Source organism: Bacillus sp. BC05(2025), assembly GCF_056725905.1.
In genome coordinates, this window is sequence record NZ_JBWYRA010000003.1 from 173,015 (window position 1) to 227,398 (window position 54,384).

The 54,384-nt window shown below is 35.9% G+C and carries 73 protein-coding genes and 2 pseudogenes (2 of these 75 only partly in view); 58 read left to right on the plus strand and 17 right to left on the minus strand.

From position 1 onward, the window contains the following. The 9 genes from comGB to ACZ76X_RS11575 all read left to right on the plus strand — a co-directional run. A protein-coding gene (gene comGB, locus ACZ76X_RS11535; RefSeq protein WP_479850522.1) for a competence type IV pilus assembly protein ComGB crosses the window boundary here: on the plus strand, positions 1-287 show its end. 745 nt of this gene lie to the left of the window's left edge; 287 of the gene's 1,032 nt are visible here — the last part of the coding sequence; the start codon falls outside the window, past its left edge; it ends in the stop codon at positions 285-287. 11 nt (positions 288-298) lie between these two features. Next, a complete protein-coding gene (gene comGC, locus ACZ76X_RS11540) occupies positions 299-598 on the plus strand; it encodes a competence type IV pilus major pilin ComGC (RefSeq protein ID WP_342715734.1) in 300 nt (99 codons plus the stop codon). Beyond that, entirely contained in the window at positions 595-1,050 is a 456-nt protein-coding gene (gene comGD / locus ACZ76X_RS11545; protein ID WP_342715733.1) for a comG operon protein ComGD, read from the plus strand. The genes comGC and comGD overlap by 4 nt, the downstream gene beginning before the upstream one ends. Further along, positions 1,043-1,345: a competence type IV pilus minor pilin ComGE gene (gene comGE, locus ACZ76X_RS11550; RefSeq protein ID WP_479850523.1), complete on the plus strand. Its 303-nt coding sequence runs from the start codon at positions 1,043-1,045 to the stop codon at positions 1,343-1,345. Before comGD ends, comGE begins: the two co-directional genes overlap by 8 nt. Then, entirely contained in the window at positions 1,315-1,785 is a 471-nt protein-coding gene (gene comGF / locus ACZ76X_RS11555; protein ID WP_479850524.1) for a competence type IV pilus minor pilin ComGF, read from the plus strand. The genes comGE and comGF overlap by 31 nt, the downstream gene beginning before the upstream one ends. Continuing rightward, positions 1,782-2,153 carry a competence type IV pilus minor pilin ComGG gene (gene comGG / locus ACZ76X_RS11560; protein ID WP_479850525.1) on the plus strand — a complete coding sequence of 124 codons (372 nt, stop codon included), beginning with the start codon at positions 1,782-1,784 and terminating at the stop codon, positions 2,151-2,153. Before comGF ends, comGG begins: the two co-directional genes overlap by 4 nt. A 175-nt stretch (positions 2,154-2,328) precedes the next feature. Continuing rightward, positions 2,329-2,979 carry a 2OG-Fe(II) oxygenase gene (locus ACZ76X_RS11565; RefSeq protein WP_479850526.1) on the plus strand — a complete coding sequence of 217 codons (651 nt, stop codon included), beginning with the start codon at positions 2,329-2,331 and terminating at the stop codon, positions 2,977-2,979. A gap of 118 nt (positions 2,980-3,097) precedes the next feature. Next, complete coding sequence (locus ACZ76X_RS11570; RefSeq protein WP_479850527.1) at positions 3,098-3,595, plus strand: shikimate kinase; 498 nt, start codon at positions 3,098-3,100, stop codon at positions 3,593-3,595. Positions 3,596-3,633: 38 nt separating this feature from the next. Next, positions 3,634-3,834 (plus strand): YqzE family protein, encoded by a 201-nt coding sequence (locus tag ACZ76X_RS11575; RefSeq protein ID WP_000106081.1) that lies wholly within the window; start codon positions 3,634-3,636, stop codon positions 3,832-3,834. Positions 3,835-3,902: 68 nt separating this feature from the next. Here the strand turns inward: ACZ76X_RS11575 and ACZ76X_RS11580 are convergent, their stop codons facing one another. After that, positions 3,903-4,535, minus strand: a complete 633-nt coding sequence (locus ACZ76X_RS11580; protein ID WP_479850528.1) for a VC0807 family protein — start codon at positions 4,533-4,535, stop codon at positions 3,903-3,905. Between the two features lie 141 nt (positions 4,536-4,676). Next, a complete protein-coding gene (locus tag ACZ76X_RS11585) occupies positions 4,677-4,793 on the minus strand; it encodes a GTP pyrophosphokinase (RefSeq protein WP_071721462.1) in 117 nt (38 codons plus the stop codon). Between the two features lie 73 nt (positions 4,794-4,866). Here ACZ76X_RS11585 and ACZ76X_RS11590 point away from each other — a divergent pair, with 73 nt between their 5' ends. Next, positions 4,867-5,094: a hypothetical protein gene (locus ACZ76X_RS11590; RefSeq protein WP_000032702.1), complete on the plus strand. Its 228-nt coding sequence runs from the start codon at positions 4,867-4,869 to the stop codon at positions 5,092-5,094. A 97-nt stretch (positions 5,095-5,191) separates the two neighbouring features. Then, positions 5,192-5,323 (plus strand): hypothetical protein, encoded by a 132-nt coding sequence (locus tag ACZ76X_RS11595; protein ID WP_048531130.1) that lies wholly within the window; start codon positions 5,192-5,194, stop codon positions 5,321-5,323. 35 nt (positions 5,324-5,358) lie between these two features. Here ACZ76X_RS11595 and ACZ76X_RS11600 read toward each other — a convergent pair whose 3' ends face one another. Both ACZ76X_RS11600 and ACZ76X_RS11605 read right to left on the minus strand, forming a co-directional pair. After that, positions 5,359-6,153 (minus strand): YqhG family protein, encoded by a 795-nt coding sequence (locus tag ACZ76X_RS11600; RefSeq protein ID WP_479850529.1) that lies wholly within the window; start codon positions 6,151-6,153, stop codon positions 5,359-5,361. Next, the gene (locus ACZ76X_RS11605) at positions 6,140-7,822 is read right to left on the minus strand and encodes a DEAD/DEAH box helicase (protein ID WP_479850530.1); all 1,683 of its coding nucleotides are present in this window, start codon (positions 7,820-7,822) and stop codon (positions 6,140-6,142) included. Before ACZ76X_RS11605 ends, ACZ76X_RS11600 begins: the two co-directional genes overlap by 14 nt. Before the next feature lie 390 nt (positions 7,823-8,212). Here ACZ76X_RS11605 and gcvT point away from each other — a divergent pair, with 390 nt between their 5' ends. The 12 genes and pseudogenes from gcvT to ACZ76X_RS11665 all read left to right on the plus strand — a co-directional run bounded on the left by gcvT (position 8,213) and on the right by ACZ76X_RS11665 (position 17,338). Beyond that, a complete protein-coding gene (gene gcvT, locus ACZ76X_RS11610) occupies positions 8,213-9,313 on the plus strand; it encodes a glycine cleavage system aminomethyltransferase GcvT (protein ID WP_098667316.1) in 1,101 nt (366 codons plus the stop codon). Between the two features lie 20 nt (positions 9,314-9,333). Then, positions 9,334-10,677 (plus strand): aminomethyl-transferring glycine dehydrogenase subunit 1, encoded by a 1,344-nt coding sequence (gene gcvPA, locus ACZ76X_RS11615; RefSeq protein ID WP_048531122.1) that lies wholly within the window; start codon positions 9,334-9,336, stop codon positions 10,675-10,677. Next, on the plus strand, positions 10,674-12,149 hold the full coding sequence (gcvPB, locus tag ACZ76X_RS11620; RefSeq protein WP_000795696.1) for an aminomethyl-transferring glycine dehydrogenase subunit 2: 1,476 nt from the start codon (positions 10,674-10,676) through the stop codon (positions 12,147-12,149). The genes gcvPA and gcvPB overlap by 4 nt, the downstream gene beginning before the upstream one ends. Positions 12,150-12,509: 360 nt before the next feature. After that, entirely contained in the window at positions 12,510-12,713 is a 204-nt protein-coding gene (locus tag ACZ76X_RS11625) for a DUF3929 family protein (protein WP_000639160.1), read from the plus strand. A 70-nt stretch (positions 12,714-12,783) separates the two neighbouring features. Next, complete coding sequence (locus tag ACZ76X_RS11630) at positions 12,784-12,975, plus strand: hypothetical protein (RefSeq protein WP_000535935.1); 192 nt, start codon at positions 12,784-12,786, stop codon at positions 12,973-12,975. Between the two features lie 116 nt (positions 12,976-13,091). After that, the gene (locus tag ACZ76X_RS11635) at positions 13,092-13,466 is read left to right on the plus strand and encodes a GntR family transcriptional regulator (RefSeq protein WP_001021351.1); all 375 of its coding nucleotides are present in this window, start codon (positions 13,092-13,094) and stop codon (positions 13,464-13,466) included. 3 nt (positions 13,467-13,469) lie between these two features. Next, positions 13,470-14,342 (plus strand): ABC transporter ATP-binding protein, encoded by an 873-nt coding sequence (locus ACZ76X_RS11640; protein WP_479850531.1) that lies wholly within the window; start codon positions 13,470-13,472, stop codon positions 14,340-14,342. Beyond that, complete coding sequence (locus tag ACZ76X_RS11645; protein WP_479850532.1) at positions 14,323-14,991, plus strand: ABC-2 transporter permease; 669 nt, start codon at positions 14,323-14,325, stop codon at positions 14,989-14,991. The genes ACZ76X_RS11640 and ACZ76X_RS11645 overlap by 20 nt, the downstream gene beginning before the upstream one ends. A gap of 14 nt (positions 14,992-15,005) precedes the next feature. Further along, positions 15,006-15,638, plus strand: a complete 633-nt coding sequence (locus ACZ76X_RS11650) for an ABC-2 transporter permease (protein WP_479850533.1) — start codon at positions 15,006-15,008, stop codon at positions 15,636-15,638. A gap of 32 nt (positions 15,639-15,670) precedes the next feature. Further along, complete coding sequence (locus tag ACZ76X_RS11655) at positions 15,671-16,294, plus strand: ABC-2 transporter permease (RefSeq protein ID WP_479850534.1); 624 nt, start codon at positions 15,671-15,673, stop codon at positions 16,292-16,294. Between the two features lie 16 nt (positions 16,295-16,310). After that, positions 16,311-16,903 (plus strand): annotated as a pseudogene (locus tag ACZ76X_RS11660) (ABC-2 transporter permease). A 246-nt stretch (positions 16,904-17,149) separates the two neighbouring features. Continuing rightward, complete coding sequence (locus tag ACZ76X_RS11665; RefSeq protein WP_479850535.1) at positions 17,150-17,338, plus strand: hypothetical protein; 189 nt, start codon at positions 17,150-17,152, stop codon at positions 17,336-17,338. 16 nt (positions 17,339-17,354) lie between these two features. Here the strand turns inward: ACZ76X_RS11665 and ACZ76X_RS11670 are convergent, their stop codons facing one another. The 5 genes from ACZ76X_RS11670 to ACZ76X_RS11690 all read right to left on the minus strand — a co-directional run bounded on the left by ACZ76X_RS11670 (position 17,355) and on the right by ACZ76X_RS11690 (position 20,003). After that, positions 17,355-17,612, minus strand: a complete 258-nt coding sequence (locus ACZ76X_RS11670; RefSeq protein ID WP_479850536.1) for a DUF3975 family protein — start codon at positions 17,610-17,612, stop codon at positions 17,355-17,357. Between the two features lie 15 nt (positions 17,613-17,627). Next, positions 17,628-17,942 (minus strand): DMT family transporter, encoded by a 315-nt coding sequence (locus ACZ76X_RS11675; protein ID WP_098667325.1) that lies wholly within the window; start codon positions 17,940-17,942, stop codon positions 17,628-17,630. A 1-nt stretch (position 17,943) separates the two neighbouring features. Beyond that, the gene (locus ACZ76X_RS11680; RefSeq protein ID WP_479850537.1) at positions 17,944-18,276 is read right to left on the minus strand and encodes a DMT family transporter; all 333 of its coding nucleotides are present in this window, start codon (positions 18,274-18,276) and stop codon (positions 17,944-17,946) included. A 71-nt stretch (positions 18,277-18,347) separates the two neighbouring features. Then, a complete protein-coding gene (locus ACZ76X_RS11685; RefSeq protein WP_002181118.1) occupies positions 18,348-18,929 on the minus strand; it encodes a TetR/AcrR family transcriptional regulator in 582 nt (193 codons plus the stop codon). Positions 18,930-19,025: 96 nt separating this feature from the next. Continuing rightward, positions 19,026-20,003: a LacI family DNA-binding transcriptional regulator gene (locus ACZ76X_RS11690; RefSeq protein WP_479850538.1), complete on the minus strand. Its 978-nt coding sequence runs from the start codon at positions 20,001-20,003 to the stop codon at positions 19,026-19,028. A 314-nt stretch (positions 20,004-20,317) separates the two neighbouring features. Here ACZ76X_RS11690 and ACZ76X_RS11695 point away from each other — a divergent pair, with 314 nt between their 5' ends. Then, positions 20,318-20,854, plus strand: a complete 537-nt coding sequence (locus tag ACZ76X_RS11695) for a DNA polymerase III subunit delta (protein ID WP_479850743.1) — start codon at positions 20,318-20,320, stop codon at positions 20,852-20,854. Between the two features lie 39 nt (positions 20,855-20,893). Here the strand turns inward: ACZ76X_RS11695 and ACZ76X_RS11700 are convergent, their stop codons facing one another. Beyond that, positions 20,894-21,277, minus strand: coding sequence for a rhodanese-like domain-containing protein (locus ACZ76X_RS11700; protein WP_000108655.1), 384 nt, complete (start codon positions 21,275-21,277; stop codon positions 20,894-20,896). A gap of 170 nt (positions 21,278-21,447) precedes the next feature. Here ACZ76X_RS11700 and ACZ76X_RS11705 point away from each other — a divergent pair, with 170 nt between their 5' ends. Further along, positions 21,448-22,284, plus strand: a complete 837-nt coding sequence (locus ACZ76X_RS11705) for a lipoate--protein ligase family protein (RefSeq protein WP_000514079.1) — start codon at positions 21,448-21,450, stop codon at positions 22,282-22,284. Between the two features lie 28 nt (positions 22,285-22,312). On the opposite strand, the gene ACZ76X_RS11710 is transcribed toward ACZ76X_RS11705, so the two are convergent. Continuing rightward, positions 22,313-23,152, minus strand: a complete 840-nt coding sequence (locus ACZ76X_RS11710) for a hypothetical protein (protein ID WP_479850539.1) — start codon at positions 23,150-23,152, stop codon at positions 22,313-22,315. A 270-nt stretch (positions 23,153-23,422) separates the two neighbouring features. Here ACZ76X_RS11710 and splB point away from each other — a divergent pair, with 270 nt between their 5' ends. The 3 genes from splB (at position 23,423) to ACZ76X_RS11725 (ending at position 25,736) form a co-directional block, all read left to right on the plus strand. After that, complete coding sequence (gene splB / locus ACZ76X_RS11715; RefSeq protein WP_479850540.1) at positions 23,423-24,448, plus strand: spore photoproduct lyase; 1,026 nt, start codon at positions 23,423-23,425, stop codon at positions 24,446-24,448. Positions 24,449-24,591: 143 nt separating this feature from the next. Next, positions 24,592-25,020 carry a transcriptional regulator MntR gene (mntR, locus tag ACZ76X_RS11720; RefSeq protein WP_001143073.1) on the plus strand — a complete coding sequence of 143 codons (429 nt, stop codon included), beginning with the start codon at positions 24,592-24,594 and terminating at the stop codon, positions 25,018-25,020. A 53-nt stretch (positions 25,021-25,073) separates the two neighbouring features. Then, positions 25,074-25,736 carry an HAD family hydrolase gene (locus tag ACZ76X_RS11725; protein WP_479850541.1) on the plus strand — a complete coding sequence of 221 codons (663 nt, stop codon included), beginning with the start codon at positions 25,074-25,076 and terminating at the stop codon, positions 25,734-25,736. Here the strand turns inward: ACZ76X_RS11725 and ACZ76X_RS11730 are convergent. After that, complete coding sequence (locus tag ACZ76X_RS11730) at positions 25,733-26,134, minus strand: SA1362 family protein (RefSeq protein WP_001014455.1); 402 nt, start codon at positions 26,132-26,134, stop codon at positions 25,733-25,735. The genes ACZ76X_RS11725 and ACZ76X_RS11730 overlap by 4 nt on opposite strands. A gap of 82 nt (positions 26,135-26,216) precedes the next feature. Next, positions 26,217-27,134: a DUF1385 domain-containing protein gene (locus ACZ76X_RS11735; RefSeq protein ID WP_479850542.1), complete on the minus strand. Its 918-nt coding sequence runs from the start codon at positions 27,132-27,134 to the stop codon at positions 26,217-26,219. Positions 27,135-27,378: 244 nt separating this feature from the next. Here ACZ76X_RS11735 and ACZ76X_RS11740 point away from each other — a divergent pair, with 244 nt between their 5' ends. The 4 genes from ACZ76X_RS11740 to efp are packed head-to-tail and all read left to right on the plus strand — an operon-like array spanning position 27,379 to position 30,005. Further along, a complete protein-coding gene (locus ACZ76X_RS11740; RefSeq protein ID WP_479850543.1) occupies positions 27,379-27,867 on the plus strand; it encodes a YqhR family membrane protein in 489 nt (162 codons plus the stop codon). A gap of 52 nt (positions 27,868-27,919) precedes the next feature. Further along, positions 27,920-28,360 (plus strand): type II 3-dehydroquinate dehydratase, encoded by a 441-nt coding sequence (aroQ, locus tag ACZ76X_RS11745; protein WP_166701838.1) that lies wholly within the window; start codon positions 27,920-27,922, stop codon positions 28,358-28,360. A gap of 4 nt (positions 28,361-28,364) precedes the next feature. Then, positions 28,365-29,426: a Xaa-Pro dipeptidase gene (pepQ, locus tag ACZ76X_RS11750; protein ID WP_479850544.1), complete on the plus strand. Its 1,062-nt coding sequence runs from the start codon at positions 28,365-28,367 to the stop codon at positions 29,424-29,426. A 21-nt stretch (positions 29,427-29,447) separates the two neighbouring features. Then, on the plus strand, positions 29,448-30,005 hold the full coding sequence (gene efp, locus ACZ76X_RS11755) for an elongation factor P (RefSeq protein ID WP_029439892.1): 558 nt from the start codon (positions 29,448-29,450) through the stop codon (positions 30,003-30,005). A gap of 35 nt (positions 30,006-30,040) precedes the next feature. Here the strand turns inward: efp and ACZ76X_RS11760 are convergent, their stop codons facing one another. Beyond that, a complete protein-coding gene (locus tag ACZ76X_RS11760; RefSeq protein ID WP_479850545.1) occupies positions 30,041-30,343 on the minus strand; it encodes a hypothetical protein in 303 nt (100 codons plus the stop codon). A gap of 190 nt (positions 30,344-30,533) precedes the next feature. Here ACZ76X_RS11760 and ACZ76X_RS11765 point away from each other — a divergent pair, with 190 nt between their 5' ends. From ACZ76X_RS11765 to ACZ76X_RS11805, 9 genes are read left to right on the plus strand one after another with little or no spacing between them, the layout of a single operon-like run. Next, a complete protein-coding gene (locus ACZ76X_RS11765; RefSeq protein ID WP_000816054.1) occupies positions 30,534-30,815 on the plus strand; it encodes a YqhV family protein in 282 nt (93 codons plus the stop codon). Positions 30,816-30,843: 28 nt separating this feature from the next. Beyond that, a complete protein-coding gene (gene spoIIIAA / locus ACZ76X_RS11770) occupies positions 30,844-31,770 on the plus strand; it encodes a stage III sporulation protein AA (RefSeq protein ID WP_479850546.1) in 927 nt (308 codons plus the stop codon). Next, on the plus strand, positions 31,764-32,279 hold the full coding sequence (gene spoIIIAB, locus ACZ76X_RS11775; protein ID WP_000238694.1) for a stage III sporulation protein SpoIIIAB: 516 nt from the start codon (positions 31,764-31,766) through the stop codon (positions 32,277-32,279). Before spoIIIAA ends, spoIIIAB begins: the two co-directional genes overlap by 7 nt. A gap of 14 nt (positions 32,280-32,293) precedes the next feature. Continuing rightward, a complete protein-coding gene (gene spoIIIAC / locus ACZ76X_RS11780; protein WP_000020914.1) occupies positions 32,294-32,497 on the plus strand; it encodes a stage III sporulation protein AC in 204 nt (67 codons plus the stop codon). 24 nt (positions 32,498-32,521) lie between these two features. Next, entirely contained in the window at positions 32,522-32,905 is a 384-nt protein-coding gene (spoIIIAD, locus tag ACZ76X_RS11785; protein ID WP_079245909.1) for a stage III sporulation protein AD, read from the plus strand. Positions 32,906-32,915: 10 nt separating this feature from the next. After that, positions 32,916-34,088, plus strand: coding sequence for a stage III sporulation protein AE (gene spoIIIAE / locus ACZ76X_RS11790; RefSeq protein WP_140970405.1), 1,173 nt, complete (start codon positions 32,916-32,918; stop codon positions 34,086-34,088). 12 nt (positions 34,089-34,100) lie between these two features. Beyond that, positions 34,101-34,733, plus strand: coding sequence for a stage III sporulation protein AF (gene spoIIIAF, locus ACZ76X_RS11795; RefSeq protein WP_098667336.1), 633 nt, complete (start codon positions 34,101-34,103; stop codon positions 34,731-34,733). After that, on the plus strand, positions 34,723-35,385 hold the full coding sequence (gene spoIIIAG / locus ACZ76X_RS11800; RefSeq protein WP_016718461.1) for a stage III sporulation protein AG: 663 nt from the start codon (positions 34,723-34,725) through the stop codon (positions 35,383-35,385). Before spoIIIAF ends, spoIIIAG begins: the two co-directional genes overlap by 11 nt. A gap of 15 nt (positions 35,386-35,400) precedes the next feature. Next, the gene (locus tag ACZ76X_RS11805) at positions 35,401-36,057 is read left to right on the plus strand and encodes a SpoIIIAH-like family protein (protein ID WP_479850547.1); all 657 of its coding nucleotides are present in this window, start codon (positions 35,401-35,403) and stop codon (positions 36,055-36,057) included. 201 nt (positions 36,058-36,258) lie between these two features. Here ACZ76X_RS11805 and ACZ76X_RS11810 read toward each other — a convergent pair whose 3' ends face one another. Continuing rightward, positions 36,259-36,453 (minus strand): DNA recombination protein RecO, encoded by a 195-nt coding sequence (locus ACZ76X_RS11810; RefSeq protein ID WP_098667338.1) that lies wholly within the window; start codon positions 36,451-36,453, stop codon positions 36,259-36,261. A 463-nt stretch (positions 36,454-36,916) separates the two neighbouring features. Here ACZ76X_RS11810 and accB point away from each other — a divergent pair, with 463 nt between their 5' ends. The 15 genes and pseudogenes from accB to ACZ76X_RS11885 form a co-directional block, all read left to right on the plus strand. Beyond that, positions 36,917-37,405 (plus strand): acetyl-CoA carboxylase biotin carboxyl carrier protein, encoded by a 489-nt coding sequence (accB, locus tag ACZ76X_RS11815; RefSeq protein ID WP_098667339.1) that lies wholly within the window; start codon positions 36,917-36,919, stop codon positions 37,403-37,405. A gap of 16 nt (positions 37,406-37,421) precedes the next feature. After that, positions 37,422-38,774 (plus strand): acetyl-CoA carboxylase biotin carboxylase subunit, encoded by a 1,353-nt coding sequence (accC, locus tag ACZ76X_RS11820; RefSeq protein WP_098667340.1) that lies wholly within the window; start codon positions 37,422-37,424, stop codon positions 38,772-38,774. Between the two features lie 23 nt (positions 38,775-38,797). Then, complete coding sequence (locus tag ACZ76X_RS11825) at positions 38,798-39,190, plus strand: Asp23/Gls24 family envelope stress response protein (protein ID WP_000807630.1); 393 nt, start codon at positions 38,798-38,800, stop codon at positions 39,188-39,190. 347 nt (positions 39,191-39,537) lie between these two features. Next, positions 39,538-39,930, plus strand: a complete 393-nt coding sequence (gene nusB, locus ACZ76X_RS11830; RefSeq protein WP_098667341.1) for a N utilization substance protein NusB — start codon at positions 39,538-39,540, stop codon at positions 39,928-39,930. Positions 39,931-39,953: 23 nt separating this feature from the next. Beyond that, the gene (gene folD, locus ACZ76X_RS11835; protein WP_042875514.1) at positions 39,954-40,814 is read left to right on the plus strand and encodes a bifunctional methylenetetrahydrofolate dehydrogenase/methenyltetrahydrofolate cyclohydrolase FolD; all 861 of its coding nucleotides are present in this window, start codon (positions 39,954-39,956) and stop codon (positions 40,812-40,814) included. A 26-nt stretch (positions 40,815-40,840) separates the two neighbouring features. Further along, positions 40,841-42,199, plus strand: coding sequence for an exodeoxyribonuclease VII large subunit (xseA, locus tag ACZ76X_RS11840; protein WP_098667343.1), 1,359 nt, complete (start codon positions 40,841-40,843; stop codon positions 42,197-42,199). Further along, positions 42,189-42,419: an exodeoxyribonuclease VII small subunit gene (gene xseB / locus ACZ76X_RS11845; RefSeq protein WP_000428423.1), complete on the plus strand. Its 231-nt coding sequence runs from the start codon at positions 42,189-42,191 to the stop codon at positions 42,417-42,419. The genes xseA and xseB overlap by 11 nt, the downstream gene beginning before the upstream one ends. After that, on the plus strand, positions 42,419-43,309 hold the full coding sequence (gene ispA / locus ACZ76X_RS11850; protein ID WP_098667344.1) for a (2E,6E)-farnesyl diphosphate synthase: 891 nt from the start codon (positions 42,419-42,421) through the stop codon (positions 43,307-43,309). The genes xseB and ispA overlap by 1 nt, the downstream gene beginning before the upstream one ends. A gap of 302 nt (positions 43,310-43,611) precedes the next feature. After that, complete coding sequence (gene dxs / locus ACZ76X_RS11855; protein ID WP_098667345.1) at positions 43,612-45,504, plus strand: 1-deoxy-D-xylulose-5-phosphate synthase; 1,893 nt, start codon at positions 43,612-43,614, stop codon at positions 45,502-45,504. A 3-nt stretch (positions 45,505-45,507) separates the two neighbouring features. Then, positions 45,508-46,347, plus strand: coding sequence for a TlyA family RNA methyltransferase (locus ACZ76X_RS11860; protein WP_098667346.1), 840 nt, complete (start codon positions 45,508-45,510; stop codon positions 46,345-46,347). A 142-nt stretch (positions 46,348-46,489) separates the two neighbouring features. Beyond that, on the plus strand, positions 46,490-46,939 hold the full coding sequence (gene argR / locus ACZ76X_RS11865; RefSeq protein WP_001032581.1) for an arginine repressor ArgR: 450 nt from the start codon (positions 46,490-46,492) through the stop codon (positions 46,937-46,939). A 267-nt stretch (positions 46,940-47,206) separates the two neighbouring features. Next, positions 47,207-48,946, plus strand: coding sequence for a DNA repair protein RecN (recN, locus tag ACZ76X_RS11870; RefSeq protein WP_479850548.1), 1,740 nt, complete (start codon positions 47,207-47,209; stop codon positions 48,944-48,946). A 118-nt stretch (positions 48,947-49,064) separates the two neighbouring features. Next, the gene (spoIVB, locus tag ACZ76X_RS11875; RefSeq protein WP_098667348.1) at positions 49,065-50,363 is read left to right on the plus strand and encodes a SpoIVB peptidase; all 1,299 of its coding nucleotides are present in this window, start codon (positions 49,065-49,067) and stop codon (positions 50,361-50,363) included. 287 nt (positions 50,364-50,650) lie between these two features. Further along, positions 50,651-51,445 carry a sporulation transcription factor Spo0A gene (gene spo0A, locus ACZ76X_RS11880; protein ID WP_479850549.1) on the plus strand — a complete coding sequence of 265 codons (795 nt, stop codon included), beginning with the start codon at positions 50,651-50,653 and terminating at the stop codon, positions 51,443-51,445. Positions 51,446-51,824: 379 nt separating this feature from the next. Beyond that, positions 51,825-52,031: pseudogene (locus ACZ76X_RS11885) on the plus strand (glycosyltransferase family protein); the annotation flags it as partial. A gap of 127 nt (positions 52,032-52,158) precedes the next feature. On the opposite strand, the gene ACZ76X_RS11890 reads toward ACZ76X_RS11885, so the two are convergent. Further along, on the minus strand, positions 52,159-52,305 hold the full coding sequence (locus ACZ76X_RS11890; protein WP_001247671.1) for a YycC family protein: 147 nt from the start codon (positions 52,303-52,305) through the stop codon (positions 52,159-52,161). A 50-nt stretch (positions 52,306-52,355) separates the two neighbouring features. Between ACZ76X_RS11890 and ACZ76X_RS11895 the strand changes: the two genes are divergently transcribed. After that, a complete protein-coding gene (locus ACZ76X_RS11895) occupies positions 52,356-53,084 on the plus strand; it encodes a glycerophosphodiester phosphodiesterase (protein ID WP_098667349.1) in 729 nt (242 codons plus the stop codon). 49 nt (positions 53,085-53,133) lie between these two features. Here the strand turns inward: ACZ76X_RS11895 and ACZ76X_RS11900 are convergent, their stop codons facing one another. Further along, positions 53,134-53,367 (minus strand): DUF2627 domain-containing protein, encoded by a 234-nt coding sequence (locus ACZ76X_RS11900; RefSeq protein WP_098667350.1) that lies wholly within the window; start codon positions 53,365-53,367, stop codon positions 53,134-53,136. Between the two features lie 136 nt (positions 53,368-53,503). On the opposite strand from ACZ76X_RS11900, the gene ACZ76X_RS11905 reads away from it, so the two are divergent. Further along, positions 53,504-54,384, plus strand: partial view of a sigma-54 interaction domain-containing protein gene (locus tag ACZ76X_RS11905; protein ID WP_479850550.1) — the beginning only. The gene runs 1,192 nt beyond the window's last position; the window shows 881 of its 2,073 coding nt (coding positions 1-881); its start codon is at positions 53,504-53,506; its stop codon lies off the right edge, out of view.

The window sequence follows — 54,384 nt, forward strand, 5'->3', positions numbered from 1 at the left end:
GAATTGAACGCCAATTAATTGCAGGAGAGCCGTTGCAATCTATTATTGCTAAAAGCGGATATTATGAGGAAGAACTTTCTTATATTATTACGCATGGACAAGCAAACGGTAATTTGGCGATTGAATTAGGTGACTATAGTGATCTTATTATAGAAAAGATTGAGCAAAAAGTTAGACGAATGTTAGTGATTATTCAACCGATTTTATTTGTGTGTATTGGAGGAATAGTCGTTCTTATGTATTTAGCAATGATTATGCCAATGTTTCAAATGATGAATTCTATATAGGAGGTATTTACATGCAGAATGAGGAAGGGTTTACCCTTTTGGAAATGTTATTAGTTATGGTCGTCATCACTGTATTATTACTATTAATTATTCCGAATGTAGTTACACAGCGTTCATCCGTCGAAGGAAAAGGATGTAAAGCCTATGTGAAATCTATAGAAGCGCAAATACAAGTATACCAATTGCAACATAATAAAATTCCCTCTCTAAAAGAGCTAATTGATGGGAAATATATTACGAAGGATGAGTGTCCGAATGGTGAGTCTATTCACATTTCAAATGATGGCACAGTAACAAGTGGGAAACTGTGAAACAAAAAGGTTTTACTCTTTTAGAAATGCTACTCGTTCTATTTGCAATTTCTGTACTAAGTATGGTCACGTATTTTAACGTACGTTCATTATATGAAAAACAAAAAATCGAACAATTTTTAAGACAGTTTTCAAATGATATTTTGTATATGCAACAATTAGCGATAAACCGTCAAAAACACTATACATTACGATGGTATAAAGATAGACATACGTACTATATAGGAGAGCTAAGTACGAATCTGACTATTATTAAAAGAGAATATGATAGCGATATACAAATTGATTTAAATACTTTTCCGAATCCGATGACATATAATCCGAGTGGAAATATTAATAGAGGCGGTACGATTTTACTTTCGTATCGAAGTTATAAATATGAAATTGTATTTCAGCTTGGAAGAGGGAGATTTACGTATCGTGAAATGTCAAAAGGGGTCAGTGATGGCTGAGATGCTTGTAGCATTAAGTATAGTAATGATGGCAATATCTATAATACTCCCGCAATCAGTATTGATTATGCAAGAACGAAAGAACATACAAATTCGTTATAAGGCATTTGTATTATTAAAAAAGGAAGCAGCTTTATATATGTATGAGAATGAGGCAAAACAACAGAAAGAAACAGTCGTGAACGGAAATGTATATTACACATATTGGGGAGGAAATGAAGTTTGTGCTATGTGGAAAGATGTGAAAGGAAGAATGGCGGAACAATGCTTTTATGCAGGAGAAAAAATAAATTAGAAGTTGGATTTACATTACTTGAAATGATCGTATGTTTTTTTCTGTTATCACTGTTCTTTTTACTCTTGCCACGTTTAAACTTTATTGCAATAGAAAACAAACAATCGAAAGGGTTAAATAATTGGGAATGGAATGTGTTTATAGGGCAAGTACAATTAGAATTTCGTGAAGTATCATTTGTAGAGAAAATAGTCCCTGAAAATAAGGGGAATCTTTTGCGCTTCCGCCTTCGAACTGGAGATGAAGTGACGTATGAAAAATTGAATAATCGTCTAATAAGAAAAGTGAATACGCGAGGAAGAGAAGTTATATTACAAAATGTTGAAATGGTTTCGTATGAAATAACACCTCATTTGCTCTTTATAAATGTGGAAGATATGAGCGGGAAAATATATGAAGGTGTAGCTATTAGGTATAGTGAAATGGAAATAAATACATGAGAAAACAAGAAGGGTTTACGTTGCCAGGAACAATTATTTTTCTTGTATTATTAACTTCGTTCTTTGTATACGAAACGAATATGTTGTTTATAGATAAAAATTTTTATATTGAAATAGAGCAAAAGTTTGTATTAGAGGAACTACTAAATCGATCTATTACAAATATAAAACAGGATTTACAGCAAAAAGAACAGGAAGGTATTTTTTTCTTTCCATATGAAAAGGGAGAAGCAAGTGGAAATTATGTCTTTGAAAATGATGTCATTTTTGTTTCGTTACAGTGCAAAATCAAACAAGAAGTTTTCTATAAAGTAAGCTTTCGGTATAGAAAAAAGGACGAGAAAATATTCGATTGGATAGAAGGATAGTATGTAACATATACGGATGAAAAACCATAATTTTCCCTTTGAAAATAGGCTGTTTTTTCAAAGGAAATGGATAAATAAAACAATCAAAAGTTTAAATTTTCTTAAAAAAGAGAAAGGTAGAAAGAATATGATATATTCATGCTATCCAATCATTATTTTTAGGGAGAATAGGGAAATGACAAATAACAATCAAATAGGTGAAAACAAGGAACAAACTATTTTTGATCATAAAGGAAATGCAATTATGACGGAAGATAGGGAAATACACATTATTTCAAAATTCGAGGAACCTCTTATTGTCGTGTTAGGAAATGTATTAAGCGATGAAGAATGTGATGAATTGATCGAATTGTCTAAAAATAAGTTAGCACGTTCTAAAGTTGGTTCATCACGTGATGTAAATGATATTCGAACGAGTAAGGGTGCATTTTTGGACGATAATGAACTTACTGCGAAGATTGAAAAACGAATTTCATCTATCATGAATGTTCCTGTGTCGCATGGAGAAGGATTGCACATTTTAAATTATGAAGTGGATCAACAATATAAAGCGCATTATGATTATTTTGCAGAGCACAGTAGATCAGCTGCTAATAATCGTATTAGTACGCTTGTCATGTATTTAAATGATGTAGAAGAAGGCGGAGAAACGTTCTTTCCGAAATTAAATCTTTCTGTGCACCCTAGAAAGGGAATGGCAGTATACTTTGAGTATTTTTATCAAGACCAATCATTAAATGAGCTGACGTTACATGGAGGGGCACCTGTAACGAAAGGTGAGAAATGGATTGCAACGCAGTGGGTGAGAAGAGGCGCTTATAAGTAAAAGCGTGTATGAAACGTTTTGTTCTTCATTGTATAAGAAGAACAAAACGTTTTTTTATTAAATAATGGAATCATTCGTTATAATAACAAATAATAACGAATGATTGAGAGGAACGAACATGAAATCTATATACATAACCGGTTATATGGGAGCTGGGAAAACAACAATTGGAAAAGCATTAAGTAAAGAACTTCATATGGATGTTGTCGATACAGACCAAAAAATTGAAGAGGAGCTGGAGAAGGCAATTCGTGATATTTTTGCCGAAGAAGGTGAAATGGCTTTTCGCGAATATGAAAGTGAAATGTTACGTTCACTACCGAGTCGTAATGTAATTATTACAACTGGTGGCGGCATCATTGAACGAGAGGAAAACCGAAAGTGGATGAAGGAAAATGGCACCATCGTGTATTTATATTGTGATCCACATGTAATTGCAGAAAGGCTTCGTGAAGATACGACACGTCCGCTATTTCAGAAGAAAGATATAGAGGCATTTGTGGCAAAATTTGAATCGCGCCGAGCTTATTATGAAGAGGCTCATATTCATATTGATACGACGAATAAGTCTGTAAAGGAAATTATGAATGAATTAAAAGAAAAGATTAATGAATAAAAAAGTGGACATACTAATCAAGTAGAGGTGATGATAATATGTCTACTAATGATTATGTTCGCTTTGTGACGCAGCAGTTTGTGTCGTATATGGATGCTCCAAAAGAAGATCGTAAACAAAAGAAAGAACAACGTCGTGCTGAAAAAGAGCCATTTATGAATAAATGGTTTGGTGTTATGCCGCTAAGTGCTGCTTTGTTTTATCGAAATGTAAAAAATAAAAGAAAAAAATCAAGTTAACGATTTCATAATATGTGTAGCATAGTGAAAATCCCCTAGTAGCATCATACTACTAGGGGATTTTTTATTTACTGCACAGATTCCTTTTCTTCTGTAACGGCATGTATTTTATTGTTCACCCATACGAATCCTATTCCGATACAAATGGAAATGCCCCATCCAACAGCGGTCATAATCGCTCTCATTTCACCATAGCCATCTACACCGAAAACAGAGATGAAATAAATTTTTAAGAAGCTTTTTAATATGAATTGTAGACCGAAAAATAGCGTTAAATATTGTAGTGCTGGATAAATACGACTATCACGATACAGTTCACGACTTTTATCACGGTCATGGCCTTGCAGTGCGGCAATATCTGCTGCGAAATATAACATAAGTGGTTTCTTTATAAAAATTGTACATATAACAATAATACCGAGTACGATGTGATAATACGCATCGTTCCACAGCATTCGCTCAGCGGATCCAGATAATAGATCTACCATTGTATTAGAAATGAGTGTAATTAAAATAAAGAACCCTGTCACGTTAAACTGTTTTTCTTTTTTAAAGGTATACAGTGTATAAATAATTCCCGGAACAGAGGAAAGTAACATCGCGTAATAAGGATCGATATAAGGTTTTGCAAATTTCCAAATGAGGAATGGGATTACGAGATAAAAGACAAGATCTAATATAGCTTTTTTATTTTGATTCATACAAATCCTCCTTAAGTCATACATATATTTTATAATATAATTTCTGAAAATTGTATAAGGTTTAATAGGAAAAGGAAAAATATATCACTTTTTGAGGGATTAGTAGATTGAAAAAAATTGCCCCTAGCGTAGTAAGTTTTTTTAGTATATAATAAAGGAAACGCTTTCATTTTTATTTTGTTCACAAAATGGACGGAAAATCACATATTTACTATCGATATGTTGCTTTATAATGAAACTAATTAAATATACATGCATACAATATTGTGAAATAAATAACATAAATAATTTATATAAATGTAAACGTTATCAAAAGAGAGAGGTGGAGACAATGAGTAAATTTTTCTTCAATCATAATCCAGCAACAGTAGAGGATGGAAGGCTTGTTAAATATGCTGAAATTATTTATGGAGAAGGTGGCCGTTCTGTATTAGAAAATTTAATGGTGAAGGCATCTATCAGATTGCGTGATCGTTATCCGAATAAATCTGACGAGCAGATCTCGAACCTAGTAAATAAAGGCATCCATGATATGTTTCAAAAATACGTGAGCGAGTAAGAGTAGCCAATGGCTGCTCTTATTTTTTTGTATAAGGATTGTATCTCTAGCTGAAAATAAGGGTGTACTTTGAAAGACATAAGAAGGAGTGGAAAAGATGAGTAATGGAATTGGCCGTTCAAAAGAAAACCTTCCTACTGATGCAAATCATGTGAGTGCAAAAGATCGCGCGTATCAAAAACGCATGGCAAAGCAAAAACAACAAGAGCGTAATGGCGATAAAGGATAACTCAAAAAAGCTCCTTCTAAAACAGAAGGGGCTTTTTAAGATAGAAAATGATTTGCGGTAACATAAAAGAGTCCACCATTAATAATTTGTACTGTAATGCGTGGTTCATATTGTTCTTGCAAAGCTTGTTTTTCAATTTCATAACTTTCGGGAAGTTCATCGCTTTCTTCATAAAAGCGATTTAAAAGATCTAAATCGTGATTCCAGCGCACTCTTGCTTCTTTCGCCCACGTATGGTCATCTTCTGCAATAATATTTTTTAAAGCATCCTCTATACGTTGTAAACCACTTTGCGGTTTAATAATAGGCGAGAGCGTAAAACAAAAGTCAGGTATTTTCGGTGTAAGTTTAATTTTAGTTAATGTTTCATGAAAGTTTGCAATCATTGTGCCAGAAATAAGATGAATGCCAATCGAGTGAAGAATATCTTTTTTTCGATCACATTGATAGGAAACTTTTATATTTACACCGAGCCACGGATGGAGCGGTGTATGCGTTGCTCTGCTATGCCGTACTTCTTCATATAAACGTATGTAAGAACCTAATTCTTTTGTCGTTTGAAAAATTTGATGAAGGCGTGGGGAACCGTAGTGAATAAGCTCGCCATCGTTTTCTTCATTTTCTGGATTTGTAATAAGAGTAAGGCGCATCGGATTCGGTACGCCTCCTGTTTTCTCAAGATAGTGCCAATAAAAAGGGCGATTCATTAATAATTTATCCATCTCAATTGTTAACTGTACATCTAGTAAATGAGGAGAACGTTCTAAAATTTCACAGTTATTCGCCTCAAAAAAATTGTATAAGTAATTATGAATTTCATGTTGCTGCATAGCCTTGCACCTCAGCTTCATTTCGTTTCGCAAAGTCGATAATAGATGTTAAGTTTTCCATCTTAATTCGGATTTCTCCTTCGCTTTTTGATTGCGCAAATATTTCTTGAATGTGCGCGTCGATGTTTTTCATATTAATTCTCGTTAAAATTTCATCAAGCTCACCGATAACACGCTCGAATAAATTGATTTTTTCATATAACAGTTTCAAAATATGTTCTTCAACAGTGTGCTTTGTAGCTAAGTTATAAATATGAACATCATTTTTTTGACCAAGACGGTGAATGCGTCCGATCCTTTGCTCAAGACGCATTGGATTCCATGGCAAATCATAATTGATCATATGGCTACAAAATTGTAAGTTAATCCCTTCACCACCAGCTTCCGTTGCAATTAATACTTGTGCGTGGTTTTGGAAAAGCTCCTTCATCCAATCTTTCTTCCCGCGTTTAAATCCGCCGCGGAATGGAACGGAAGAAATACCGTGTTGTTGTAAAAACCATTGTAAGTACATTTGTGACGCTCGATATTCTGTGAAGATGACGACTTTATCGTCAATTTCTTTAATAAGCTCAAGAGCTTTTTTCGCTTTTGAGTTGAAAGGAATTTGATTAATTTTGTCCATTAGCACATCAATATGTGGGTCTTTTATGTAATTCTCATTTTCCTTCTGTCGTTTTTCTACATGTTTTTTTAATGAATAGTAAACAGCCTCGCGACTACTACACGCTTCCCGTTTTAAAGTTAATGATGAGAAAGCAGATGTGAAGGCGTCTTGTCCTCGCCAATTTTCGATATCATTATATAGAGCTTGTTCTTGTTCATTAAACTCAACAAAAATTGTACGTACATGTCTCTTTGGCCAATCAATTCCGGTATTATGCCGTCGATTTCGGACCATCACTTTATTAATAAGAGCTTTTAAATCTTCATCAGATTCGGCAGAACGATTTTTTGAAGCGTAATATTCTTCAAAGTTGGATTGATTGCCTAAATGTCCCGGCTTTAATAAAGAAACAAGGTTGAAAATTTCATCAATCTTATTTTGAACAGGAGTAGCGGTTAATAATAAACAAAATTTCTTTTTTAATCGCTGTGCAAATTCATAGTTTTTTGTTTTATTATTTTTAAGTTTATGTGCTTCATCAATAATAATAAAGTCATATTCTAAATTCAAAACGATATCGCGATGCGGTGAACGTTTTGCAGTATCAATTGATGATACAATCACATCAGCTTGTTCCCATGAGTAGCTTTTCTTCTGGGCTACAGCAGGAATGAAGAACTTTGTGTTTAGTTCGTATGCCCATTGTGAAACGAGGGAGGCAGGGACGAGTATAAGTACTTTTTTCACAAGGCCGCGGACCATATATTCTTTTAAAATAAGCCCAGCTTCAATCGTTTTCCCAAGTCCTACTTCATCTGCTAGTATCGCTTTACCATTCATTTGTTCAATAACATTTTGAGCGACTTCTAATTGATGAGGAAGTGGTGTGAAATGGGATAAATGCTTCGGTGCTTGTAATCCATCGAAAGTAGGAACAAGTAACGATTTTTCTGTTTCATAAGCTAAATGATATAAATCCCAGTTTGTCCAAGGGCCATCTTCGTCAATTCTATTTAAAAAATTGTTTTGCCACGTTCGATCTATGGAAATATCGACATTCATTACGACTCTCCCACCTTTTATAAACTAAAGTAATTATTAAAAAATCCGTATTTATAAGCCTTGTAATAAGGCTCTATTACACTTGTTGAAAGGTAAAGAATAAACAAAGATAAAGAGCTAAATCTAAAAAACTGTATGTAATAAGATTAAGCATAAAAAATTCTAAATTATTTTTTATGCTAGAATATTGATGAAATATAGCGAATAATGTTAGGATAATGGTGTGAAATGTGTGGAATCTTTCGTATTTTATCCAAGAAAGTGATTTTTTATTTACGCTTTCATAAAAAAATATAATGAGATTCCGTATATCCTATCTTTTCAGAGTGAAAATGTTTAGATAAGGGAAACAACTTTTATTGATTTGTCAGAGCATAAGGGGGAGAGAGCATGATTACATTACAACGTACACCGTTATTTGATGTATACGCGAAGTATGGTGGAAAAACAATCGACTTCGGTGGTTGGGAGTTACCAGTTCAATTTTCAAGCATTAAAGAAGAACATGAAGCTGTACGTACAGCGGCAGGTTTGTTCGATGTGTCTCATATGGGAGAAGTTGAGGTAAAAGGTGTAGATAGTTTAGCATTTTTACAACGTGTTGTTACAAATGACGTATCTACCTTAAAGGTAGGGGGCGCACAATATACAGCTATGTGCTACGAAAATGGTGGTACAGTAGATGATTTATTAATCTACAAACGTGGTGAAGAAGACTATTTATTAGTTATCAACGCATCAAATATCGAGAAAGATTACGAATGGTTAGCTAGCCATGTAATTGGCGATGCGACAGTAGTCAATGTTTCTAGTGAAGTTGCACAGCTTGCAATTCAAGGACCAAAAGCAGAAGGCATTTTACAAAAAGTTGTGTCAGAAGATTTGAAAGAAATTAAGTTCTTTAAATTTAAAAACGATATTCTTGTAGATGGAATTCCAGCACTTGTATCTCGTACAGGTTACACAGGTGAAGATGGATTTGAAATTTATTGTAAGAGTGAAGATGCTGCAAAACTTTGGGAGAAACTTCTTGAAGTTGGAGAAGCAGAAGGCTTAAAACCATGTGGTTTAGGTGCTCGTGATACACTTCGCTTTGAAGCAACATTACCACTTTACGGTCAAGAATTATCAAAAGATATTACACCGATTGAAGCTGGAATTGGCTTTGCGGTAAAACCAAATAAAGAAGCAGACTTCTTTGGAAAAGCGACTTTAAAAGAGCAAAAAGAAAACGGTGCGCCTCGTAAGTTAGTCGGCATCGAAGTAATTGAACGTGGAATTCCTCGTACGCATTACCCTGTATTTATTGGAGAAGAAAAAATCGGGGAAGTAACGAGTGGTACACAATCTCCAACGTTAAAGAAAAGCATTGGTTTAGCACTAATTGATGTAAAATACGCAGCAGTTGATACAGAAGTAGAAATTGAAATTCGTAATAAACGCGTCAAAGCAGTAGTTGTTCCAACACCATTTTATAAACGTTCAAAGTAACGGGGAGAGGGGTAGATTTCATGTTGCATCGTTATCTTCCAATGACAGAAGAAGACAAAAAAGAAATGTTACAAACGATCGGCGTTCAAACGATTGATGAGTTGTTCTCTGATATTCCAGAGAGTGTTCGTTTTAAAGGGGATTTAAAAATTAAAGAAGCAAAATCAGAGCCAGAGCTGTTAAAAGAGTTAACTCAAATGGCTAGTAAAAATGCTAACTTAAAAGAGTACGCTTCTTTCTTAGGAGCAGGCGTATACGATCATTACGCTCCAGTAATCGTAGATCATGTTATCTCTCGCTCAGAATTTTATACAGCTTACACGCCATACCAACCGGAAATTTCACAAGGGGAATTACAAGCAATTTTTGAATTCCAAACAATGATTTGTGAATTAACAGGAATGGATGTAGCAAACTCTTCTATGTACGACGGAGGTACAGCTTTAGCTGAAGCGGCAATGCTAGCAGCTGGCCATACTCGTAAAAAGAAAATTCTTGTATCTAGTGCAGTTCATCCAGAATCAAGAGCTGTACTTGAAACATATGCAAAAGGTCAACATCTTGAAGTTGTTGAAATTAATCATAAAGATGGTGTAACAGATTTAGACGTATTACAAAGTGAAGTAGATGATACAGTTGCTTGTGTAATCGTTCAATATCCAAACTTCTTCGGACAAGTTGAAAAATTAGCTGATATTGAAAAAATCGTTCATCAACAAAAATCATTATTTATCGTTTCTTCAAATCCGTTATCATTAGGCGCATTAACACCACCAGGAAAATTTGGTGCTGATATTGTCATCGGTGATGCACAACCATTTGGTATCCCAACGCAGTTTGGTGGACCACACTGTGGTTACTTTGCAACGACGAAAGCATTTATGCGTAAAATTCCAGGACGTCTTGTCGGACAAACTGTAGATTCAGATGGTAAACGTGGATTTGTATTAACGTTACAAGCACGTGAACAGCATATTCGCCGTGACAAAGCGACATCTAACATTTGTTCAAACCAAGCGTTAAATGCATTAGCAGCATCAGTTGCAATGACGGCACTTGGTAAACAAGGTGTGAAAGAAATGGCACGTCAAAACATTTCTAAAGCACAATATGCAAAACGTCAATTTGAAGCGAAAGGCTTCACAGTTACATTTGCTGGACCATTCTTCAATGAGTTCGTTGTAGATTGCAAGCGCCCAGTGAAAGAAGTAAACGATGCATTATTACAAAAGAATATTATCGGCGGTTACGACCTAGGCCGTGATTATAAAGAGCATGAGAACCATATGCTTGTAGCAGTAACAGAGCTTCGTACAAAAGAGGAAATTGACACACTTGTAAACGAAATGGGGGCTATCCAATGAAGAACCAAGACCAAGCACTTATCTTTGAAGTGAGTAAAGAAGGACGCATAGGATATAGCCTACCAAAATTAGATGTAGAAGAAGTGAAACTAGAAGATGTATTTGAGAGCGATTATATTCGAGTAGAAGATGCAGAGCTACCAGAAGTATCTGAACTTGATATTATGCGCCACTATACAGCACTTTCAAACCGTAACCACGGTGTAGATTCTGGATTCTATCCACTTGGATCTTGTACGATGAAATATAATCCGAAAATTAATGAAAGTGTAGCTCGTTTCGCAGGATTTGCAAATATTCATCCGTTGCAAGATGAAAAGACAGTACAAGGTGCAATGGAATTAATGTACGACTTACAAGAGCATTTAATTGAAATTACAGGTATGGATACTGTTACATTACAACCAGCTGCTGGTGCACACGGAGAATGGACAGGCTTAATGTTAATTCGTGCATACCATGAAGCAAATGGTGACTTTAACCGTACGAAAGTAATTGTTCCTGACTCTGCTCACGGAACAAATCCAGCATCTGCAACTGTAGCTGGTTTTGAAACAATTACAGTAAAATCAAATGAACATGGTCTTGTTGACCTAGAAGATTTAAAACGTGTTGTAAACGAAGAAACAGCAGCACTTATGTTAACAAACCCTAATACATTAGGTCTATTCGAAGAAAATATTTTAGAAATGGCAGAAATCGTCCATAACGCAGGCGGTAAATTATACTATGATGGTGCAAACTTAAATGCGGTATTAAGCCAAGCGCGCCCAGGAGATATGGGATTTGACGTTGTGCATTTAAACCTTCATAAAACATTTACAGGTCCTCACGGCGGCGGTGGCCCAGGTTCTGGTCCAGTAGGTGTGAAAGCTGATTTAATTCCGTACTTACCAAAACCAATTTTAGAAAAAACGGAAGATGGCTATCGCTTTAACTATGACCGTCCAGAAGCAATTGGGCGCGTAAAACCATTCTACGGTAACTTCGGAATTAACGTTCGTGCATACACATACATTCGTTCTATGGGTCCAGATGGACTACGTGCAGTAACGGAGTATGCGGTATTAAATGCGAACTATATGATGAGAAGATTAGCACCATTCTATGATCTTCCGTTCGATAGACATTGTAAGCATGAGTTTGTATTATCAGGTCGTCGTCAAAAGAAACTTGGTGTACGTACATTAGATATTGCAAAACGCCTGCTTGATTTCGGTTACCATCCACCAACAATTTACTTCCCATTAAATGTGGAAGAATGTATTATGATTGAGCCGACAGAAACAGAATCAAAAGAAACATTAGACGGTTTCATTGATAAGATGATTCAGATCGCTAAAGAAGTAGAAGAAAATCCAGAAGTTGTACAAGAAGCACCTCATACAACAGTCATTAAACGTTTAGACGAAACGATGGCTGCACGTAAACCAGTTTTACGTTATGAAAAGCCAGCTCCTGTACAAGTTTGATTAGAATAACAAAGGAAGAGCTCGCTATATGCGAGTTCTTTTTTTGTATGGAGAATTTGTTCCGCAATTTGTGGTCTGATAATCAGTAGAGATGAAAAAAACACCCACTGATTAAAGTTTCACTTTATGCAGAAGTGGTGAAGAAAATGTTAAAAATTTATATTTTTTGTTTCATAATGGTGTAAAGAAGCAGTTTTATAGGTGATTTTGTTGAAAAAGTCAGTTTGATAAAAGTATTTATTTTTGTTAGAATTTTATTGAAATTAAGAAGATGTAATGAGATAGGAATGACTCATTTTTATGTATATGTGAAAAAACGAGCAAGTTGGAGGTGAAAATGTGGGATATCGGTGTTATAGAATGATATACCATTTAGAAAACGGAAAAACGATTAAAGATGTAAAAGAATTTTGTTATCGAGACCAAGGAAAAGTGCTAGAAAGAGTAGCGCATCGTGTAATGGATAATAGAGAAGTAACGGCAATTGATAAGCAAGGAACGATCATTTCAATAGCATGTGAGGACATTGTAAAGGTGGAACTTGATTACATAACAGAAAGTTAACCTTGAGTCATATCGAATTATTCGATAAAATATACTGTTGAATGGTGAAGTGAGAAGAGAGGAGTTTATCATGGGTAGTACAAGACACTTTTATATGTTTATCTTAGCGTTTGTTCTAGTTGTGGCATTAACGATTTATTTAATTGTTGATAGCACTTGGTACAACACAGTTCATCCGGCGTTCCTTCTGTTTATGTATGTAGGAATTGCGGTAGTGAGTTTCGGAATGAGAGATGAGATGTTAGATCGCTTTGAAAAGTGATACATATACGAAAGACCAACAGGAAAATGTTGGTCTTTTTTTCTTGCCAAAAATAGGATGGTGTGTATATACTGTATATATAAGATATATACAGTATATACACACTGGAGGAAAACATGAATATTATTATTTCGAATTCTTCCCAAGACCCTATTTATGTACAAATAAGAAAACAATTAAGCCAGCTTATTTTAAATGGTGGTTTAAAGGGTGGAGACCAATTACCGTCTATTCGTAGCTTAGCGAAAGAATTACAAATTAGTGTAATTACTACGAAGCGTGCGTACGAGGAGCTTGAAAAAGAAGGATATATAGAAACTGTTGCTGGGAAGGGGACTTATGTTTCACGTAAAAATAATGAACTACTAAAGGAACAAAGGCTTCGTCTATTGGAAAGTAAAGCGGAAGAGATTGTAAATGAAAGTAAAGCGTTGCAGCTTTCACTTGAAGATTTACAGCAGATGATTGCGTGTTTATATGAGGGGGAATAAAGGGTGTTAGAGCTAAAAAACGTTTGTAAAAGTTATCAAGATTTTGCAGTGAAAAATATAAGTTTTACATTACCACGCGGATATATTATGGGATTTGTCGGGCCGAATGGGGCAGGGAAAAGTACGACGATCAAAATGATTATGAACTTAATTCGAAAAGATAGCGGTGATATAAAAATTTTTGGCAAGGACAATAAGAAGGCTGAAAAGGAGATAAAACAAAATATTGGTTTTGTATATGATGAAAATCATTACTACGAAGATTTAACGTGTGAACAAATGAAACGTATTATTGCACCGTTATATAAAAAGTGGGACGAAGAGCAGTATCAATCGTATATGCATAGACTACAAGTTCCGAAGTATAAAAAAATTAAAGAATTATCAAAAGGGATGAAAATGAAATTTGCGATTGCCATCGCGCTTTCGCATCACGCAGAGTTTATCATTATGGATGAACCGACAGCAGGATTAGATCCAGTTGTTCGAAGTGAATTACTTGATATGCTGCAAGAAATTGTAATGGAAGATGAAGTATCTGTATTATTCTCAACTCATATTACAACAGACTTAGAGCGTATCGCAGATTATATTACGTTCATTAACGATGGAGAAATTATATTTACTGGTGAGAAAGATGAACTAATGGAGAACTACGTAATCGTTAAAGGAAGTAATGAATTATTAGACCGAGAAGGAAAAGAGCTATTTGTTGGATTGAGAAAAAATAAATTTGGTTTTGAAGGTTTAGCGAAGGATAAACAAGCAATCATAGATTGGTTTGGGAATGAGGTTGTACTAGAAAAGCCTACATTAGATGATATTATCGTTTACACTGCGAAAGGGAGAGGTGCCTATGCGTCAGCTCATTTATAAAGATTTGTTCTTTTTTCGGGTGATGTGGTTAGTGTATTTAATTATGCCGTTTGTATTATTTATGTTAGACCCAAGTGTTGAATTGTTATTTTCGATGAGTTGTCTATTTATAACCCTTTCTTCCGTTATGACGTTAACCTTTATGGATGAAAGGAATAAAAGTGACATTATTATAAATAGTTTGCCGGTAAGTCGAAAGGATATCATAATTGCTAGATATATTTCCTGTGCAATATTTATTGTTGGTGGCATGCTCTCTACGATGTTAGTTGTTTTTCTTATAAGGGGCATTGCGGTTATTGGTGATATCGGTGTATATCATCCTAATTTATACATTGAAATTCCGTGGTATGAAGTAATAAATGGAGCTGTTTACGCCATATTTTTTGTTGTAACATTCTTTCCTAGTTATTATGGTACAAAATCGAAGGTAGTAAGAAGTATAGTATCAGCAGCCTCAATAGGAGTGGGAGGGATACTTTGGATATTTATTAGTGATGGGCTAAATGAAACAGCGCTTTCATTCATTGAATGGATTATGAATCCTATGCATGTTGCTGTATTTATAGTTGGATTTATTACATTTGTTAGTATTTATATCGTTTCTATGTTCCTTACAATTAAAATTTATGAAACACGTGATTTATAGAGAGGAGAATTCATATGCAACAGTTGATTTTGAAGGAGTTTTTCTTACAGAAGAAGATGTTTCCTTTCTATTTTTTAATACCCATTTTATCTATTTTTAAGAATTCCGTCGACCCGATGGGGATTGCAATAGGATTATTTATAACATGTAGTACAATTATTTATATTTCTTTTTATCATGAGGAGAAAAGTAAAACAGAAAAAGTATTAGTGAGTTTGCCTATAACGAGAAAAGAGATAGTTATAGCTAAATATATTACAAGCTCATTATTTATTATAGCTGGTTTGAGTATAACTTTTATAGTCATAATATTAGGAAATATTTTATTAGACAGAGATATAGTTATTCCTGGATATGCAGTGTTTTCAGCAATAGTAGCAACTTTAGCTTATTGTGTAGTAACGATACCTGCTAATTACATTGGAGGATATAAAGCTATTACTGTCTTGAATGTGATTATGCTTTTTCCTTTAATCGGTATGATTGGTCTTATGTGCAATATTTTTGGTGATAAAACAATTATGTTAAAAGTACTTCACTCTCAAGAGGCTACACAAGCAATGGGTGTTCTTGGTATCGGAGTATTAGTGAGTATATTCGTATCAATGATCCTCTCAATGAAAATGTTTCAGAAGGCAGAGTTATAGAAGGGACATTTTCATATTAGGAGGTGTAATACATGATCAAGCAACTCGTCTTAAAAGATATGATGTTGCAAAGAAAATTAGGGTTTGTTTATCTTATATGTTTGATTTTCCTTGCTATTGTTGATTTTCGTAGTGATAGCTTCCTTATGACGATTAGCGTATCTATACCTTTTCTTGGCACGGTACTGTCAATGAGTTATGAGGGGAAAAATAAAAGTGAAATGATAGTAAATAGTTTACCGTTTGACCGTAAAGATATTGTCATAGGGAAGTACATATTTGTAAGTATTTTAGTTGCTCTAGGTGGATGTTTCTCACTAGTGGTTGGTTTAATACAGTTACAAAATGAACAGATGACTGGATTTATGCTGTGGGGAGAAATGCTCGGAGGTATAACAGGTGGGTTTGTTTGTAGCATAATTGTACTCCCAATTGAATTTTCAGTAGGATATAGTAGTGTAAAACAAATCGCTCCCTTTATCGGAATTGCATTTGGTTATTTAAGTGGACTGATTGTAAGTAAAGTATGGTTAGATGTAGAAAATGTTTGGAGCATGAGTCTAGTCGTAAATAGTTGCTTTATAGCAGGATTGCTTCTTTTATATGTTATGTCTATGTTACTCTCAATTAACTTGTATAATGAGCGTGATTTATGAGGGGAGGATAATAGTTTTGAAACAACTAATTTTAAAAGATTTCATCATTCAATGGAAATTTTTAATTTGGTATATACTGTATCCTGTTTTCTTTTATATGGCCTTAACAGATACGGAAAATTTATTCATCATTATGTCAGTAATTATTACAATTGGGGCAACAGTAAAAACATTTGAAGCAGATAGTAAAAATGAGAGTGAAGTTATAGTAAATAGTTTGCCAATATTGAGAAAACAAATTGTGTATGCGAAATATATAGTAGCAATTATTATTCTTTTTATAAGTGTAACAGTCGGTTGTTTCACGATGGGAATGAAGAGCGGGGTTAACTTATTTGAATTTATTGAAACGACAATGGTTGCTAGTATTAGCTTTATTTTAGTGTATTTAAGCTTGTATTACCAATATCCTTTTGGCTAGGGTATAAGAAAACTATTTTTATTACGATAGTAATATTCATGGCACCGATAGTTGTTTTAGAAGTTTTGTTTCAAATCAACTTGGAACAAATTCAACTATATAACAGCGTGTTATTTATTAGTTCGATATGCATATTCATAATATCTATCTTTGTTTCAGTGAAATTGTATGAGAAGAGAGAATTTTAAAAGGCGCCTTATATAAGGCACCTTCTTCAATAACGACAATAGGAAAGTAAAAGTTTATAAACAGAGAGACTATTCGGTACAACATCTTTTGGAGTATGTAATATAAAGCTGAAAACGATAACGAGGATAAGAAAGAGGAAAAATAAAAATAGGATCTGCTTATGTATAGAATTTTGCATATTATCCACTCCTTTTTTAGGTAGTATGTCCAACAGAAAGGAATGTATGAAAAATGTTAGGGGGAGAATGATGAACAAAAGAAAATGGTTATATGGAATAGGGATATTTCTATTTTCAATCGGTCTCATATTAGCAAATTTTTACTCAGATATACCATCACCATTTCCTAATTTACATAAAGGAATTGGTATAAGTATTGTCATAGTTGGTCTTCTTTGTCTTATCACATCAAACTTCTACAGAAAGTCTGAATGAATATAAAAAAGGACAGTTATTCTTTTTCAGAGTAACTGTCCTTTTTAAATAACTTATTCCATAGCTTGGCGATACCCCATATAATGACGATTGCAATGGAGGTAATGATGGACCAAACGATTGATATCATTTCAAGTGTCATGTTAGGAAGGAATGTGAGAATGGATACTATTTTATGAAACAACCATTCTATTATATGAAAACTGATTTGCAGTAGAATGACAGTCCCAAGCGTAATCCATGCTAACAGTTGCTTCCCTTTTTCTTTCCACATGACATTCACCTCACGTTAGCTTAATAGTTTTAAGCCAACAGCGCCGCATAGAATGCAGCTTAAGAAGGCAAGACGACGCCAATCCGCTGATTCACGGAAAATAAAAATACCTAGAAGTGCACTTCCGGCAGTTCCGATTCCAGTCCAAATCGCATAAGCAGTTCCCATCGGTAATGTATTCATCGCAAGTGATAAGAAGAAGAAGCTTACGCCGAAGTTAGCGATTAAAATAACTTTTGGTGCCCAGCCTTTCTTTTCAGTGGCTACTTTCATAAAGAGTACACCAATAATTTCACAAATACCAGCTAGAATTAAAAATACCCAAGCCATTTTATGCGGCCTCCTTCGTTTCTTTTTCTTCTGTTACTCGTTTTAAACCAATTACGCCGAAGAAGATTAAGCCAATTAATAAAACTTTTACAATAGAGAAAGGTTCTCCGAAGATGAAAATTTCTGTAAGAACGATCCCACCAGCTCCAATTCCTGTAAAGACGGCGTATACAGTGCCGACAGGTAAATCTTTATAAGCTCTAAATAATAAAACGAAACTAATTGTAATTAATAATGCAACGCCAGCCCATTCAAGTGGTACCTCCGCGTGTTTTAGTCCAATAACCCAAAAGATTTCAATAATACCAGCTAAGATTACATAAATCCATGCCATATGTCATTTCTCCTTCCTACCAGTCGTTAGGTAAAGGGCTTAAAAACGACGCATTGCAAAGGAGCAATCCGTCAGTTTGAAAGGCCTCGCCAAAATACTTGCCAAGAGGCGTTTAAACGAGTCTCAAAGCGATTTAAACCTGCGAATAGTAGTTCAACCATAAGTCCGTCTAGTAAGCATAGGAAAGCTTCCAGAGCGTCTTTCACTTCAATGTTATGCAGTTCACTTTGCTCGTTTGCCTGCTTAAATATAGGGAATAAAAGTTTTCCGACGTTTTCAATGTGCGCATTCGCTTTTTCAATAATTTGTTCGCGAAATGCATCAGGCGGAAAATAGGAAGTTCGTAACCAAAACATTGATTCTTCACTTTCACCAAATCGTTTTGCATAGCCCTTTAGTAACTGTAAGAGCAATTCTTCAGTAGACGAATTTGAAAATTTTTCGATATCGTCAGTGAAGCTCTGTAAATCTTTTTGAAGAGCGGATTCTAAGCATATAAAATATAGCTCTTCTTTTCCTTTAAAGTGTGCGTAAATCGATGGCTTTTTAATCCCAACTTCTTGAGCAATATTTGCTAATGAAGTTCCTTCGTAGCCGTAGCGCGCGAAATGAGAAAGTGCTACAGCTTTAATGCGGTTTGCTGTCATTTTCATCCCCTACCTACCGTTCGTTAGGTTCATTATATGAGATGGAAAATATAAAGTCAATAGGTAAAGAACTGAAAAAGAGCGTTATAGGTAACGCTCTTTTTAGATAGTCTCTCGCTCAATTAAATGGAATGACAGCTCTTTTGCGCTACCGACAATTTGTTCGCTCTGAACCTGCTTATGGAATAAAGAAAAAGCATGTGAGCCCATTGCGAGACCGGGATGTTCAATTGTGGAAATTTCTAACGCCTTTGAAATTTCATGGTTATCAAATCCAAGGATAGCAAGGTCTTCGGGTACTCGAATGCCATGTTTTCGAGCCTCTGTTAATAAACCAGCGGCAACTTGATCATTCGCTGTAAAAATAGCGGTTGGACGATTTTTCATGTTTAAAATACGATGAAGTATTTGTGCACCGTCCTGCATTGTATAGCACTGATGAAAAATCCATTCGGGATGTAATGTTTTGCCTCCGTTACGAAGTGTATCAGCAAATGCTTTTTCACGTTCCATAGAATTTACACTTGTTTTTCTTGCTAAACAAATCCCGATTTTTTCATGGCCTTTACTGAGTAAGTAGGCGGTGCCGAGACGGAAGCCTTCATAATGATCTACGTAGACAGATGAAATAAGGGGGTGGTTCATTTTTTCGCATGAAATAATAGGAGCAAATTTTGCGAAAGGTTCAATTTGTTCCCATGAACTCGTTCGAGAGCAAATAATCATCCCGTCGAATTGCTTCATTTTCATCATTTCAAGAACACGAATTTCTTCAATGCTATCGTAATTTGTTTGACATAAATTAATGTGATATCCAGCAGCTAACGCTTCGTTTCCGATTCCTTCAATAATGGTACTAAAGTATGGAAGATTAATGAAAGGGAGCATCACACCGATCGTATATGTTTTTCCCTTTATTAAATGAATAGCATTTATATTTTTTGCATAGTTCAATTCTTCAACAGCATCGAGAACCCGCTTACGCTTTTCTTCTTTTACGTAAGGGTGATTATTAAGGACGCGAGAAACAGTTGATATGGATACACCAGCGGTTTTTGCAATTTGTTTTATATTGGCCATATGTATCACCTCTTCCCCTTATTATAAAGGGAAAATAATAAGAATGAAAAAATCTTGACCTGAAAAGCTTTTCACAAACTATGGTATGAATAAGGCTTCTTTTTATTCGCGTAACCTTTTCACTGGGGCGTAAGAATGATAGAGGTCTTTTTGTTTGCAAAATAGTTTTGTCAAAATGTGTGAGAATAACGTGGAAAGTTTTCAAAGGTGGAGCTTGGTGGTGAAGCGAATATGAAGAGCATATAAACGCTTCGTTCGTTAAGAGGGCGGTATGAAAGGGCGGAAACAAATTGAAAAAAAGGATCATTTGTTTCGTGTTTTCTAGTTTCGTACTAAGTTCATGTTCGTTTCAGCAAACGATACAAGAAGAAAAACAATTTGTAGGAACAACAGGAGGAACTATAGATCGTGTTACGGATCCAATTCCGCTGAAGGAGCTTCCAAAATATTTTCCAGTGAAATTTAAAGTGCCAGCGTTTTTACCGTATGACATTACGAGTGATGTGAAGGGGGAAGTCAGAACGATTGGAAAAAAGAAGGCTGTTGTCATGATTAAATATAAACAGCAGGAGCCAGGTAGACATGAATATATTGAGTTAAATGTTGCGAACTTTCCTTATAGTTTTCCAAATCTCGTGGAAGAGAAGCGATTTCAAGAACAAATGAAATTGAATAATGGAGCATTCGCTTATTTTAAAAATAAGGATGACTCTGGGCAAGGAGATGAATTTGCTACGCTTATATGGAAAGAGAAAGGACTTGAATATCAGCTCTTGTATCGGAATGCACAAGAAAATGATCAAGATGTGATTAAGAAAAATTTATTATACATTGCAAATAATATGAAATGAAAAAACTAGCTGAATCATTCAGCTAGTTTTTATATGTTATTATTTCTTTTTAATTTTTCCAGTCCACGTTTTGAATCCACCTTGTAATTGGTAGAAATCTTTGTAGCCTTGTTTCTTTAAGTATTGAGCCGCACGACCAGTACGGAATCCGCTTTGGCAGTATAAGTAAACTGGTTGATCTTTACGAAGTTCTTTATGACGAAGGCGAATTTGTGATAACGGAATGTTACGTGCGCCTAAAATATGTCCTGCAGTATATTCGTCTGCTTCGCGAATATCGATAAGCTGTGCTTTACGGTAGCCAGCGCGAAATTCTTCTTCTGAAAGTGTTGTAATTAATTTCTTCTGATAGAAATACATCCATACAGTGTAACCGATGAACGCTACGATTACGGCTAATAAAATAATCCAAGTTGTTGACACGATTCTATCGCTCCCTTTTTTCTTATCCTACTTTCAATATTATAATGCCCATATGTATTTATGCAACAGATTCATTTGTATATAAGAAGAAATTTCGTATTCTTTCACAAATTTTGTCGAATTTGGTAGACTAGAGAATGTGAAAAATAATTGGTTATATGAGGTGCAGGATGGGAAAAGAAAAATGGTGTTATATTAACTCTGGTCAATGTTCACCGGCATTTAATATGGCGTTAGATGAATGTTTATTAAACTGGCAAAGTGAAAAGAAAATGCCACCAACTATTCGCTTTTATGAATGGGAAGTACCAACATTAACAGTCGGGTATTTCCAGCGTGTTGAAAAAGATATTAATATGGATGTAGTTAACGAAAAGAAATATGGATTCGTTCGTCGTCAAACAGGCGGCAGGGGTGTACTACATGATAAAGAATTAACGTACAGTGTTATTGTGTCTGAAGATCATCCAAATATGCCAAAAACAGTTACAGAAGCGTATCGTGTTATTTCGCAAGGTTTATTAGACGGTTTTAAAGCATTAGGATTAGAAGCGTATTATGCAGTTCCAAAAACAGAAGCAGACCGTGAAAATTTGAAAAATCCACGCTCAGGCGTATGTTTTGATGCGCCATCTTGGTATGAAATTGTAGTAGAAGGAAGAAAAATCGCAGGTAGTGCTCAAACACGTCAAAAAGGTGTTATTTTACAGCACGGATCGATTCCATTAGAAATAGATTTAGATGAATTATACGATCTGTTTTTATTCCCAAATGAACGTGTAAAAGAACGTATGAAGAGTATGTTCTCTTCTAAAGCGGTAGCAATAAATGAATTAACAGACCGTACATTTACAATCGAGCAGTTAATTAAAGCGTTTGAGGTTGGGTTTGAAAAAGGATTAGATGTAGAGCTTGTTCCGTATGAATTAACAGAAGAACAATTACATGAAGTGCAAACATTAGCAAAAGAGAAGTATGAAAGTAAAGAATGGAATTATAAAAAATAAGAGGTGGCAATTGCCACCTCTTACTTTTTTATAGTAAATTAAGTACTTTTTCTACTTTGATTCCTTTATCTTGTAAAGAACGAAGGCGATTTACAACGTCCATAATTTCTTTGTCGAATGTAACGCTAATACCTTGGCTTTGTAGCTCTTCTTTTAATCCTTCAATAGAATCATCTATGTCGATGCCAAGCTCGTAATCTTGACAAACTTCAATTGTCTTTTTCACGAGTTTCACATAATTTTCTTGTAGTTTTGAATTTGTTTCAGACAAAGCAGGTTGCTTCGGTTTTGTAGGCGCGACCGGTGCTGTCTCTTGCTTTGTAACTGGAGTTGGTACTTCTTTTTTCACAGGTGCTGGAGTAGATAATTCCACAGCAGCTTCTACACTTACTGGCTTCGGTGCTAGTACTGGAGTAGGTTTCGGTGCTACAGGTGTTTCTACTCGCGTAACAGGTTTTGGAGCAGCTGTAACTGCTTTTGGAGCTTCTACAACTACTTCTTTTTTCGGAGGAGCTTCTACAACTGTTTCTTCTTGCTCAGCAGCCTCTTTATTTTCTTTACTCCACATAACGCGTTCTATTTCTAGAGAAACATTATTTTTGTTCATCGCTGTTAATGTAACTTTACCAACTTCAGCGTTTCCAGTGAAATCAACAATTTTATAAATAACACTCTTGTTCCAATCCACGTTTCCGCTCAAAAATAATTCTTCGTTACATTTCGGCGTTAAGCCCTCGATTTTAATTTCTGCGTTTACACCGTTTTCACTATATACCATAATTAGCGAAGCATTTACATCTTCGTCTGCTAACATTAGTTCACGTACCATTTTGCCGGTGCGTACTTGCGTTTTCTTCTTAACTGACATCTAATTTCTCCTCTCAAAAATTCAGTAATAATAAAAAATCGTATAACGAAAAATAATTGCTCACGAAGATTTATGATACCGATAATAAAAGCATCACGTCAACAATTAACTTTAATTATTTTGCATTTTTCTTATTTTCTTTATGAAATTTTTCAATTTGTAAAATTAGACAGAAGAAAAACAGCCTTTTGAAGGGCTGTTAAAACGTGGAAAACTTTAATGCGTGTTAATTTTTCATCGTTCCCCATACTAACGAGAGGAGGGAAGTATATGAAACCGTTTATGCCAAAACTTGTTTACTTTGAACCGAAGGCACTTGAATATCCACTTGGAAAAGAGCTATATGAGAAGTTTACGAAGATGGGATTAGAAATTCGTGAAACGACATCCCATAATCAAATTAGAAATTTGCCAGGTGAAAATGATTTGCAAAAATATCGCAATGCAAAGGCAACGCTTGTCGTTGGGGTGAGGAAGACATTAAAATTTGATACGTCAAAGCCGTCAGCTGAATATGCGATTCCGCTCGCAACAGGATGTATGGGACATTGTCATTATTGTTATTTGCAAACGACACTTGGGAGTAAGCCTTACGTTCGCGTATACGTTAATCTTGATGAAATATTTGAGAAGGCACAGCAATATATGGATGAAAGAGCACCTGAAATAACAAGATTTGAAGCGGCTTGTACATCAGATATCGTTGGGATTGACCATTTAACACATGCATTAAAGCGGGCGATAGAGTTTATCGGAGAAAGTGAATATGGGCGTTTGCGTTTCGTTACGAAATATTCGCACGTTGATCATTTATTAGATGCAAAACATAATGGGAAAACTCGTTTCAGGTTTAGTATTAATTCACGGTATGTGATTAAAAATTTTGAGCCGGGGACGTCACCGTTTGAAGAACGAATTGAAGCGGCTCGTAAAGTAGCAGGCGCGGGTTATCCGCTTGGTTTTATAGTTGCGCCACTTTATATGCATGAAGGATGGGAAGAAGGATATCGTGAACTATTTGAGCGACTGTACAATGCACTAAAAGATTTGTCCATACCGAATTTAACATTTGAATTAATTCAACATCGCTTTACAAAACCTGCAAAAAAGGTTATACAAGAGCGTTATCCGAGTACGAAGCTTGAAATGGATGAAGAGAAGCGAAAATATAAATGGGGACGGTACGGCATTGGGAAATACGTATATAAAAAAGATGACGCAGCAGTATTAGAAGAAACAATAAGAGGTTATATACATGAGTTTTTCCCTGATGCAGAAATACAATACTTTACTTAAGAGGAGTCTGTATACAAATACAGATTCTTTTTGTTTTATATATTTAGGCTTGTTTTCAACTTGTCACGTTATTCTTTCTGGTGTATCATTTTATTGATTGCTTCGTACGGAATGAGCAAAATGAAATTGGATGGAGGAAACCGATGCCTACCCCTAGTATGGAAGATTATATTGAACAAATTTATTTGTTGATTGATGAAAAGGGTTATGCCCGCGTATCTGATATTGCTGAAGCGCTTAGTGTACATCCATCCTCTGTAACAAAAATGGTGCAAAAATTAGACAAAGATGAATATCTAATTTATGAAAAATATAGAGGGCTTGTATTAACATCAAAAGGTAAAAAAATCGGAGAACGTCTCGTATATCGTCATGACTTGCTAGAGCAATTTATGCGTATTATCGGTGTGGATGAAAGTAAGATTTACAATGATGTAGAAGGAATTGAACATCATTTAAGTTGGGAAGCAATTGACCGCATTGGTGATTTAGTGCAATACTTTGAACAAGATGAAGTTCGAGTGGAAACCCTTCGTGGTGTTCAAAAGGCAAATGAAGAGAAAAGTAATTAAGGGGAACGTATGTCGTTTCCTTTTTTATTTCAATCGAAAAGGATGGGAGAATTATGAAAGCAATTATTTTTGATTTTGATGGATTAATTGTGGACACAGAAACAATATGGTTTCACTCTTTCAGAGACGCCGTTCGTGAGTACGGTGGAGATTTACCTTTAGAGGAATTTGCAAAGTGTATTGGAACGACAGATGATGTACTGTATGCATATTTAAATGAGCAATTAAAAGAGAAGTTTAACAAGCATGCATTAAAAGAAAAAGTGAAAATTTTACATAAAGAAAAAATGAAAACACCAGAAGCTCGTGACGGGGTAAAAGAATACCTAGAAGAAGCGAAAGAAATGGGATTAAAAATTGCGTTAGCTTCTAGTTCATCTAGAGAATGGGTGGTTCCTTTTTTGGAAGAGCTACAAATTCGAGATTATTTTGAAGTTATCAAAACGAGAGAAGATGTTGAAAAGGTAAAACCAGATCCAGCACTTTATCAAATTGCGATAGAAGATTTAGGGATTGATCCGTCTGAGGCTGTTGTATTTGAAGACTCGTTAAACGGATTGAAAGCAGCGATTGCGGCAGGGTTAAAGTGCGTCGTTGTGCCTAATGATGTGACACGGAAATTACCGTTTGAAAATCATCATCTTAGAATTGAAAGTATGAAAGATAAAAGTTTGAAAGAAGTACTGCAAAATATAAAGAAAGACCGTATTTCCTAAAAGGAAGCACGGTCTTTCTTTTTGTTTTTTTTACCTTCAATGACAGTTAAATGAGATTGTTTTCTTTTTCGTTTCAAAGTGGAAGGAGTGCCTTTTTTCCCTTTGTCATTAGAAGCGTTTGATTTAAAGAAAGAATTGCTTAGGGGTGCTACATTTTGTTTCCCATGTTTGCGGCTCGATTGTTTTGCAGCACGCTTATATGAGCTTTGCGAATTTGCTGAACCGCTAGAGTTTGTAAACATTTTGTAGAGTAGATAAAAGATACCAACGACAGCCAACATGATACCAATATTTCTTAACACTCCCATTGGGTTTGTAATGACAGATGAAACAAGGCCGAATATTGCTAATCCGATAATAAGCACAAATATAGCGAAAGTAAACGAACGACCGTTCATAAGGAACACCTCCTAAAAACATATATTAAAATTAGTATATTAACGATGAGGAAAGGAGTTGAACACCATTTTTAAATAATTATTATTTGTTTTCTAAACGTAATAATTCTTCAAACGATGCAATAGCTACTTCCACTTGATCATCTGTTGGTTCTTTCGTTGTTAATAGTTGTAGCCATAATCCGGGATATCCAAGTATGCGTAATAGTGGAATATCACGTAAGCGATTCGTAAATTGTAACACTTCAAAAGAAATGCCGAGAACGACAGGAATTAATAAAATTCGGTTTACGACTCTGGCCCACAGTGGATCTGTAGGGACAAGGAAATAAACAAACATTCCGATAATGACTGTAAATATAATAAAGCTACTGCCACAGCGATAATGAAGGCGAGTTTGTTTTTGCACATTTTCTACAGTCAGTGAAAGATTATTCTCATAGGCATTAATTACTTTATGCTCCGCACCGTGGTACTGAAAGACCCGCTTAATAAGTGGGGTTAAAGAAATAAAGTATATATAGCTCAATAATAGCATGAGCTTAATGACACTTTCGACAATGATTTGCCCTGTATGAGATGGGAAAATCGGTCTCGTTAATTCAGCTAGTAGTGCAGGGACTGCTGTGAAAATGACTTTACCGAATATGAAAGATAAAACGCCAACTGCTGCAACTCCTAATACCATCGTTAACTTCGATTGTTCTTCTTTTTTATTTGCAATTTGTTCATCTTCTTCTGGGTGGACATCAAATCGTTCTGAAGCAAAGTTCAAATGTTTTGCTCCGTTTGCGCTTGCATCCACAATAGCGGCAATCCCTCGTAAAAATGGAATTTTTTTTAGGATAGATAATGCTTTATTACGAACGCGTGGTAATCGATAAAATTCAATCGATTTATCTTTACGACGAACCGCTGTAACAGTATATTCTCTACCGCCAAACATAACTCCTTCTATGACTGCTTGCCCGCCATATATTTGTTTTGACTCTTCTGCCATGTTAACACCAACCTGTATTTGTTTCTCTCTTATGTAGAAAAAGAGGCAATTGTCATACTGGGTTCTGTCGTTTTGAAATAAGACAATCACCGAGTTTCCTTTATTTTATCGACAAATACAAGTATATGACAAGGAAAAATGTTACGAGAGTCGGACATTTCTTATTCTTTTTATAGACAAATTTCGCAGTATTTAAACATGGTTCAAAATAGTTTCGGGCATACTATTGAGCGGAGGTGTCGATGTGAGTCAAGAACAATTAGGAACAAGGAATTTTGTACAAATTGGTTTATTTGGTGGACTCTTTTGGGGAGGGATATGGTATTTCCTTCATATATTTTCATTTACGGAAGCGGGACCGAACTATTTATTATTACCATTTGCCTTTGGAAGCTGGAAAGAAGGGGTATGGGGCAATGTGTCAGGAATTGTTTGTATGGCACTACTCTCGATTTTAATTGCCTTTTTGTATAAAGCGTTTTTGGCAAAGTTTGAAGGAATTCTTCCGGGGATGATTTATGGTCTATTTTGGTGGACGTTACTATTTTTCGGAATGGGGTTAATAGCGCCTGCTATTAAAAGCGCACTCCATTTACCGAAAGAAACAATTGTGACGACGATATGCATTTTTATATTGTATGGTGTGTTTATAGCCTACTCTGTTTCTTACGCAGTAAATACCAATAAGGCCGAGCGAGAAGGGGAAGAGAAGACAAACTATTCAAATAAGTAACTCCTATGTTAAAATGTTGTATAGACATTTAATATTAAGGAGTTTTAAGCATATGAAAAAGGTACTCCTCGTAAACGGTCCTAACCTAAATCGCCTTGGTGTCAGAGAGGTAAATGTATATGGAAAGGGCACGCTAGCGACACTTGAAGCAGATATGAAGCAAGAAGCAGAAACAATGGGAGTGGAGTTAGAATGTTTCCAATCGAATCATGAAGGGGCGATTATCGATTGTATTCATGAGGCGGAAGATATATATGAAGGGATCATTTTAAATCCTGGAGCATTTACACATTATAGCTATGCGATTCGAGATGCAATTGCGAGCATTTCGATTCCTGTTATTGAAGTACATATTTCTAACATTCACCAGCGTGAGTCGTTCCGTCATGAATCTGTGACGGCAGCTGTTTGTGCGGGACAAATTGTTGGATTTGGTTTTTATGGCTATAAGTTAGCGTTATTTGCATTAATGGAGAAATTGAGGGAGGCATAAAGTAATGGAGAAAATCGAAAGATTAAGAAGTGCATTTGATGAGGCTGGTATTGACGGAATTTTGTTAATAAATGAACATAGTCGTAGATATATGGCTAACTTCACCGGAACAGCTGGTGTTGTACTGATTTCGAAAAACCGTGCTCAATTTATTACAGATTTCCGTTATGTAGAGCAAGCTACTAAACAAGCGGTTGGATACGAGATTGTACAGCATGCAGGACTAATCATTGACGAAGTTGCAAAGCAAGTGAAAGAACTAGGAATTCAAAAGCTTGGCTTTGAGCAAGATACCCTTACATATAGTTCTTATTCAGTGCATAAAGAAGCAATCGATGCTGAATTTATCCCAACTTCTGGGCTTGTAGAAAAGTTACGCTTGATAAAGACTGATTCAGAGATTAAGATATTAAAGGAAGCTGCACAGATTGCAGATGCTGCCTTTGAACATATTCTATCATTCATTCGCCCGGGAGTATCTGAAATTGAAGTGTCAAATGAACTTGAATTTTTCATGAGAAAACAAGGAGCAACATCTTCTTCGTTTGATATTATCGTTGCTTCAGGTCTTCGTTCGGCATTACCGCACGGCGTGGCATCTGAAAAAGTGATAGAAACAGGAGATTTCGTTACATTAGACTTCGGCGCTTATTACAAAGGATATTGCTCTGATATTACTCGTACGATAGCAGTTGGTGAACCATCTGATAAATTGAAAGAAATTTATAATATCGTTTTAGAAGCACAACTACGTGGTGTGAACGGTATTAAAGCTGGTTTAACAGGCCGTGAAGCGGATGCGCTAACGCGCGATTACATAACGGAAAAAGGATATGGCGAATACTTCGGACACTCTACTGGTCATGGAATCGGTCTTGAAATCCATGAAGCACCAGGTTTAGCGTTCCGTTCTGATACAGTACTTGAACCAGGTATGGCTGTAACAGTAGAACCAGGTATTTATATTCCAGGTATTGGCGGCGTACGTATTGAAGATGATATCATTGTAACAAGTGAAGGTAATGAAGTAATTACGAAATCACCAAAAGAACTTATTATTTTGTAATACACAGGAGGATTTTTTTACATGATTTCAGTAAACGATTTTCGTACAGGTTTAACAATTTCAGTGGATAATAGCCTTTGGCAAGTACTTGATTTCCAACACGTAAAGCCAGGTAAAGGTGCTGCATTCGTTCGTTCTAAACTACGTAACCTTCGCACAGGTTCTGTTCAAGAGAAAACATTCCGTGCAGGTGAAAAAGTAGAAAAAGCACACATCGAAAACCGTCGTATGCAATACTTATACGCAAGCGGTGAGGCTCACGTATTTATGGATAACGGAACTTATGAGCAAATCGAACTTGGTGAAAACCAAATCGAGCGCGAGCTTAAATTCCTAAAAGAAAACATGGAAGTATCTATTATGACTTACCAAGGCGAAGTACTTGGTGTTGAACTTCCAAACACAGTTGAATTACAAGTTACAGAAACAGAGCCGGGTATTAAAGGTGATACTGCTTCTAACGTAACAAAACCAGCTACATTAGAAACTGGTCTTGTTGTACAAGTACCAATCTTCATTAACGAAGGCGAAATGCTTATCATCAACACTGGTGAAGGTAAATACGTTTCTCGTGCATAGTAGAAAAGCACTCGTGATTATCACGAGTGCTTTTTTTATAGAAAATAGGGCAGATAATGAATAGTGGTTATTATAAAACTGAAAGCCGTAAGACTAGCAGCGCCTGTTGTGTAAGGACTCCACGTCATTTGAAAAGGTTTTACCGTACCTGTTTTATATATAGTGTGATCAATGTTGGCGTTTTGGTTTATATTTAAAGCAATGAGCCAAATTGCACCGAATATCGCTAAACTACCAAGGAAAAAGGCCTCTATAAATGACCAATCGACCAATGATGAAAAAAGATAAATAAGAGCTAATTCTACTACGACTGTTAAACTAATTTTTACTAACTTCATATTTTACACCCCTCCTTTTTAATAAATATACCATAAAATACCATTATAATTAAGAATATTCAAATTATTTGCGAGTGGTAGATAAAAATTATGTTTTTAATTCTGAAATAGACAACCTCTGCATATGGTTGTACAAATATATTCTTTTTTAGCATACGCACTAGTAACCGTTATGGGAGAAGGTGGGAGAATGAAACAGTGGCTAGCGGCAATGGAAACATCTGTGCTTGTAATGGGGCTGCTTCGGTTGTTTTCAGGTAGCGCGGAAATATTCGCCGCTTTGCTTATGCTCTATGTGAATGATGCGAAGAAGGCATTGTTTATAAATGGTATGTTGGCGTTTGTTGGACCGACCGTATTAATTTTAACAATGACAATAGGCATAGCGAGTGTGGCAAGTGAGATTTCTTTCTTGAAACTCTTTTTTCTAGCGCTTGGAATTGGCTGCATTTTTATCGCGTTGTTGAAATAAGTAAGTCGAGTATAGTGGGGCGAAGCTGATGAAAGAAGTATTAGAAGTTTTACCGAAAACGATGAAGCAGTTAGTGGAAAGTTGTAAGCAGTACGATGCTCTAGAGGAAATCCGTGTTCGAATTGGAAGACCGCTAGAATGTATTGCTCATGGTGAAGTGTTTTTTTATGACTATGTCGTTACAGCAGATGATGCTATTTACTTATTGAATAAGTTAAGTCAATTCTCAATTTATACGATGGAAGAAGAATTAAAGCGTGGGTATGTAACACTTCGAGGTGGGCATAGAATCGGCTTAGCAGGAAAAGTCATTACAGAAAAAAGCGCAGTGAAAATGATTCGAGATGTCTCTTCCTTTAATATTCGTATTGCTCGTCAAAAAATTGGAATTGCTGAACCACTTTTGCCGTATTTGTATGAATCACGATGGTTAAATACGATGGTAATTGGCCCGCCGCAAACGGGGAAAACAACACTTTTAAGAGATGTAGCACGTTGCATGAGTCAAGGTGTAAGTGCTTCGGAAATTCCTTCTTGTAAAGTGGGGATTGTTGATGAACGGTCAGAAATTGCTGGCTGTGTGAAGGGCATCCCGCAATATGAATTTGGCGCACGAGTAGATGTGTTAGATGCATGTCCAAAAGCTGAAGGAATGATGATGATGATCCGTTCTATGAGTCCAGATATTTTGATTGTAGATGAAATCGGACGTAAAGAAGATAGTGAAGCGATTATGGAAGCGGTGCATGCAGGGGTGCAGCTTTTTATAAGTGCACATGGATTTTCTTATGACGATGTTGTGAAACGCCCATCACTAAAGGCGGTACTGGAGCTCGGTATATTTGATAGGTTTGTGGAACTATCAAAAGTAAGAGGGCCAGGAACAGTTATGCAAGTGAAAGATAAATATGGAAAACCGGTATTACCTTATAGAAAGGCTGAGGGTGTATGGTGAAAATATTTGGTGCAGTATTAATCGTTGCGGTCAGCACCTTTTTCGGGTTTTCATACGCTAAAAGATACAGTGAGAGACCAAGGCAACTTAGATTATTAAAAGCGGCACTTCAATCATTAGAGGCAGAAATTATGTATGGGCATACACCGTTGTCTGAAGCCGCTGAGCGATTAGTGAAACAAATGCCGAAGCCGTTAAATTGGATATTTCAAAGTTTCGCTAGAAGGCTAGAAAGTGGAGACCAAACAGTAAGAGAAGCTTGGATAGATAGTTTGAAAGAAAATTGGAAGCTAACAGCATTTCAACAAACTGAGTATGAAATTTTGCAACAATTTGGTGAAACGCTCGGACAACATGATCGTGAGTCACAGCAAAAACATATTCGCTTATGTATTACACATTTAGAAAGAGAAGAAGAAGAAGCGAAAGCGTTACAACTACAATATGAAAAAATGATTAAGAGCTTGGGGGTACTAGCGGGGCTACTTATCGTAATTTTACTGCTATAGGAGGGAGAAAGGCGATGTCCATTGATGTTGGATTAATATTTCAAATCGCCGGAATCGGCATAGTTTTAGCTTTCATTCATACCGTACTAAAAGAATTAAAGCGTGAGGATATTGCGAATTGGGTTATCCTCGTCGGTTTTGTCGTTATTTTATTTCACGTCGCATTTTTAATTAATACGTTATTCGACAAGATTAAAAGTGTCTTTCTCTTCCAGTAAAAGGGGGCGGTTCGAATCGAAATTATACAAATTGTCGGATTAGGCCTCGTCGCTACGTTTTTAGCAGCTGTATTGAATCAGCATAAATCTAGTATTACGTCACTATTTATTGTGTTCGTAGGTAGCGTGATGTTTCTTATTTTAATTGATCAAATTCACGCTATTTTACAAATGATTGAGAGAGTTGCGAGTGAAGCGAAAGTTAGCAACGTATATGTAGAAACCTTGCTAAAAATTATTGGAATTGCTTATATTGCTGAGTTTGGAGCACAAATTACAAAGGATGCCGGACAAGGTGCAATTGCTTCGAAAATTGAATTAGCTGGAAAGATTTTGATTCTCGTTATGGCGATTCCTATTTTGACGGTTGTAATTGAAACTATTCTCGGATTTTTACCGACGGGATAAGGGGGAGTGAATGTTGAGGGGCTTTGGAGCTAAGCTGCTATTTGCTTGCTTCCTTTTCTTTTCTTTACCGGTTGTTGTACAAGCTTCTCCTGTAGAAACAAACGTCGTTGATCAACAATTGGATAAGCTCGGAATTGAAGATGTGAAGCAATTTTGGGACGGGCTTGTTACAAAATATGGAGGTTACTTACCAGAGAGTCAAAAAGGTAGCTTTATGGAGTTTGTAAAGGGAGAAAAAGAAATTTCTATAAAAGAGTGGATGCTAGGTTTATTAAAGTATTTATTTCACGAGCTTGTTGCAAATGGGAAGCTACTTGGAACGCTCATTATGCTCACGATTTTTAGTGCATTGTTGCAATCACTGCAATCTTCCTTTTCAAAAAGTAGTGTAAGTAAAATTGCCGATGCAGTTGTATATATGGTACTGATTATTTTCGCTTTAAATAGCTTTTATGTCGTCATGACATATGCAAGAGAAACGATACAAACAATGGTAGATTTCATATTAGCGTTATTGCCTATCTTGCTTGCACTCATAGCGACAGGCGGTGGTGTTGTATCTGTATCGTTTTTTCATCCGATTATCATCTTCTTAATGAATACGAGTGGGCTTTTGATGAATTATATCGTTCTACCACTTTTATTACTTGCAACGATATTAAGCATTGTAAGTACGATGAGCGATCAATATAAAGTTACGAAATTGTCCAAGCTTTTGCAAAATGTTAGTGTCGGGATTATCGGTATCTTTTTAACGATTTTTTTAGGGGTATTATCTGTACAAGGAACAGCGACAGCTGTTGCTGATGGGATCGCTGTAAAAACAGCTAAATTTGTAACAGGGAACTTTATTCCCGTAGTAGGAAGGATGTTTACCGAGGCAGCGGATACTGTCATTAGTGCGTCGGGATTATTAAAAAACACAGTCGGAATTATCGGGCTTGTCATTCTATGCTTAATTGTCGCTTTTCCAGCGATTCAAATTTTTTGTATCGCATTTATTTATAAGTTCGCAGCAGCAGTATTGCAACCAGTTGGCGGCGGAGCAATTATTCAATGTTTAGATATCATTGGACGGAGCATCATTTATGTATTTGCTTGCTTAGCTATTGTATCGTTTATGTTCTTTTTAAGTATCACAATTATTATTGCTGCGGGGAACATTACACTTATGATGCGGTAGGAGGTGAAGGGTATGCAATTTGTTACAGAGTGGATTCGAAATATTATCGTTTTTTTACTCTTAGCGACAATGCTTCATCTTATTCTTCCAAATTCTAATTTGCAAAAGTACGTTAAATTCGTTGTAAGTCTATTATTAGTTGTTTTAATTTTAACGCCTCTTTTTAAACTATTGCAAACAGATGTAAATGAAGTAATTGCAAATTTTAATGAAGAGAAGTACGTAGCAGAAGGATCTGTAAAAAATTCAATAGATTCGAAGAAAAAAGAAATACAAGCTCTAACACGTGCATATAGTTTAGAAGAGATGGCTACCAAAATGAAAAAAGAAGTAGGAAAAGAGTTTGAGAAACAGTATGGTATGTCAGTCTCTGAAATACAAATAGTCGCAGCGGAAAGCACAGCGGAAGTAAAGTCAGCGAAAGATATTCAATCTGTTGTTGTGACGTTGAAAGAAAAAGAGCGTAGTAAAAATGATGCAATCGAAACAGTAAAACCAGTTGAAATTAACGCGAAAGAACCACCGAAAAAAGTAGAGGAAACGAATGTAGAAATGAAAGACTTCTTTTCAAGCAGGTGGCAACTAGAGAATAAACAAATCCAAGTTCAAATGGAAGGGAGGACAGGTAGAGTAAATGGACAATAAAGATAAAAATTCGAAGTTCTCATTTTTTCGAAACTTATTGAATGGGGATGAAAAAGAGAGTAATGAGAAAGGGAAAAAGGTAACACCTAAGTTTTTACTTGTCCTACTCATACTTGGAATGTTGCTTATGTTTTCTAGTAGTTTATTTTCAAGTAAAAAAGAAGAAGTGCCTGTATTTAAAGAACAAAAAACGCAAAATCAAGAAAAAGACGTACCAACTTTTGGACAAAAAAATAATGATAATATGTCAAATGTAGAAAAATATGAAAAAGCGTATGAACAAGAATTAAAAGCAGCCTTAGAAGAAATAGCAGGAGTAAAAGATGTAACGATTAATGTGAATTTAGATTCATCAGAGGAAAAAATATTAGAAAAAAATACAGTGAAACGTTCACAAACAACAGGTGAAACAGATAAAACAGGCGGCAAAAGGGAAGTAGAAGACGAGTCTCTTGATGAAAAGACAGTCATTATACGTGAAGGGGATAAAGAAACTCCCGTTGTTTTACGAACAGAGAAACCGAAAGTGCGAGGTGTTCTTGTCGTAGCAAAGGGAGTGGATAATATACAAGTTAAAGCGATGGTAAAAGAAGCTGTCATACGGCTGCTAGATGTACCAGCCCATCGCGTTTCAGTATCACCGAAAAATTGATAGGGAGGAAATAAAGTGTTAAAAAAACAAACGGTTTGGTTATTAACGATGTTAAGTTTAGTTGTTGTACTATCTGTTTATTACGTAACAACCCCTGATAAGATGAATACAGCATCGCCGACAACAGGTGAAAAGATTGGACAAGAAAAACAAGGTACTGATAAAGCTGTAACAAATGAAGCACCTAAAGAAACGCCGAAAAAAGAGAATACAAACAGGGAAACATCAAATAAAGAAACAAACAAAGAAACAAACAAAAAAGAGAGTGCAAACAAAGAAACAAGCAAAAAAGAAGCGAATGTAACAGTTCAATCAAGTGATGAAAATTTCACAGCGTTACGTATGCAAATGGAAGATCAGCGAAGTGAACAAAAAGCAAGATTACAAGAAGTGATGAATTCAGCAAAATCTTCAGCGACAGAAAAGAGTAAAGCGAAAGATAATTTTGATGCAATTACGACAATGGAAACGAAGCAAGAACTACTTGAGACAGTAATTAAATCTCAAGGTGGATATCAAGATGCCCTTGTAAGAGCTGATGGAACTGATATTAAAGTAACTGTAAAAGCGGCAAAACATTCACAAAAAGAAGCGAATAAAATTATCCAACTTGTAAGAAGTGAAGGTGGATCAAAAGATGTAGGTGTAAAATTTGATCCACCAACAAAATAAAAATTAATAATCCGCGGGGAAACCTCCGCGGATTATTAGTTTTTACGCATCGAATTGTTTGAAAATAGTTAGATAAAGCGAAACTTTAATCAGCCCTCACTAATTGGGTTTTAATGGGCAGCCCGCCCCAACCTAACTTCTTTGCTTTCTCTGAGTTTTGCTCGGCAAATAGAGGGATGAAAATAATAGTAGAAAAAGCTATCATTTTCGATAGCTTTTTTCTGTTTCGTCTTTGTAGTTGTTTTTACTATGTTCAACTCGGAACGGAGAAATACGCTGTGAGTAAAAGATTAGCGGTTCATGGTAACGATGATTACTTTTTCCTGATTTGAAGTGGATGAAGAGAACGAATGCCCAGACTATCACGGCAGGTAAGAAGAGAATGAGCCATATCATATGTCCACACCTCGATACGATATATTTTCTACACTTTGAACATACTATTCTTATATGAAGGAATGATGAACGACGTGTAAACAAAAAAATAATATTTGGTAAAAATATGTTATTGACTATAGATAAGGTGAAGAGTAGAGCGGTAATAATATATTTGTTTTGTAGCATTTTGAAAAAGTAGGAATGTTTTTTAGGAAGTGGTCTTGCCAATTTTGTGTGAAACTTGGTATTATTACTAGGTAATAAATTTTTGTTGGAATAATATTTTTACAGGAGTTTCGATTTATTATAAAGAAATATAAATTGGAATCTTTAAAAAATTTATCGTAAGATGGAAATAGTAACTATTTCTATTAGTAAATGAAATATCTAATAGAGTACATCGTATTTTTACAGTCAATCTAGTTTCAGTGACGAGAATCTGTAAAAACGGGACAAACAAGAGTATGGGAGTGGATTTTACATGTTTAAAATTCAAGAAGTTCGTGAATTAATTAAATTAATTGATAGCTCTAATATTGATGAATTTGAATACAAAAAAGATGGTACGACAATCAAAATGAAAAAGCGTGGTAATGAAGTTGTTGCGGTGCAAGCACCTGTAGCAAAACAAGTGGCACAATCAGTAGCACCTGTTGAAGTTGAAACAACAGTAGCGGCAGCACAAGTGGAAGTACCAAAACAAGAAGAGAAACAAGCTGTTCAAAATGAAAACCTACATAAAATTACATCACCGATGGTAGGTACATTCTATTCTTCTTCTTCGCCTGACACACCTGCATATGTAAGTGTTGGCGATAGAGTATCGAAAGATTCTATCGTATGTATCGTTGAGGCTATGAAGTTATTTAACGAAATTGACGCTGATGTAGAGGGCGAAATTGTTGAGATTCTTGTTAATAACGGACAGCTTGTTGAGTATGGACAACCGCTATTTCTTGTAAAAGCGTAATAAGGGAGTCTTTGTGATGATAAAAAAAGTATTAATAGCCAATCGTGGGGAAATTGCTGTACGAATTATTCGTGCTTGTAAAGAAATGGATATTGAAACAGTCGCAATTTATTCAGAAGCAGATAAAGAGTCACTTCACGTACAAATTGCAGATGAGGCGTATTGTGTAGGGCCAACGATTTCGAAAGAAAGCTATTTAAATTTGACGAATATTATTAGCGTTGCGAAGTTAACAGGTTGCGATGCTATTCATCCGGGATACGGATTCTTAGCAGAGAATGCAGATTTCGCAGAGTTATGTCGTGAATGTAACTTGATTTTTATCGGTCCAAGTCCAGAAGCTATTTCAAAGATGGGCACAAAAGACGTTGCTCGTGATACAATGAAAGAAGCAGGGGTTCCGATTGTACCAGGTTCACAAGGGATTATTAAAAATACCGAAGAAGCGATCGAACTTGCTAATCAAATTGGATATCCAGTTATTATTAAAGCAACTGCAGGTGGCGGCGGAAAAGGTATTCGTGTTGCGCGCCATGAGGAAGAGCTTGTAAAGGGAATTCAAATCACACAGCAAGAAGCTAGTACCGCTTTTGGGAACCCTGGTGTATACTTAGAGAAGTACGTTGAAGATTTCCGCCATGTTGAGATTCAAATAATGGCAGATACACACGGAAATGCCATTCATTTAGGAGAGCGTGATTGTACAATTCAGCGCCGTTTGCAAAAACTACTGGAAGAAAGCCCATCACCTGCACTTGATGAAAATGTTCGCAAGCAGATGGGTGAGGCAGCAGTAAAAGCAGCGGTTGCGGTTGATTATACAGGTGCTGGTACGGTTGAGTTTATTTATGAATATAAAACGAAAAGCTTTTATTTCATGGAGATGAATACGAGAATTCAAGTGGAACATCCAGTTACTGAAATGGTAACAGGGGTGGACTTAATTAAAGAACAAATTCTTGTTGCTTCTGGAGAAAAGTTATCGTTACAGCAAGAAGAAGTACAATTTAGTGGTTGGGCAATTGAATGCCGAATTAATGCGGAAAACCCTGCCAAAAAATTTATGCCATCTCCAGGTAAAGTAGAAATGTACTTGCCACCAGGCGGATTTGGTATTCGCGTCGATTCAGCTGTATATCCGGGATATTCAATCCCACCTTTCTATGATTCGATGGTTGCTAAATTAATTGTTCACGGAAAAACACGTGAAGAGGCAATTGCAAAAATGAAGCGTGCACTCAGTGAGTTTGTCGTTGAAGGCGTACATACAACAATCCCGTTCCATTTGCAATTGTTAGATCATCCTGATTTTGTAAAAGGTGAGTTTAATACGAAGTTTTTGGAAGAGCATGAACTTGTGACGCAGTGATACATTAAAGGAGGTTTTTTTTCATGGCTGAACATATGTTAGATATGGGTCAAGATACAACTCTTGGTAAAGTAGAAATTGCACCAGAAGTAATTGAAGTAATCGCAGGTATTGCAGCTGCTGAGGTAGAAGGCGTAGCGGCAATGCGTGGTAATTTTGCTACAGATGTTGTTGAGAAGTTAGGTAAGAAAAATCATGGTAAAGGTGTAAAGGTTGAATTAGCAAACGAAGATATTATCGTTGACCTTTATGTTGTAATGTATTTTGGCGTAGCAATTCCAGTTGTTGCACAAAAGATTCAAGACAACATTCGCCAAGCACTCTTTACAATGACAGGGCTTGAGCCAAAAGAAGTGAATGTTCACATCGTTGGCGTAACATTCGAAACACAAAAAACAGAAATCGAACCAGTGTAAGAATGAAAAAGGTGCCTAGTAACATAGGCATCTTTTTTATCGTTTCATTTCTTCACAAATTAAAACCCTCTAATTATTATACTATTTCAAAAAATAAGAAATTAAAAAGAAAATGTTTCGTTTTACCAAAAAACGTACATTGTGATAAGATATGGAACTTGAAGTTAATCTTTTTATTATTTTTCAGCCTTGTAACCCGTGTGTGAAACGATAAATTGTGTTATTATCATTGTATTATAAGGTTGGAAAATCAATGAAAACTGTAAGAGTAAGTGAATTGACGGCTTATAAATTATAATAATATAACAAAGTATAAGGAAAGACTTGAAGCATAAAGGAGAGTTACAATGAAACGTAGGACGGCTAGAGAAAGAGCTATGCAAGCATTATATCAAATGGATATTACAGGTGAATTAGAACCGAAAGTAGCGGTGGAAAACACGCTAGATGAAGGTGAAGAAACAAATGAGTTTCTAGAATCACTTGTAGTAGGTTTTGTAGAAAATAAAGAAGTAATTGACGAAGCAATTCGTCAAAACTTAAAAAAATGGAAGCTTGAGCGTATTAGTATTGTTGATCGCAGTATTTTACGTTTAGCTGTGTATGAAATGAAATACATGGAAGAAATTCCACACAACGTAACAATTAATGAAGCAATTGAAATTGCTAAAACATTTGGGGATGAGGAATCTCGTCGTTTTATTAACGGCGTTTTATCTAATATAAAAGATACACTGTAATTTCTTTAAGGGGGAATCTTAAAATGGTAGCAGTAATCATCAAAGGAAATGAAGTTGCGGAGAAAAAACGAGCACAATTAACAGAAGAAGTTGTGAAGTTGAAAGAGCAAGGGATTGTACCAGGATTAGCAGTTATTTTAGTTGGAGAAGATCCAGCATCTCGTTCTTATGTAAAAGGGAAAGAAAAGGGCTGTGAACAAGTAGGAATCTATTCAGAGTTAATTGAACTTCCTGAAACAATTACGGAGGAGCGTTTGCTTGCTGAAATCGATCGCTTAAATGGCGATGACCGTATAAATGGCATATTAGTGCAATTACCTTTACCAAAACATATTGAAGAAAAAGCTATCATTGAAAGAATTTCACCAGAAAAAGATGTAGATGGATTTCACCCAATCAGCGTGGGACGTATGATGACGGGACAAGATACATTCCTTCCATGTACACCGCACGGTATTGTAGAATTAGTAAAAGAAACAAATCTTGATATCTCGGGAAAACATGTTGTAGTAATTGGAAGAAGTAACATTGTCGGCAAGCCAGTGGGACAATTGTTCTTAAATGAAAATGCAACTGTCACATATTGTCATTCTAAGACGCAAAATATGAAAGAGTTAACGAAGTTAGCTGATATTTTAATCGTCGCTGTTGGACGACCTAAGATGATAACAGCTGATTATATGAAAGAAGGAGCGGTTGTAATCGACGTTGGTGTAAACCGTTTAGAAACAGGCAAACTTTGTGGTGATGTTGACTTTGACAATGTGTTAGATGTTGCGGGTTACATTACACCTGTGCCAAAGGGTGTTGGTCCAATGACGATCACAATGCTTCTTCATAATACTGTTGAATCGGCTAAACGTGCAGGTGTCGTTTGTAAATAATTTGAGTCGGCTATGAGGAGAGAGAAATGGAGAAACAATATTTAACCGTTACAGCGTTAACACGCTATATAAAAACAAAAATAGAATATGATCCGCATTTACAGTCTGTTTGGTTAAAAGGTGAAATTTCCAACTTTAAAAATCATAGCCGTGGCCACATGTATTTTACATTGAAAGATGAAAATGCAAGAATCGCAGCGGTTATGTTTGCGGGTCATAATCGTAATATTAAATTCAGACCTGAAAATGGGATGAAGGTACTTGTGAAAGGGAAAATCTCTGTTTACGAGGCGAGTGGTTCTTATCAAATTTATATTCAAGACATGCAGCCTGACGGAATCGGAAACCTGCATTTAGCTTACGAACAATTAAAGGTTCGTCTAGAGGAAGAAGGGTTGTTTTCTCGAGTTTATAAAAAAACAATCCCTCCTTATGCAAAAACAATAGGTGTGATTACGTCACCAACAGGGGCAGCGATTCGTGATATTATAACAACGATTAAACGTCGTTATCCAATTGGAAATGTTATTGTGTTTCCAGTACTTGTACAGGGGGAGTCAGCAGCTCCCTCGATTGTACAAGCAATTCGTACAGCCAATGAAATGGAAGAGATAGATGTTCTAATCGTTGGGCGTGGTGGGGGCTCGATTGAGGAATTATGGGCGTTTAATGAAGAAATGGTTGCAAGGGCCATTTTCAAGAGTGAAATCCCTATTATTTCAGCAGTAGGTCATGAAACGGACTTTACAATTGCGGATTTTGTTGCCGATTTAAGAGCACCAACACCAACTGCAGCGGCTGAGCTGGCAGCGCCTAATATTATTGAGTTACAAGAAAAGGTATTACAAAGAACTCTAAGATTGCAAAGGGCAATGAGAGAGTTAGTACATAAAAAAGAAGAAAAACTACAAGTATTGCAAAAATCTTATGCGTTCCGTTATCCAAGACAAGTATATGAGCAAAAAGAAGAGCAGTTGGATAGAGCGTTAGAACAGCTTGTTTTAGCGAAAGAGCGTTATATTGATAAAAAGGTAAATCAGTTAAAACAACTTTCATTTTATCTAGAGAAGCACCACCCATCTCAAAAAATTATGCAAACGAAGGTAGCAGTTGAAACGTTGCAAAAGCAATTGCAACGTGAAATGCAAACGTTACTTCAAACGAAAGAATTTGCCTTTGTAAGAGCTGCTCAAAAACTGGAAGCGTTAAGCCCGCTTAAAGTAATGATGAGGGGGTACGGGCTTGTATATGATGAAGAGAAGCAAGTGTTAAAAAGTGTGAAAGATGTCAGCCTTGGAGATGCTGTTTCAGTTCAATTACAAGATGGAATACTAGATTGTAGCGTATCAGGAATAGAGGAGCGTGAATTGAATAATGGAAAATAAATTAAGCTTTGAAGAGGCAATTTCGCAACTTGAGCATCTCGTTTCTAAGCTAGAGCAAGGTGACGTACCTTTAGAAGAAGCAATCTCTTATTTTAAAGAGGGTATGGAATTATCTAAGCTTTGTGACGAGAAGTTGAAGAACGTACAAGAACAAATGGCAGTTATTCTTGGGGAAGATGGAGAGCTTGAACCGTTTACTGCTTTAGGAGATGAAGCATAGTGACAATTGCTTTTGATACTTTTTTGAAAGAAAGTAAAACTTTCGTAGAAGAGAAGCTTGTAAGCTATGCAAATGAATTACAATGTCCAAATGTACTTCGTGAAGCGATGGCATATTCTTTGGAAGCGGGTGGAAAGCGTCTCCGCCCGTTACTTTTATTTGCAACATTACAAGCGTTTGGGAAAGAAAGAAATGTTGGAGTAGGTGCAGCTTGTGCTCTTGAAATGATACATACATACTCGTTAGTTCATGATGATTTACCTTGTATGGATGATGATGATTTAAGAAGAGGAAAGCCCACAAATCATAAAGTATTTGGTGAAGCGATGGCGGTTTTAGCGGGTGATGGTTTGTTGACATATGCTTTTCAAGTTATTATGGCATATGAGCAAAAGGAAATCTCTGCTGAGAAAAAAGTAAGACTCGTACTTGAGCTTGCAAAAGCAGCAGGACCAGAAGGAATGGTTGGCGGACAAGTGGCAGATATGGAAGCGGAAGGGAAACAGCTTACGATTGATGAGTTGGAGTATATTCATAAGCATAAGACTGGAAAACTACTTGAATTCGCTGTACTTGCCGGATCGATACTTTCTGATGCCACAGAAGAACAGGAAGAAAAGTTGCTTGCGTTTGCAAAATATATCGGCCTAGCTTTCCAAATTCGAGATGATATTTTAGATGTGGAAGGAACCGAAGAAGAGATTGGAAAACCGATTGGTAGTGATGTTTCCAACGAAAAGAGCACCTATACGACGTTATTTACTGTAGATAGAGCAAAGGATATTTTAGAAGAGACGATTGCAAAAGCAAAAGATGCTATCGGTTCCTTGCAATTACAAGACGAATATTTACTATCTATTTGCGATTTGATTGCAAAACGTAATAACTAATATAACAGCGTTTTCATTTGTTGAGTCATTCATCATTTTATGATATAAATGTAGGAAAAGGTTTTTCTTTTCTTGTTATTGGCAAAAATATATGTAGATTACATTGCCGTTATCACTTCGTGTTAGCGGCTATTTTTTTCATCGCCTAACGAAATATGGTTTATAATAGGATTAGGGCGCAATAGACTGGTTAATAGCAGGACAAGCTGAAAAATAAAAAAAGAGAATTTCTTGTTTTGTGTAAATGTTTTTTATTATATTTGACATGTTGACAGATTATGAAATGAAAGTGAGTGATCCATGTGGATCTAACGCAAATTCAAAACCCTAGTTTTTTGAAAGATATGTCTATCAGTGAACTAGAGGGATTGAGTGAGGATATTCGTAAGTTTTTAATTGAAGAGCTCTCTCAAACAGGTGGACATATTGCACCAAATTTAGGTGTAGTAGAACTCACAATTGCTCTGCATAAATTATTTGATAGCCCAAAAGATAAATTTTTATGGGACGTAGGACATCAATCCTATGTACATAAAATTTTAACTGGACGTGCAAAAGAATTCGGTACATTAAGGCAATATCAAGGTCTATGTGGTTTCCCAAAACGTTGCGAGAGTGAGCACGATGTATGGGAGACTGGCCATAGCTCGACATCATTATCTGCTGCGATGGGAATGGCTCTAGCACGTGATTTAAAGAAAACGAAAGAATATGTTATACCAATCATTGGTGATGGTGCTTTAACAGGCGGAATGGCTTTAGAGGCATTAAACCATATTGGACATGAAAAAACAGACATGATTGTTATTTTGAATGATAATGAAATGTCGATTGCACCAAATGTTGGTGCACTTCATAATGTACTTGGACGTCTACGTACCGCAGGAAAATATCAGTGGGTAAAAGATGAATTAGAGTATATATTGAAGAAAATCCCAGCAGTTGGTGGGAAAGTTGCTGCGACAGCAGAGAAAATAAAAGATAGTCTTAAATATTTACTAGTATCCGGTGTCTTTTTCGAGGAGTTAGGCTTTACGTATTTAGGTCCAGTCGATGGACATGATTATGAAAAGTTATTCGAAACGTTGCAATATGCAAAGAAAACAAAAGGTCCAGTGCTTGTTCATGTTATTACGAAAAAAGGAAAAGGTTACAAACCAGCTGAGAGTGATGTTATTGGCACTTGGCATGGAACAGGACCTTATAAAATTGAATCAGGTGACTTCGTTAAACCGAAAGAAGTTGCACCAGCATGGAGTGCGGTTGTTAGTGAAACGGTACTTAAGTTAGCGAGAACGGATGAGCGTATCGTTGCAATTACACCTGCGATGCCTGTCGGATCGAAACTTGAGAAATTCCAAAAAGAATTCCCAGATCGTATGATTGATGTAGGTATTGCAGAACAGCATGCTACAACAATGGCAGCAGGTATGGCAACGCAAGGTATGAAGCCATTCTTAGCGATTTATTCAACATTCTTACAAAGAGCATATGACCAAGTTGTTCATGATATATGCCGCCAAAATTTAAATGTTTTCATCGGAATTGATCGCTCTGGTTTAGTAGGAGCAGATGGTGAGACGCATCAAGGTGTATTTGATATCTCATTCTTACGTCACTTGCCGAATATGGTACTTATGATGCCAAAAGACGAAAATGAAGGGCAGCATTTAGTATATACGGCGATGCAATATGAAGATGGACCGATCGCATTACGTTATGCGCGTGGTAATGGACTTGGTGTTCATATGGATGAAGAATTAAAGACGATTCCAATCGGTTCATGGGAAACGTTAAAAGAAGGTACACAAGCTGCTATTTTAACATTTGGTACGACAATACCAATGGCAATGGAAGCGGCTGAGCGTCTTGAAAAGGCTGGAGTTTCAGTGAAGGTAGTGAACGCTCGCTTTATTAAACCAATGGATGAAGCATATTTACATGACCTCTTAGGAAAAAATATACCGATTTTAACGATTGAAGAAGCTTGTTTAATCGGTGGTTTTGGAACGGGAGTAGTTGAATTTGCGTCTGAGAACGGGTACCATAGTGCGTTAATTGAACGAATGGGTATTCCAGACCGTTTCATAGAACACGGTAGTGTAACAAAATTATTAGAAGAAATTGGTTTAACGACAGATGCTGTTGTAGACCGTATTCATACAATGATTCCATCAAAACAAAAAAGGGCGTAACAAATGAGTGCAAAAAAAGAAAGAGTAGATGTACTATTAGTAGAGCGAGGACTTATAGAAACACGTGAGAAAGCAAAACGCGCCATTATGGCCGGACTTGTATATGCGAATGAGATGAGGCTGGATAAGCCAGGAGAGAAAATCCCACAAGATACAGAAATTACGGTGAAGGGACAAGTTATGCCGTATGTAAGCCGTGGTGGTTATAAACTTGAAAAGGCGTTAGAGACATTTCAACTTGATTTACAAGATAAAGTTATGATAGATATTGGTTCATCAACTGGTGGCTTTACCGATTGTGCGCTTCAAAATGGAGCAAAATTATCTTACGCATTAGATGTAGGGTATAATCAACTTGCATGGAAATTGCGTCAAGATGAGCGTGTTGTCGTAATGGAACGAACAAACTTCCGTTACGTAACGCCAGCAGACTTAGAACGTGGTTTACCGCAATTTGCTAGTATCGATGTTTCATTTATATCATTAAAGCTTATATTGCCAGTTTTAAAAACAATGCTTATGCCGAATGGAGATGTAGCAGCGTTAATTAAACCGCAGTTTGAAGCTGGAAGAGAGCAAGTTGGTAAAAAAGGTATCGTTCGTGATCGAAAAGTACATGAGGCTGTTGTAGAAATGATTGTCGACTTTGCTATAAAAGAAGGATACGACGTAGCAGGTTTAACGTTCTCACCGATTACGGGCGGGGATGGTAACATTGAATTTTTAATTCATCTGAAATGGCATGGTGAACGTGAGAATGGCGAAAATCATTCTCCGGTTTCTGTTGAGCAAGTAGTTGCAGAGGCGCATGATGTCCTAAAACAAAAAGGGAAAGGGGAATAACATATGTTGTTCCTCTTTTTGTTGTAATTGTATAATGATTGTAAAAACAATTGTGTACAAGTAACGAATTATAAGTTAACATAAATAAGTGAAGTATACCAATGTTTAAACTATGGTAAGAGATAGTGTGAGGTGCAAATGTATGAATAAAGGTCAGCGCCATATTAAAATCAGGGAAATTATTGCGAACAAAGAAATTGAAACACAAGATGAATTAGTTGATATTTTACGTAATGAGGGATTTAATGTAACGCAAGCAACAGTATCGCGCGATATTAAAGAACTGCACTTAGTGAAAGTACCATTACATGATGGTCGCTATAAATATAGCTTGCCAGCAGATCAACGATTTAACCCGTTACAAAAATTAAAACGTAATCTAGTGGATTCATTTGTAAAATTAGACACGGCAGGACATATGCTTGTGCTAAAAACATTGCCTGGTAACGCTCATTCACTTGGGGCACTTATTGATCATTTAGAGTGGGATGAGATCATCGGAACCATTTGTGGTGATGATACTTGCTTAATTATTTGCCGTACACCTGAAGATACAGGTGTTGTCTCTGATCGTTTCTTAAATATGCTGTAACAAAAAAATCTTGTTTGCTTTCCTCTGTAAAGTGGAAAGTGAACAGGATATTTTTATTGGTTAAAAACGTGAATTCTTAATTGTAATATAATATTTTCTTTGAATAAAATTAGAAAATAGGTGGATTGACCCGTAAAACAAATGTTTGGTACAATGGAGCGGTTAGAAGAGTAATTTATACATACAAACATATAGTATGACTATTTGAATAAAGAACTGAGAAAAGCCCTGAATAGGGGATTAGTTTATAACGAGGTGAATGGGGCATTGTTATCGGAATTATCGATTAGAAACTTTGCTATTATTGAGGCATTAAATATTTCTTTTCAAAAAGGATTAACGGTTTTAAGTGGTGAAACAGGAGCCGGAAAATCGATTATTATTGATGCGATTAGTTTACTTGTAGGTGGTCGTGGTTCAGCCGAATTCGTTCGATACGGGACGGGAAAAGCTGAGATAGAGGGGCTATTTTATGTAGAAGATGATAAGCATCCATGTATTGAAAAGGCAGAAGAGTTGGATATAGAAATAGAAGACGGCATGATTATTTTGAAGCGTGATATCGCTGCAAACGGAAAAAGTGTATGTCGTGTAAATGGGAAATTAGTTACTCTTAGTGTATTAAAAGAAATTGGAAAAACACTTGTTGATATTCATGGACAGCACGAAACGCAAGATTTAATGAATGAAGAGCGTCATTTATTTATGCTCGATCATTTTGATGGAGAGCGTATTGTTAAACAATTGGATATATATCAAAACGTATACGCTGATTATGAGAAGTTAAAAAAACAGTTAAAATCGTTAAGTGAAAATGAACAACAAATGGCGCATCGCTTAGATTTAATTCAATTCCAGCATGAAGAAATCCGTAAGGCGGATTTAAAGATGGATGAAGAAAATGAATTGACTGAAGAACGCTTGCAAATTTCTAATTTCGAAAAAATTTATAAAGCATTAGGCGATGCATATCGCTCGTTAAGCGCGGACGGACAAGGATTAGATAATGTAAGAAGCGCAATGGGACAAATGGAGAGTATTACACATTTAGATGAAGTGTATCAAGAAAATCATGACTCAATTGCAAATAGCTATTACTTATTAGAAGAAGTTGCGTATCAACTGAGAGAAAAGCTCGATATGATGGAATATGATCCGAATCGTTTAGACGAAATTGAAACGCGTTTAAATGAAATTCGTATGCTAAAGAGAAAATATGGAAATACTGTAGAAGAGATTTTAGCGTATGCTGATAAAATTGAACAAGAAATTTTTACGATTGAAAATAAAGACGTTCATATTGAAACGACGAAGAAGCAGTTAAAGGAATTAGAAAGTGTTATTCTGAAAGAAGCAACGTTGTTAAGTAATATGCGTCATGAGCTGGCAGAGCATCTTACAAATGCCATTCATCAGGAATTAAAAGAATTATATATGGAAAAAACAAAATTTGAAGTGAGAATTATGAAGAGAGAAGGAAATGCTGAAGAGCCTCTTGTGGAGGGAGCACCAGTAAGACTTACGGCGGATGGCTATGACCATGTGGAATTTTATATTTCAACAAATCCAGGTGAGCCGTTAAAGCCACTTTCAAAGGTCGCTTCCGGCGGAGAGTTATCTCGTATTATTTTAGCTTTAAAAAGTATTTTTTCTAAGCATCAAGGTGTTGCATCTGTAATTTTTGATGAGGTGGATACTGGTGTAAGTGGTCGAGTTGCACAGGCTATTGCGGAAAAAATTTATCGAGTATCAGTAAACTCACAAGTACTTTGTATTACGCACTTACCTCAAGTAGCTTCAATGGCGGATTCGCATTTATTTATTCGAAAACAAGTAGCGAATGATCGAACAATTACGTCAGTTACCGTTTTAACTATGGAGGATAAAGTAACAGAAATAGCTCGAATGATTTCTGGTGTGGAAATTACAGATTTAACGACAGAACATGCGAAAGAATTACTCACGCAAGCGCATCATTTTAAACAGACAGCAGAGGCTATCCAGTAATGGATAGCTTTTTTTCTCAAAAAATGATTTCTTAATTCTTCCGGTTATAAATAAAGCACTGCAAGGAGAGATTAAAAAGTGAAGCCAAGAGGCTGAATGTGGGGTAGGAGCGAGGAGAGTGAACAAATTGAAATTAGAAAGATTTCGCAAAATAATAGGTATTTTTCTCCTTGTTTCTTTAGTTTTTATAGGGTGTTTTAAACCGCTTCGAACGTTTATTTCATCCCCGAAGCAACTTGTTGTTTTTGAAGGACAACAATCAGAAATAGCTTCATTACCAGTGTTTCAAGCTTCATCTACAGATCGTCATGTGTTTACAGTAAGTTCAAATGAACAAAAACAAGGACTTATGGTAAATTCTCATCAAAATGGTGAAGCAGATATGGTGTTTCAACTTGCTGGTTTTCCAGTGAAAAAAGTGAATGTGAAAGTATTGAAAGATTTCAAAGTTATTCCAGGTGGACAATCAATTGGTGTGAAGTTAAACACAAAAGGGGTACTTGTTGTAGGCCATCATTTAATTCAAACTGAAAAAGGGAAAGTATCTCCTGGTGAAACAGCTGGTGTGCAAATTGGAGATATGATTACTGAAATTAACGGTAAAACAATTGAAAGAATGAGTGATGTAGCGCCATTTATTCATAGTAGTGGTGAAACTGGCGAACCGCTTAATCTTGTTCTATTAAGAGATGGAAAACAAATTCGTACTAAGTTAAAACCACAAAAAGACAGTGGAGAATCGTCATATCGCATTGGTTTATATATTCGTGATTCAGCAGCTGGAATTGGAACAATGACATTTGTTCATCCTGATTCTATGAAATATGGAGCACTTGGTCATGTTATTTCTGATAATGATACAAAAAAGCCGATTCAAGTCGAAGATGGACAAATTATGCGTTCGACAGTTACATCAATTGAAAGAGGTAGTCATGGGAATCCAGGAGAGAAATTAGCAAGGTTCTCACCGGATCGTGAAGTGATTGGCAATATTACAATAAACAGTCCGTTTGGTATTTTTGGCAAATTGAATACAAATATGACAAATGGCGTAATGGATAAAGCAATGCCTATTGCACTATCTCATCAAGTAAAAGAAGGACCGGCAAAAATATTAACAGTTATTGATCAAGATAAAGTGGAAGCGTTTGATATTGAAGTTGTTAGTACAGTACCGCAAAAGTTTCCAGCAACGAAAGGCATGGTAATAAAAGTAACAGACAAACGTTTGTTAGCGAAAACGGGTGGTATCGTACAAGGGATGAGCGGAAGTCCAATTGTACAAAACGGGAAAGTAATTGGTGCTGTTACACATGTATTTGTAAATGATCCAACATCAGGATATGGTGTTCATATTGAATGGATGTTACATGAGGCTGGAATTAACATTTATGATCAAGAAAGAAAAGCGAGCTAATTAATAATTAGCTCGCTTTTCTATTGAAAAATTCGTTGAAATTTTGTAAAAGCTCCGCAAGAGGTGTTTTTTGTTGTAAAATAAAAGGAAAGGGTTGAACGTTTCGTTGTATTTCTATGATGGAATGTGTTGCGAAAGGGAATAAATGAACGATAAACATATTTTTTTGTGATTTTATCGGAAAGTAACAAACTTTAAAAGGGAATTTTCACACAATTGTCGAACAATTCATGTAGCCTAGAAGGATACACATGTCGGAGAATCGATTCGGTAAGGGAGGAAAAGCTGTGGAGAAAATTAAAGTATGTCTTGTGGATGATAATAAAGAATTAGTATCAATGCTAGAGGGTTATGTAGCTGCTCAAGATGATATGGAAGTAATCGGTACTGCTTATAATGGTCAAGAGTGTTTAAATTTATTAAAAGATAAACAGCCGGATGTACTCGTATTAGATATTATTATGCCACATTTAGATGGTTTAGCTGTACTAGAGAAAATGCGACATATTGAAAGGTTAAGACAGCCTAGCGTAATTATGTTGACAGCATTTGGACAAGAAGATGTGACGAAAAAAGCAGTTGACTTAGGTGCTTCATATTTCATATTAAAACCATTTGATATGGAGAATTTAACGAGTCATATTCGTCAAGTGAGCGGTAAAGCGAACGCTACTATTAAACGTCCACTGCCATCTTTCCGATCAGCAACAACAGTAGATGGAAAACCGAAAAACTTAGACGCGAGCATTACGAGTATCATTCATGAAATTGGTGTGCCAGCTCATATTAAAGGGTACATGTACTTAAGGGAAGCAATTTCTATGGTGTATAATGACATCGAATTACTTGGATCTATTACGAAAGTATTGTATCCAGATATCGCGAAGAAATATAATACAACAGCAAGCCGCGTTGAACGCGCAATCCGTCATGCAATTGAAGTAGCATGGAGTCGTGGGAATATCGATTCTATTTCGTCCTTATTCGGTTATACAGTATCTATGTCAAAAGCAAAACCTACGAATTCCGAGTTCATTGCAATGGTTGCGGATAAGTTGAGACTTGAACATAAGGCTAGCTGAGAGTAAAAATAGTAAGAGATATAAGTTTTAATAAAGCTTAATCATTCTTTAAATTGATACTTGATATTAAATGTAAAACCAATGAACTTTTTATTTCATGACCAATGAATGTTAGAATTCGTTGGTCTTTTTATTTACTTTAATTTAAGGATTTTGAAGGAATACATATTTATATAGAAAAATGCAGTGAAAATAAGGATATGTACAGGAAACACGTGGGTTTAACGTCATAATCTCTATAACGTATCATTGATTTGGAAAAAAGAGAAATAGGAGAATGGAAGAATGACTGTAAAAAATAGTGAATCGAGCTTACCTAATCATTGTTATGGCAGTGTGTTTATCTATATTTTCAAGGGATATTCTGTAAAGGTGTTAAGTAGTGTTTGATAAAAAGAAAGATGAAAATGAATCGGAAGTTATACGAATTACGATAATTAGTACATTAGGGGTATTTGCTTTCTTGTTACTATGGGAAACAGCTCCTCATTATACGTATGAGGCATTTGCATTTATGAATATTCCAGCTTCTTTAGGCTTGTATAAATTGTTTATGATTTTTAACAAAGAAAAGCAAAATGTATAATTTGAGTAACTAAATGTTTAAAGAAAAGATTAAATGGAATTATAGTACATCCGTTAAAGGATTTTAGTGAGGAAGTCATCCATGATATAATAAAAAATAATAAAAAGTCCTGCAAAACAGGACTGTATTATTCTTCGTCTTTATTTTGTTTTTCTAATTCAACTAACTTTTGAATTAAAATGTGCTGCGGCATATGCATAAGTTGTTCAAGTGGAACACCTAATGCTTTTGATAGGCGGACAGCAGTATCTGGAGAAATTTGTAATGGTCTCATAGAAGTACCTCCTTTTTCGTATAGTATAGCATAAGATTGGGGGAGTGAGGATGACTCTTATATTTGCACATCGTGGTGCAGCGGGAACATACCCAGAAAATACGATGATTTCATTTGAAGCAGCGGAATCTTTTAGAGCGGATGGAATTGAACTTGATGTTCAATTAACGAAAGACGGAAAGGTTGTCGTCATTCATGATGAAACAGTGAACCGGACAACAAATGGAAAAGGTGCGGTTCGAAATTATGTATATGAGGATTTATGTAAATTAGATGCGAGCTATAAATTTGGTGATAAAGTAGGGTTTTGTAAAATACCTCTTTTAGAAGAAGTGTTAGAATGGATTGAACAAACAGAGTTGCTGCTTAATATTGAACTTAAAAATAATAAAATTCCATACAGAGGCTTAGAGGAAGAAGTTATAACGCTTGTACGTAAATTTAATTTAGAAGATCGTGTTATATTTTCCTCATTTAATCACTACAGTATGAAAAGGTGTCATATGATGGCTCCTGATATCCAAACAGCGATTTTATATCGCGAAGGTTTGCATAGTCCATGGGCATATGCGAAAAAAATGGGCGCTACAGCAGTACACCCTAATTATCGTTATCTTCAAGATGCTATTGCTGAACTAACGATGGAAAGTGATGTAGAGGTTCGCCCCTATACAATTAATGAAGAAACACTTATGCGGAAATATTTTGATATGAAAATTTCTGCAATTATTACTGATTATCCTGAAACGGCAAGAACGTTATTGCCAATAAAAAAATGAGGCCGCGTGTAACGGTCTCATTTTTTTATTGATAAATAGTGAGGATTTCCTATCTTCTAAAGCGAGCTTGTACTTTATTTCGTTTACGGTCTCGGTGTAAGACAAAGCCACCAAAAATATAAAAACCGAGTCCGAAGCAAAGAGCGCCAATTAAAAATTGTAACCAAAGTATAGAGAGGGGAGGAAATAGAATCCCGAATACTGTATCTCTCATTAACTTAATGCCAAGCACAGCTAATGAAATAGGGATGAGTGCTAATAATAGAGCGAGGTAACGCTGCATATAAACGCTCCTTTTCAGATTATTTTGTTTATTTTAATGATGTTATATGAAAAGGGGGTTTGTCAAGAGGGGGCTGAACGAGTAAGATAAGGGTGTGAAAAATTTTGCAGAGATACTTCGAGAGGAAGTGGAATATATGAAACAAAAAGTTTTAATTGTTGGTGCAGGTGAAGGTGGTAGTACACTGCTGCGTCTGTTACAGAGTTCGAATATATTTCAAATTATAGGGATTATTGATATAAATCCGATAGCAAAAGGGTTACAAATGGCAAAGGAATACGGGATTGCAATTGGAGAGAGTGTGACTCCGTTTCTTTCTATGCACATTGATGTAATGTTTGATATGACAGGTGACGATCATTTACATAAAGATTTATTAAAGAAAAAGCATAAAGATACTCTTCTTATACCAGGTGATATTGCAAAGATTGTTACGAGATTAGCGCATGAGAAGGAAGATTTAATTGGAAAGTTAGAAGAGCAAACACAGCAAGGTGATTTAATTTTAAACTCTACGCATGACGGTATGATAGTGATTGATCAAGAAGGACAAGTTCGCCTATTTAATAAAAGTGCAGAGCGTATTATTGGGTATAAAAAAGAAGATGCGGTAGGCAAATATATTTTAGAAGTTATTCCGACTAGTAAGTTGCTTCGTATTATACGTACGAAACAAATAGAAGTAAATTATGAATTGACGCTTGAGAATGGAAAGAAAATTATTACAACCCGTATTCCAATATTAAAAGAGGGAGGAGAAGTGCAAGGGGCATTTGCGATTTTTAAAGATATAACAGAGGTTGTAGATCTTGCTGAAGAAGTTACAGATTTAAAGGAGATTCAAACGTTACTTGAGGCGATTATTAACTCGTCTGAGGAAGCCATTTCGGTCGTGGATGAAAAAGGTCGAGGGTTAGTAATTAACCCTGCATATACGAAATTAACAGGTTTAACAGAAGAGGACATTATTGGGAAGCCAGCTACAACTGATATTGTAGAAGGTGAAAGTATGCATAT

Bases quoted from the DNA above. Each gene is read 5' to 3' on its own strand.
- xseA (WP_098667343.1), top strand. From the start codon at position 40,841: ATGGAGAAACAATATTTAACCGTTACAGCGTTAACACGCTATATAAAA.
- ACZ76X_RS11900 (WP_098667350.1), bottom strand. From the start codon at position 53,367: ATGCAGCGTTACCTCGCTCTATTATTAGCACTCATCCCTATTTCATTA.
- ACZ76X_RS11635 (WP_001021351.1), top strand. From the start codon at position 13,092: ATGAATATTATTATTTCGAATTCTTCCCAAGACCCTATTTATGTACAA.
- spoIIIAF (WP_098667336.1), top strand. From the start codon at position 34,101: ATGCAATTTGTTACAGAGTGGATTCGAAATATTATCGTTTTTTTACTC.
- ACZ76X_RS11730 (WP_001014455.1), bottom strand. From the start codon at position 26,134: ATGAACGGTCGTTCGTTTACTTTCGCTATATTTGTGCTTATTATCGGA.
- spoIIIAC (WP_000020914.1), top strand. From the start codon at position 32,294: ATGTCCATTGATGTTGGATTAATATTTCAAATCGCCGGAATCGGCATA.
- ACZ76X_RS11760 (WP_479850545.1), bottom strand. From the start codon at position 30,343: ATGAAGTTAGTAAAAATTAGTTTAACAGTCGTAGTAGAATTAGCTCTT.
- ACZ76X_RS11585 (WP_071721462.1), bottom strand. From the start codon at position 4,793: ATGCATGTATATTTAATTAGTTTCATTATAAAGCAACATATCGATAGT.
- ACZ76X_RS11595 (WP_048531130.1), top strand. From the start codon at position 5,192: ATGAGTAATGGAATTGGCCGTTCAAAAGAAAACCTTCCTACTGATGCA.
- comGE (WP_479850523.1), top strand. From the start codon at position 1,043: ATGGCTGAGATGCTTGTAGCATTAAGTATAGTAATGATGGCAATATCT.
- ACZ76X_RS11605 (WP_479850530.1), bottom strand. From the start codon at position 7,822: ATGAATGTCGATATTTCCATAGATCGAACGTGGCAAAACAATTTTTTA.
- ACZ76X_RS11810 (WP_098667338.1), bottom strand. From the start codon at position 36,453: ATGATATGGCTCATTCTCTTCTTACCTGCCGTGATAGTCTGGGCATTC.
- ACZ76X_RS11690 (WP_479850538.1), bottom strand. From the start codon at position 20,003: ATGGCCAATATAAAACAAATTGCAAAAACCGCTGGTGTATCCATATCA.
- ACZ76X_RS11680 (WP_479850537.1), bottom strand. From the start codon at position 18,276: ATGGCATGGATTTATGTAATCTTAGCTGGTATTATTGAAATCTTTTGG.
- spoIIIAB (WP_000238694.1), top strand. From the start codon at position 31,764: ATGGTGAAAATATTTGGTGCAGTATTAATCGTTGCGGTCAGCACCTTT.
- ACZ76X_RS11645 (WP_479850532.1), top strand. From the start codon at position 14,323: ATGCGTCAGCTCATTTATAAAGATTTGTTCTTTTTTCGGGTGATGTGG.
- nusB (WP_098667341.1), top strand. From the start codon at position 39,538: ATGAAACGTAGGACGGCTAGAGAAAGAGCTATGCAAGCATTATATCAA.
- spoIIIAE (WP_140970405.1), top strand. From the start codon at position 32,916: ATGTTGAGGGGCTTTGGAGCTAAGCTGCTATTTGCTTGCTTCCTTTTC.
- ACZ76X_RS11895 (WP_098667349.1), top strand. From the start codon at position 52,356: ATGACTCTTATATTTGCACATCGTGGTGCAGCGGGAACATACCCAGAA.
- comGF (WP_479850524.1), top strand. From the start codon at position 1,315: ATGCTTTTATGCAGGAGAAAAAATAAATTAGAAGTTGGATTTACATTA.
- ACZ76X_RS11765 (WP_000816054.1), top strand. From the start codon at position 30,534: ATGAAACAGTGGCTAGCGGCAATGGAAACATCTGTGCTTGTAATGGGG.
- xseB (WP_000428423.1), top strand. From the start codon at position 42,189: ATGGAAAATAAATTAAGCTTTGAAGAGGCAATTTCGCAACTTGAGCAT.
- argR (WP_001032581.1), top strand. From the start codon at position 46,490: ATGAATAAAGGTCAGCGCCATATTAAAATCAGGGAAATTATTGCGAAC.
- spoIIIAA (WP_479850546.1), top strand. From the start codon at position 30,844: ATGAAAGAAGTATTAGAAGTTTTACCGAAAACGATGAAGCAGTTAGTG.
- pepQ (WP_479850544.1), top strand. From the start codon at position 28,365: ATGGAGAAAATCGAAAGATTAAGAAGTGCATTTGATGAGGCTGGTATT.
- spoIIIAG (WP_016718461.1), top strand. From the start codon at position 34,723: ATGGACAATAAAGATAAAAATTCGAAGTTCTCATTTTTTCGAAACTTA.
- ACZ76X_RS11630 (WP_000535935.1), top strand. From the start codon at position 12,784: ATGGGTAGTACAAGACACTTTTATATGTTTATCTTAGCGTTTGTTCTA.
- aroQ (WP_166701838.1), top strand. From the start codon at position 27,920: ATGAAAAAGGTACTCCTCGTAAACGGTCCTAACCTAAATCGCCTTGGT.
- accC (WP_098667340.1), top strand. From the start codon at position 37,422: ATGATAAAAAAAGTATTAATAGCCAATCGTGGGGAAATTGCTGTACGA.
- ACZ76X_RS11725 (WP_479850541.1), top strand. From the start codon at position 25,074: ATGAAAGCAATTATTTTTGATTTTGATGGATTAATTGTGGACACAGAA.
- ACZ76X_RS11710 (WP_479850539.1), bottom strand. From the start codon at position 23,152: ATGTCAGTTAAGAAGAAAACGCAAGTACGCACCGGCAAAATGGTACGT.
- ACZ76X_RS11665 (WP_479850535.1), top strand. From the start codon at position 17,150: ATGATGAACAAAAGAAAATGGTTATATGGAATAGGGATATTTCTATTT.
- ACZ76X_RS11705 (WP_000514079.1), top strand. From the start codon at position 21,448: ATGGGAAAAGAAAAATGGTGTTATATTAACTCTGGTCAATGTTCACCG.
- accB (WP_098667339.1), top strand. From the start codon at position 36,917: ATGTTTAAAATTCAAGAAGTTCGTGAATTAATTAAATTAATTGATAGC.
- gcvT (WP_098667316.1), top strand. From the start codon at position 8,213: ATGATTACATTACAACGTACACCGTTATTTGATGTATACGCGAAGTAT.
- ACZ76X_RS11675 (WP_098667325.1), bottom strand. From the start codon at position 17,942: ATGGCTTGGGTATTTTTAATTCTAGCTGGTATTTGTGAAATTATTGGT.
- ACZ76X_RS11565 (WP_479850526.1), top strand. From the start codon at position 2,329: ATGACAAATAACAATCAAATAGGTGAAAACAAGGAACAAACTATTTTT.
- mntR (WP_001143073.1), top strand. From the start codon at position 24,592: ATGCCTACCCCTAGTATGGAAGATTATATTGAACAAATTTATTTGTTG.
- ACZ76X_RS11600 (WP_479850529.1), bottom strand. From the start codon at position 6,153: ATGCAGCAACATGAAATTCATAATTACTTATACAATTTTTTTGAGGCG.
- ACZ76X_RS11670 (WP_479850536.1), bottom strand. From the start codon at position 17,612: ATGTGGAAAGAAAAAGGGAAGCAACTGTTAGCATGGATTACGCTTGGG.
- ACZ76X_RS11825 (WP_000807630.1), top strand. From the start codon at position 38,798: ATGGCTGAACATATGTTAGATATGGGTCAAGATACAACTCTTGGTAAA.
- ACZ76X_RS11655 (WP_479850534.1), top strand. From the start codon at position 15,671: ATGATCAAGCAACTCGTCTTAAAAGATATGATGTTGCAAAGAAAATTA.
- folD (WP_042875514.1), top strand. From the start codon at position 39,954: ATGGTAGCAGTAATCATCAAAGGAAATGAAGTTGCGGAGAAAAAACGA.
- comGG (WP_479850525.1), top strand. From the start codon at position 1,782: ATGAGAAAACAAGAAGGGTTTACGTTGCCAGGAACAATTATTTTTCTT.
- ACZ76X_RS11580 (WP_479850528.1), bottom strand. From the start codon at position 4,535: ATGAATCAAAATAAAAAAGCTATATTAGATCTTGTCTTTTATCTCGTA.
- ACZ76X_RS11685 (WP_002181118.1), bottom strand. From the start codon at position 18,929: ATGAAAATGACAGCAAACCGCATTAAAGCTGTAGCACTTTCTCATTTC.
- splB (WP_479850540.1), top strand. From the start codon at position 23,423: ATGAAACCGTTTATGCCAAAACTTGTTTACTTTGAACCGAAGGCACTT.
- comGC (WP_342715734.1), top strand. From the start codon at position 299: ATGCAGAATGAGGAAGGGTTTACCCTTTTGGAAATGTTATTAGTTATG.
- ACZ76X_RS11735 (WP_479850542.1), bottom strand. From the start codon at position 27,134: ATGGCAGAAGAGTCAAAACAAATATATGGCGGGCAAGCAGTCATAGAA.
- ACZ76X_RS11625 (WP_000639160.1), top strand. From the start codon at position 12,510: ATGATATACCATTTAGAAAACGGAAAAACGATTAAAGATGTAAAAGAA.
- gcvPB (WP_000795696.1), top strand. From the start codon at position 10,674: ATGAAGAACCAAGACCAAGCACTTATCTTTGAAGTGAGTAAAGAAGGA.
- ACZ76X_RS11860 (WP_098667346.1), top strand. From the start codon at position 45,508: ATGAGTGCAAAAAAAGAAAGAGTAGATGTACTATTAGTAGAGCGAGGA.
- ACZ76X_RS11570 (WP_479850527.1), top strand. From the start codon at position 3,098: ATGAAATCTATATACATAACCGGTTATATGGGAGCTGGGAAAACAACA.
- efp (WP_029439892.1), top strand. From the start codon at position 29,448: ATGATTTCAGTAAACGATTTTCGTACAGGTTTAACAATTTCAGTGGAT.
- ACZ76X_RS11650 (WP_479850533.1), top strand. From the start codon at position 15,006: ATGCAACAGTTGATTTTGAAGGAGTTTTTCTTACAGAAGAAGATGTTT.
- ACZ76X_RS11590 (WP_000032702.1), top strand. From the start codon at position 4,867: ATGAGTAAATTTTTCTTCAATCATAATCCAGCAACAGTAGAGGATGGA.
- gcvPA (WP_048531122.1), top strand. From the start codon at position 9,334: ATGTTGCATCGTTATCTTCCAATGACAGAAGAAGACAAAAAAGAAATG.
- ACZ76X_RS11575 (WP_000106081.1), top strand. From the start codon at position 3,634: ATGTCTACTAATGATTATGTTCGCTTTGTGACGCAGCAGTTTGTGTCG.
- ACZ76X_RS11890 (WP_001247671.1), bottom strand. From the start codon at position 52,305: ATGAGACCATTACAAATTTCTCCAGATACTGCTGTCCGCCTATCAAAA.